At 36.5% G+C, this 57,671-nt stretch carries 54 protein-coding genes, 3 pseudogenes and 1 riboswitch (1 of these 58 only partly in view); of the genes and pseudogenes, 17 read left to right on the top strand and 40 right to left on the bottom strand.

All coding sequences use genetic code 11. The annotated features are described in order from the left end of the window. Positions 1-268: 268 nt before the first annotated feature. Together BV906_RS17915 and BV906_RS17910 are read right to left on the bottom strand one after the other, a co-directional pair. Entirely contained in the window at positions 269-1,087 is an 819-nt protein-coding gene (locus BV906_RS17915; protein ID WP_245844298.1) for a 5'-methylthioadenosine/S-adenosylhomocysteine nucleosidase, read from the bottom strand. 240 nt (positions 1,088-1,327) lie between these two features. Then, positions 1,328-1,431, bottom strand: a riboswitch (purine riboswitch). Between the two features lie 377 nt (positions 1,432-1,808). Beyond that, positions 1,809-2,246 carry a hypothetical protein gene (locus BV906_RS17910; RefSeq protein ID WP_087974987.1) on the bottom strand — a complete coding sequence of 146 codons (438 nt, stop codon included), beginning with the start codon at positions 2,244-2,246 and terminating at the stop codon, positions 1,809-1,811. Between the two features lie 198 nt (positions 2,247-2,444). Here BV906_RS17910 and BV906_RS17905 point away from each other — a divergent pair, with 198 nt between their 5' ends. The 3 genes from BV906_RS17905 to BV906_RS17895 all read left to right on the top strand — a co-directional run bounded on the left by BV906_RS17905 (position 2,445) and on the right by BV906_RS17895 (position 4,317). After that, complete coding sequence (locus tag BV906_RS17905) at positions 2,445-2,900, top strand: DUF4362 domain-containing protein (protein WP_087974986.1); 456 nt, start codon at positions 2,445-2,447, stop codon at positions 2,898-2,900. Between the two features lie 505 nt (positions 2,901-3,405). After that, entirely contained in the window at positions 3,406-3,612 is a 207-nt protein-coding gene (locus BV906_RS19955; protein WP_245844288.1) for an ArsR/SmtB family transcription factor, read from the top strand. Between the two features lie 192 nt (positions 3,613-3,804). Further along, entirely contained in the window at positions 3,805-4,317 is a 513-nt protein-coding gene (locus BV906_RS17895; protein ID WP_087974985.1) for an SRPBCC family protein, read from the top strand. A gap of 699 nt (positions 4,318-5,016) precedes the next feature. Here BV906_RS17895 and BV906_RS17890 read toward each other — a convergent pair. The 7 genes and pseudogenes from BV906_RS17890 to BV906_RS17860 all read right to left on the bottom strand — a co-directional run. Further along, positions 5,017-5,316 (bottom strand): annotated as a pseudogene (locus tag BV906_RS17890) (SDR family NAD(P)-dependent oxidoreductase); the annotation flags it as partial. A gap of 120 nt (positions 5,317-5,436) precedes the next feature. Beyond that, the gene (locus BV906_RS17885; RefSeq protein WP_087974984.1) at positions 5,437-6,846 is read right to left on the bottom strand and encodes an MFS transporter; all 1,410 of its coding nucleotides are present in this window, start codon (positions 6,844-6,846) and stop codon (positions 5,437-5,439) included. A 452-nt stretch (positions 6,847-7,298) separates the two neighbouring features. Next, a complete protein-coding gene (locus BV906_RS17880; protein WP_087974983.1) occupies positions 7,299-8,036 on the bottom strand; it encodes an SDR family NAD(P)-dependent oxidoreductase in 738 nt (245 codons plus the stop codon). Between the two features lie 289 nt (positions 8,037-8,325). Further along, positions 8,326-8,985 carry a DUF429 domain-containing protein gene (locus tag BV906_RS17875; RefSeq protein ID WP_087974982.1) on the bottom strand — a complete coding sequence of 220 codons (660 nt, stop codon included), beginning with the start codon at positions 8,983-8,985 and terminating at the stop codon, positions 8,326-8,328. 345 nt (positions 8,986-9,330) lie between these two features. Continuing rightward, positions 9,331-10,797, bottom strand: coding sequence for a multicopper oxidase family protein (locus BV906_RS17870; protein WP_087974981.1), 1,467 nt, complete (start codon positions 10,795-10,797; stop codon positions 9,331-9,333). Positions 10,798-11,229: 432 nt separating this feature from the next. Continuing rightward, positions 11,230-11,712: a nucleoside deaminase gene (locus tag BV906_RS17865; protein WP_087974980.1), complete on the bottom strand. Its 483-nt coding sequence runs from the start codon at positions 11,710-11,712 to the stop codon at positions 11,230-11,232. Between the two features lie 170 nt (positions 11,713-11,882). Next, positions 11,883-12,296: a carboxymuconolactone decarboxylase family protein gene (locus tag BV906_RS17860; protein WP_087974979.1), complete on the bottom strand. Its 414-nt coding sequence runs from the start codon at positions 12,294-12,296 to the stop codon at positions 11,883-11,885. A 616-nt stretch (positions 12,297-12,912) separates the two neighbouring features. Between BV906_RS17860 and BV906_RS17855 the strand changes: the two genes are divergently transcribed. The 4 genes from BV906_RS17855 to ahpF all read left to right on the top strand — a co-directional run bounded on the left by BV906_RS17855 (position 12,913) and on the right by ahpF (position 16,807). Beyond that, a complete protein-coding gene (locus BV906_RS17855) occupies positions 12,913-13,860 on the top strand; it encodes a metallophosphoesterase (RefSeq protein WP_176330408.1) in 948 nt (315 codons plus the stop codon). Positions 13,861-14,052: 192 nt separating this feature from the next. Further along, positions 14,053-14,241 carry an SDR family oxidoreductase gene (locus BV906_RS17850; RefSeq protein ID WP_087974977.1) on the top strand — a complete coding sequence of 63 codons (189 nt, stop codon included), beginning with the start codon at positions 14,053-14,055 and terminating at the stop codon, positions 14,239-14,241. Between the two features lie 456 nt (positions 14,242-14,697). Continuing rightward, positions 14,698-15,261, top strand: coding sequence for an alkyl hydroperoxide reductase subunit C (gene ahpC / locus BV906_RS17845; RefSeq protein ID WP_087974976.1), 564 nt, complete (start codon positions 14,698-14,700; stop codon positions 15,259-15,261). A gap of 10 nt (positions 15,262-15,271) precedes the next feature. Beyond that, the gene (ahpF, locus tag BV906_RS17840) at positions 15,272-16,807 is read left to right on the top strand and encodes an alkyl hydroperoxide reductase subunit F (protein ID WP_087974975.1); all 1,536 of its coding nucleotides are present in this window, start codon (positions 15,272-15,274) and stop codon (positions 16,805-16,807) included. Positions 16,808-17,192: 385 nt separating this feature from the next. Here ahpF and BV906_RS17835 read toward each other — a convergent pair whose 3' ends face one another. Together BV906_RS17835 and BV906_RS17830 are read right to left on the bottom strand one after the other, a co-directional pair. Next, on the bottom strand, positions 17,193-17,840 hold the full coding sequence (locus BV906_RS17835; RefSeq protein ID WP_087974974.1) for an alpha/beta hydrolase: 648 nt from the start codon (positions 17,838-17,840) through the stop codon (positions 17,193-17,195). A 118-nt stretch (positions 17,841-17,958) separates the two neighbouring features. Continuing rightward, a pseudogene (locus BV906_RS17830) lies at positions 17,959-18,266 on the bottom strand (FMN-binding glutamate synthase family protein); the annotation flags it as partial. A gap of 226 nt (positions 18,267-18,492) precedes the next feature. Here BV906_RS17830 and BV906_RS17825 point away from each other — a divergent pair. The 4 genes from BV906_RS17825 (at position 18,493) to BV906_RS17810 (ending at position 22,742) form a co-directional block, all read left to right on the top strand. Then, positions 18,493-18,720 carry a DUF2071 domain-containing protein gene (locus tag BV906_RS17825; protein ID WP_342744420.1) on the top strand — a complete coding sequence of 76 codons (228 nt, stop codon included), beginning with the start codon at positions 18,493-18,495 and terminating at the stop codon, positions 18,718-18,720. A gap of 155 nt (positions 18,721-18,875) precedes the next feature. Continuing rightward, on the top strand, positions 18,876-19,538 hold the full coding sequence (rnhA, locus tag BV906_RS17820) for a ribonuclease H (RefSeq protein WP_087974973.1): 663 nt from the start codon (positions 18,876-18,878) through the stop codon (positions 19,536-19,538). A gap of 683 nt (positions 19,539-20,221) precedes the next feature. Then, positions 20,222-21,796 (top strand): BCCT family transporter, encoded by a 1,575-nt coding sequence (locus BV906_RS17815; RefSeq protein WP_087974972.1) that lies wholly within the window; start codon positions 20,222-20,224, stop codon positions 21,794-21,796. A 109-nt stretch (positions 21,797-21,905) separates the two neighbouring features. Beyond that, positions 21,906-22,742, top strand: coding sequence for an alpha/beta fold hydrolase (locus BV906_RS17810; RefSeq protein ID WP_087974971.1), 837 nt, complete (start codon positions 21,906-21,908; stop codon positions 22,740-22,742). A gap of 328 nt (positions 22,743-23,070) precedes the next feature. Here the strand turns inward: BV906_RS17810 and BV906_RS17805 are convergent, their stop codons facing one another. From BV906_RS17805 to BV906_RS17780, 6 genes and pseudogenes are all read right to left on the bottom strand, one after another. Further along, positions 23,071-23,724, bottom strand: a complete 654-nt coding sequence (locus BV906_RS17805) for a hypothetical protein (RefSeq protein WP_087974970.1) — start codon at positions 23,722-23,724, stop codon at positions 23,071-23,073. Positions 23,725-23,876: 152 nt separating this feature from the next. After that, complete coding sequence (locus BV906_RS17800) at positions 23,877-24,233, bottom strand: DUF4181 domain-containing protein (protein ID WP_176330407.1); 357 nt, start codon at positions 24,231-24,233, stop codon at positions 23,877-23,879. 234 nt (positions 24,234-24,467) lie between these two features. Next, complete coding sequence (gene map, locus BV906_RS17795) at positions 24,468-25,208, bottom strand: type I methionyl aminopeptidase (RefSeq protein ID WP_087974968.1); 741 nt, start codon at positions 25,206-25,208, stop codon at positions 24,468-24,470. Positions 25,209-25,424: 216 nt separating this feature from the next. After that, positions 25,425-25,682 (bottom strand): annotated as a pseudogene (locus tag BV906_RS17790) (GNAT family N-acetyltransferase); the annotation flags it as partial. Positions 25,683-25,746: 64 nt separating this feature from the next. Then, positions 25,747-26,166, bottom strand: coding sequence for a universal stress protein (locus BV906_RS17785; RefSeq protein WP_087974966.1), 420 nt, complete (start codon positions 26,164-26,166; stop codon positions 25,747-25,749). A gap of 14 nt (positions 26,167-26,180) precedes the next feature. Then, a complete protein-coding gene (locus BV906_RS17780; RefSeq protein WP_087974965.1) occupies positions 26,181-27,614 on the bottom strand; it encodes a SulP family inorganic anion transporter in 1,434 nt (477 codons plus the stop codon). A 91-nt stretch (positions 27,615-27,705) separates the two neighbouring features. Here BV906_RS17780 and BV906_RS17775 point away from each other — a divergent pair, with 91 nt between their 5' ends. Beyond that, positions 27,706-28,251 (top strand): recombinase family protein, encoded by a 546-nt coding sequence (locus BV906_RS17775; RefSeq protein WP_176330406.1) that lies wholly within the window; start codon positions 27,706-27,708, stop codon positions 28,249-28,251. A 260-nt stretch (positions 28,252-28,511) separates the two neighbouring features. On the opposite strand, the gene BV906_RS17770 is transcribed toward BV906_RS17775, so the two are convergent. The 21 genes from BV906_RS17770 to BV906_RS17665 all read right to left on the bottom strand — a co-directional run bounded on the left by BV906_RS17770 (position 28,512) and on the right by BV906_RS17665 (position 50,152). After that, on the bottom strand, positions 28,512-29,786 hold the full coding sequence (locus tag BV906_RS17770) for a M20 family metallopeptidase (RefSeq protein WP_176330405.1): 1,275 nt from the start codon (positions 29,784-29,786) through the stop codon (positions 28,512-28,514). Positions 29,787-30,039: 253 nt separating this feature from the next. After that, the gene (locus tag BV906_RS17765) at positions 30,040-31,227 is read right to left on the bottom strand and encodes an amidohydrolase (RefSeq protein WP_087974962.1); all 1,188 of its coding nucleotides are present in this window, start codon (positions 31,225-31,227) and stop codon (positions 30,040-30,042) included. A 25-nt stretch (positions 31,228-31,252) separates the two neighbouring features. Then, positions 31,253-32,680, bottom strand: a complete 1,428-nt coding sequence (locus BV906_RS17760; protein WP_087974961.1) for an MFS transporter — start codon at positions 32,678-32,680, stop codon at positions 31,253-31,255. 260 nt (positions 32,681-32,940) lie between these two features. Beyond that, positions 32,941-35,280, bottom strand: a complete 2,340-nt coding sequence (locus tag BV906_RS17755) for a helix-turn-helix domain-containing protein (protein WP_087974960.1) — start codon at positions 35,278-35,280, stop codon at positions 32,941-32,943. A gap of 439 nt (positions 35,281-35,719) precedes the next feature. Beyond that, the gene (locus tag BV906_RS17750) at positions 35,720-36,064 is read right to left on the bottom strand and encodes a hypothetical protein (protein WP_087974959.1); all 345 of its coding nucleotides are present in this window, start codon (positions 36,062-36,064) and stop codon (positions 35,720-35,722) included. Positions 36,065-36,868: 804 nt separating this feature from the next. After that, positions 36,869-37,072, bottom strand: a complete 204-nt coding sequence (locus BV906_RS17745) for a hypothetical protein (protein WP_087974958.1) — start codon at positions 37,070-37,072, stop codon at positions 36,869-36,871. A 138-nt stretch (positions 37,073-37,210) separates the two neighbouring features. Beyond that, positions 37,211-37,648, bottom strand: a complete 438-nt coding sequence (locus BV906_RS17740) for a PH domain-containing protein (RefSeq protein WP_087974957.1) — start codon at positions 37,646-37,648, stop codon at positions 37,211-37,213. A 329-nt stretch (positions 37,649-37,977) separates the two neighbouring features. Continuing rightward, positions 37,978-38,610, bottom strand: coding sequence for a type 1 glutamine amidotransferase family protein (locus BV906_RS17735; protein ID WP_087974956.1), 633 nt, complete (start codon positions 38,608-38,610; stop codon positions 37,978-37,980). Between the two features lie 76 nt (positions 38,611-38,686). Next, the gene (locus tag BV906_RS17730) at positions 38,687-39,649 is read right to left on the bottom strand and encodes a helix-turn-helix transcriptional regulator (RefSeq protein WP_087974955.1); all 963 of its coding nucleotides are present in this window, start codon (positions 39,647-39,649) and stop codon (positions 38,687-38,689) included. A gap of 130 nt (positions 39,650-39,779) precedes the next feature. Next, positions 39,780-40,004: a hypothetical protein gene (locus BV906_RS17725; RefSeq protein WP_087974954.1), complete on the bottom strand. Its 225-nt coding sequence runs from the start codon at positions 40,002-40,004 to the stop codon at positions 39,780-39,782. A 56-nt stretch (positions 40,005-40,060) separates the two neighbouring features. After that, the gene (locus BV906_RS17720; RefSeq protein WP_087974953.1) at positions 40,061-40,375 is read right to left on the bottom strand and encodes a hypothetical protein; all 315 of its coding nucleotides are present in this window, start codon (positions 40,373-40,375) and stop codon (positions 40,061-40,063) included. 237 nt (positions 40,376-40,612) lie between these two features. Continuing rightward, positions 40,613-40,801 (bottom strand): hypothetical protein, encoded by a 189-nt coding sequence (locus tag BV906_RS17715; RefSeq protein WP_087974952.1) that lies wholly within the window; start codon positions 40,799-40,801, stop codon positions 40,613-40,615. A gap of 195 nt (positions 40,802-40,996) precedes the next feature. Further along, on the bottom strand, positions 40,997-41,290 hold the full coding sequence (locus BV906_RS19950) for a hypothetical protein (RefSeq protein ID WP_087975014.1): 294 nt from the start codon (positions 41,288-41,290) through the stop codon (positions 40,997-40,999). Between the two features lie 5 nt (positions 41,291-41,295). Next, positions 41,296-41,496 carry a helix-turn-helix transcriptional regulator gene (locus tag BV906_RS17705; RefSeq protein WP_140322025.1) on the bottom strand — a complete coding sequence of 67 codons (201 nt, stop codon included), beginning with the start codon at positions 41,494-41,496 and terminating at the stop codon, positions 41,296-41,298. Positions 41,497-42,145: 649 nt separating this feature from the next. Next, the gene (locus BV906_RS20305; protein WP_217896397.1) at positions 42,146-42,751 is read right to left on the bottom strand and encodes a DUF6366 family protein; all 606 of its coding nucleotides are present in this window, start codon (positions 42,749-42,751) and stop codon (positions 42,146-42,148) included. 744 nt (positions 42,752-43,495) lie between these two features. Next, a complete protein-coding gene (locus BV906_RS17690) occupies positions 43,496-44,272 on the bottom strand; it encodes an STAS domain-containing protein (protein WP_245844285.1) in 777 nt (258 codons plus the stop codon). A 312-nt stretch (positions 44,273-44,584) separates the two neighbouring features. Continuing rightward, complete coding sequence (locus BV906_RS17685) at positions 44,585-45,115, bottom strand: DUF1269 domain-containing protein (protein WP_087974948.1); 531 nt, start codon at positions 45,113-45,115, stop codon at positions 44,585-44,587. A 344-nt stretch (positions 45,116-45,459) separates the two neighbouring features. Continuing rightward, positions 45,460-45,762, bottom strand: coding sequence for a hypothetical protein (locus BV906_RS17680; RefSeq protein ID WP_140322024.1), 303 nt, complete (start codon positions 45,760-45,762; stop codon positions 45,460-45,462). 170 nt (positions 45,763-45,932) lie between these two features. Beyond that, on the bottom strand, positions 45,933-46,676 hold the full coding sequence (locus BV906_RS17675; protein WP_087974946.1) for a sulfite exporter TauE/SafE family protein: 744 nt from the start codon (positions 46,674-46,676) through the stop codon (positions 45,933-45,935). A gap of 210 nt (positions 46,677-46,886) precedes the next feature. Continuing rightward, complete coding sequence (locus tag BV906_RS17670) at positions 46,887-48,140, bottom strand: benzoate/H(+) symporter BenE family transporter (protein ID WP_087974945.1); 1,254 nt, start codon at positions 48,138-48,140, stop codon at positions 46,887-46,889. A gap of 632 nt (positions 48,141-48,772) precedes the next feature. Further along, positions 48,773-50,152 (bottom strand): MFS transporter, encoded by a 1,380-nt coding sequence (locus BV906_RS17665; RefSeq protein WP_087974944.1) that lies wholly within the window; start codon positions 50,150-50,152, stop codon positions 48,773-48,775. Positions 50,153-50,720: 568 nt separating this feature from the next. Between BV906_RS17665 and BV906_RS17660 the strand changes: the two genes are divergently transcribed. From BV906_RS17660 to BV906_RS17645, 4 genes are all read left to right on the top strand, one after another. Continuing rightward, a complete protein-coding gene (locus BV906_RS17660) occupies positions 50,721-51,602 on the top strand; it encodes a LysR family transcriptional regulator (protein ID WP_176330404.1) in 882 nt (293 codons plus the stop codon). 924 nt (positions 51,603-52,526) lie between these two features. Beyond that, positions 52,527-53,663, top strand: coding sequence for a betaine/proline/choline family ABC transporter ATP-binding protein (locus tag BV906_RS17655; RefSeq protein ID WP_087974942.1), 1,137 nt, complete (start codon positions 52,527-52,529; stop codon positions 53,661-53,663). After that, a complete protein-coding gene (locus BV906_RS17650; protein WP_087974941.1) occupies positions 53,656-54,309 on the top strand; it encodes an ABC transporter permease in 654 nt (217 codons plus the stop codon). Before BV906_RS17655 ends, BV906_RS17650 begins: the two co-directional genes overlap by 8 nt. 1 nt (position 54,310) lies before the next feature. Continuing rightward, positions 54,311-55,198, top strand: a complete 888-nt coding sequence (locus BV906_RS17645) for a glycine betaine ABC transporter substrate-binding protein (protein WP_087974940.1) — start codon at positions 54,311-54,313, stop codon at positions 55,196-55,198. A gap of 86 nt (positions 55,199-55,284) precedes the next feature. Here BV906_RS17645 and BV906_RS20085 read toward each other — a convergent pair whose 3' ends face one another. Continuing rightward, positions 55,285-55,416, bottom strand: a complete 132-nt coding sequence (locus BV906_RS20085) for a hypothetical protein (protein WP_281254163.1) — start codon at positions 55,414-55,416, stop codon at positions 55,285-55,287. A 297-nt stretch (positions 55,417-55,713) separates the two neighbouring features. Continuing rightward, a complete protein-coding gene (locus BV906_RS17640; protein ID WP_087974939.1) occupies positions 55,714-57,132 on the bottom strand; it encodes an MFS transporter in 1,419 nt (472 codons plus the stop codon). 491 nt (positions 57,133-57,623) lie between these two features. Between BV906_RS17640 and BV906_RS17635 the strand changes: the two genes are divergently transcribed. Next, positions 57,624-57,671, top strand: partial view of a DUF421 domain-containing protein gene (locus BV906_RS17635; protein WP_087974938.1) — the 5' portion only. Its footprint extends 639 nt past the window's final position; the window shows 48 of its 687 coding nt (coding positions 1-48); its start codon is at positions 57,624-57,626; its stop codon lies beyond the right edge, outside the window.

The following is a 57,671-nucleotide window of genomic DNA, read 5'->3' as shown; positions in this document are numbered from 1 at the left end:
ATTTGGACGAAAATGGGATATTTCCTTCCTCCACTAACCTGCCATTTAACGCAATAAGAGCTGCCGTATTTGACAGCCCCTTGTTCAGCTATTGCACCCAATTGTTGAATAAGAAAATGCGATTCATTTTAGGAATCGCACTTCTGGTTTGTTTAATTAGATTGTAACTTTCTTAGTATTACTCCGTTTGAAAGCTCCTGCATAGAACTTGGTTAATTCACCAAGGCATATGATGGATCGATACGAATTCCCACACGCCTCTATTACACTACTTAGCTAGATATGTAGCTATATATTCTCTAACGACTTCATATACATATTCTTGATTGGCTGTTGCTGTATTTGAGTTGTATTCGCCACCGTTCGTTTTATTATTGGATAAAATTCGCACCCCTAAAAAAGGGACTTCATACGCTTTGGCAATTTGTGCTGCAGAAGCAGTTTCCATTTCTTCTACAGAAGTACCAAATGTTTCGTGGAACCATTTAATTCTATCCACTTCATTATTCCATACGTCCGCAGAACCGATTGTTCCTTCCACAACTTTACCCTTTGTATATTTATCCTTCACTGCATTAGCAGCTGCTAGTAAATCTTCATCTGCTTCATAGTAACGAATATTCTCAGCGTCTGGATCTTCTCCTGCACTGCCTTCAGATGCCATTAAATCCATAGGAATCCATTCTGTTGGTTCAATTCCTTCATTCTCGCCTCTATTCCCTGTTTTTAGCGCGCCAATGTTTACCGTTCTTTTTCCTAGTACAATATCGAACACATTTAAGCTTGGATCATGCCCACCAGAAGTTCCTTGACTAATGATTGCACTTGGATTATACCGCTCGATAGCCACGGCAGTAGCCGCTGCTGCATTTTCCATTCCTTTACTCGTTTTAACAACGATGACAGGATAATCATCTACTGTTCCAATATAAAAATCATAAATACCAGATGTTTCTTTCTCCACATTTTCTAATCGATCTGCAAATGCTTCTGCTTCAATCGGCATTGGACCTTCAATTAAAATAGGTCTTTGTTCATCATCTGATGTAGTTTCCTCCGAATTTGCAGTAGTATTACAACCTGCCATGACAGTTACTAATACTAGAGAGACAGCCGCCAATAAAGCGTATTTCCATCGACCTTTACTTTGTTTCTGTGCTTTTGAAATATTCATTTTGTTTCCCCCTTGATGTTTGTTCGTTGATAGACAAGTCTTTTGGTCCAAAATAAAAAGGCCTGGAATAAGGTAGATGATTTCTACCTTCCAGACCTAAAGTTGAAGTATATACGTGTAACAACACAAAACATTGAACGAATGAAAAACCGAACATTACACACTTCAACTCGTAGTCTAGTTCTTTTAACGGGAACCAGGTAGAGACACTCAGACCATATTACCGAGTATATACGAGTAATATTTATTTGTTATCAACATGTTTGTAATATACCAAACAAACTCTAGTAAATCAACAGTTTTTCTAATATTATTTTTTGAAGTTTTTTTGGAGTAAATTGTATTTAAATATAAAAAATGCATTCACCCCTTTTTTTAGGAGAATCATTTATGACGAACGATTGTAATTAATTTTTCCATAAACGTTCGGCTTTAACAATGATGACTCCACAAGAATTACTTAGTAAATACCGTGGAGAAAATCTAAAATAGCAGGTGAAATATCATACTAAAACACACTATATTTAGGACTATAAATAACAGTAAAAATAACAAACAAAAATGCTTGGACTTTTAATGCTCAAGCGTTATATATTTTTTCTTGTAAAACTAAAGCACCAGTTAACACAAGATATTAGTGATATCTAAACCAAACAAACCATCCGTTTTCCTTACTTTTTGATAAAAAGATTTGACCTTCTAACGCACTAGCACTTTTTCCTTCCCATTTAGGAAAATACAATCTTACTAACCACGATTTATCAGCAACTGCTTCACCACAAAAGTTTTTTGCCATTTCATAATAAACCTCATCATTTTCTTGTCCAACTGTTTTCGGAAAAGGGAGAGCAGTTATTACATCCCACTCAGAAAACAGTTCTCCATACTCACCTTTTTCGTAAGTATTAGGAACAATTATCTTGAGTGCATTTAATAGTTCATTCTTATCTTTAATAGATGTTTCCTCTAATTGTTTTATTTTCGGGCATTCTACATCTGGTTGTGCGTAATTATGGCTTGGTACAAAGGTAATAAAAGTGATGAGCATTGCTATAACACCTAATTTTTTCATTATATTCACCTCTGTACTAATATCCCAACAACCTCTTTGCTTATTCAACAATCCTGCCAAATAGCACAAGAAGCGATTGCTCTTATTGTGCTATCGCACCAGTTAATGAAATAACAGAGTAGTTTCTATTAGCTATCTTAGTTTAAATAAAAAGAATAGACAATATAGCCAGAACTCCAATTAAGATATGGAAAGTCGTTGGCTCAAGATAATAAAGGCAATGGAGGAAGCAATCTTACATTTGAGCAGCAAATTAAAAAATTTGGAGAAAAACAAACGAATAAAGTTCCTAAAGACTACACACCAGAAGAAGCAATGGAGAATGGTGATATTACTCCACCTAACATTACTCCAAAGCAACGTGAAAAAATCAATCAATTTAAGGAGAATGTCAAGAATGATAATCCTGATTTTATTCGATTTGTACAATTTTCACGGACTGAAGATCCAATAATCACTGAATTCCAATTTAACGGTGAGCTTATATACTATCGTTGGGATAGTACAAGAGACGAAAGTAAAAGACATATTAAAAGAAATATGGACACGGGTGAACGATTTAGCGTACATGAAGATTATTGTAAGGAGATTGTAAACAATCCAAAAATGCCGTATATCACAGACTGTTATAAGTATGAAAGTTATGAGTTTTAATGTATTCCATTCCTAATTTAAATCTACGAGAAAAGAAGACCACCGTAGCTGTTATATTTAAGTTAAGTGAAATAGTTGATATTACAGGAACCACACATTTTAGATGTTTCTAATATGTGTGGTCTTTATTCAATTTCTTGTTTCACTACTGCACCAGTTACTTCACGTACTGTATTACTAAAAGATAAAAGAATTAAAGTTTAATTTTCATATCTGTTTCGTTATATTCTAAGATTTCTATACTATCCGTTAGTTGTATGTTATTGTACTTTACTAAAGAAAAAACCCGTTTTGATCAATCTTTTATTCAAAGCATATTTCTTCTTGAGTAAGTAATTATAGTTTTAAGATGTCAAAGTAAACGAAAGGCAGTATATTTGAAGAGTGGTGTTTAACTTGTATTCCGCAATCGGTCCAGATTTGCGGAAGATCCGCGATGCATATTTCTTTAGTAAAAGAGAAAATGATATAGGTTAGGAAGAATGTTTTATAGTTAACTAAAAGGTTGAATATAAATGAAAAACCTGCTATTTCTAACCACATGGTTAACCAATTTGAAGAGAACTTAAATGAAATTTTCCATGCTTTAGCTGACTCAACAAGAAGAGAAATCGTACATTTGATTGCTCAAAAAGAAAGGACAGTTTCAGAGTTAGCAGAGCCTTTCGATATATCTTTACCAGCTATTTCTAAACATATAAAGGTTCTTTAACGAGCAAATTTAGTGGAGAGGAATGTAAGGGGAAGAACGCATATATGCAGATTAAACGCAGCGTCATTGTCTCAAGCTTCTGAATGGCTCCGTTTTTATGAGAAGTTTTAGAGTAATCGTTTTGATCTTCTTGAGAAAGAGTTATTAAAGGCACAAAAGAAAGAACATTAAATTACATAAAGGAGTTTTAAGATGAACAACTATTCAACAACCACTTTAACAATGATAAGAAATTTTGATGTAGCACCGGAAAGAGTTTTTGATGCATGGTTAAACTCAGAAATGATGAGGAAATGGTTTTTCACATTGGAAGGGACGAATAAGGTGGCAACAAATAATCCTCAAATAGGCGGTACTTGGGAAATTGTTGACCATCGCGAAGGTAAAGATTACCGTGCGATTGGGGAGTACCTTGAAATTGATCCTCCGGAGAAAATCGTGTTCACGTTTAAGATGCCAGAATTGACGCCAGAAGAATTCAGCGAATTAGAAGATGCGATTACAGTTGAGCTAAAAGAACTCGAGCAAGGCTGTGAGATGACGTTCACACAATTGATCCATGTTATTCATGAAGAGAATTGGACAGCGTCCGATATCGAAAAAGCTCATAGCGAATGGCATGATAGTACGGAACAAGGCTGGTATTATATGTTTATGGGGCTTAAGGAGTTATTGGAGACAGGGGAAATTAGCTATAAAGGGTAAAAATCGTTTTGGAGTTTCGTGGTAACTAAATCTACCTAAATAATAGGAAGACATTAATAATACCCTGTTAATGCCAAGTAACTGGTGCGATAATCAAGTAGAAGGAAAAGTTAAGAACTCTTCGCCCCTCTCACACCACCGTACGTACGGTTCTGTATATGGGGTTCAATTTATATTTCAGTGTGTACTTTTAGATAGCGATCTAAGGCAAAGAGAATAGACCCTTTGCCTTAGGCGTTTATTGGATAAAGCTCTTTAAACCTATAAATTGTTCGGCCCTTCATGGTTTTTATCATTACTATGGCTTCGGCTAACTTCTCACAATAAACCTTTTTCGACCAGCTCTCTTATAGGGAACTTCTCAACTGTCCGTAAGACCTTCCAGGGTAAGACAACTATCTTCCCTCTTTTACTCGCCTGATTTACTCTATCCGATTACGTACATCTTTTAAACTTTGACTTGTAATGGAGCTTTATCTACCTACAGAGCCTTGATATCAGATTTCCGTTCGTCGACCCAAGATTTTGATACACGCTTCCTTCAGTTCTTACCTCGCGATAAGAGCCTTGCGCTTGTTTAGCGGTTAGTTGATGTGTACCCCATCGTGTACTTTCACCCCCGAGATAGTCGGCATGCCTCGCACATTAAAAAGAACCCATCCTGAATTAAATTCAAAATGGATTCCCTCACATTTAATATTATTGTGCTGTATACCCACCATCAACGATGATGCTGTTTCCAGTCATGAAGGAGGAATCATCACTAGCCATAAATAATACAGCTTTTGCAATTTCTTCCGATTTACCTAGACGTTTCATTGGTGTTGCATTTGTCAGGAATTCTCTATCTGTTTCACCTAAGATTGGTGTTTCGATAAATCCAGGACATAGTGCATTTACACGGATATTGCGTTCTGCAAACTCTAAACCAAGCGAACGGGATAAGTTAATGACACCAGCTTTGGCTGCGTTGTATGCTGCACTGCCAGGCGATCCAACCCTCAAAAATAGTTGCCAGTCCCCCACGGCTTTACAGTATTAAAGCGATGGGGACTGGCAACTGATTACTTTATATTTTACCAATAGGGTAGATGCGTTATTTTAACCGTCTATGTTTTTTTACTCTGTTGCTTCACGTTTCTCAGCTAAATCAACTTCAAGCTGTTTGGTGCGCTTTTTGTTCAACGGATAAATAAATACTAGGATGAAGAAGACGGTAAGGTAGATGATTCCAGGTACTAGTGTTGCTACAGTATAGATCCCGTCCTTTACTTCCTGTGTTTGCGTTGTAACTGAAGTATATCCGACAAATGTAAGTGCAAATCCTGTAAGACCACCAGCAAATGCCTGTCCCATTTTTCGTGCGAATGAATAAATAGCATATATCGTTCCATCTTCTCGGGACCCAGTAATATATTCTTGATAGTCAATGGCGTCTGTAACAAAGGCCCAAATAATCAAATTAAACAACCCAAACCCAATAAGACCTATAAAGTTGACTACGAAGAATACAGTTAAGGAAATACTTGGTATAAAATACAAAGTAAGATATGCACTTCCCGCAAGAAGCATACCGAATGAAGCAACTTCTTTCTTACCAAAACGCTTAACTAGTGGTGTTAATGTTGGCATAGAACCCATAACAGCAATAGTTTGGAGAAGCGAAAATATACTTAGCGCAGTTGCATTTCCGAAATAATCTTTAAACAAATAAACGTTTATGGACGTTACAAGCATCTGTGTCATCAAAAATAGAAGTGATGCTATTAAGATGGTAATTAATGGAGTATTCTTCACAAGACCTTTAGCTGTTTTTGCAAAGCTAAGTGTTTCACCCGGCTCTTTATCTGGTATTTGAATTCGTTCGGTACTTAATTTTACACAACCCATATAACAAGCTATTGCAAGAATACTAAAGAGCGCTGCTGCCATAAACATTCGACTTGCAGACAGTTCATTATTCACGAAAACAAACAGTGGTGCACCAGCACTGATGACTAAGGTCGCTAACGTTGCTCCCATAGTTCTCCACCCAGATAAGGATGTACGATCTGTAGAGTCACTAGAGATTACGGCTGCCATAGAACCATACGGAATATTAACAGACGTATATAACATCCCCCATAAAATATACGTTACATAAGCATATGCAAGATAAAAGCCCTCAGACATACCTGGAATAGGTAGAAACATTAAAGCACTTGAAATGACAAGCGGGAAAGACATTCTGAAAATCCAAGGTAGGAATTTCCCTTTTGACGTAGTCTTTCTGGAGTCGATAAAACGTCCCCATAATATATCGGTTACAGCATCCCACATACGTGCAACCAAGAATAACGTACCAACCGCTGCGGCACTAATCCCGAAGATATCGGTATAAAACACCATTAGGAATGTACTTACTAGAATGAAAGAGAAATCGTTTCCAAAGTCCCCCAATAAATAGCCAAATTTATCTCGCATACCAAATGGACGAACTGGCTTCTTATTATTTTCTATTGGTTCATATGCTTCTATCGCTTTTTCCATTATAAACACTCCATTATTATATATGAGATTTTTAATATTTCCCCCAAATTAACAATTCATTTAGCGCCTTTTTAAATGAATAACAAAATAATAGAATCACTATATATACCGCTCCACTATTTTTCACCTATATAACGCTTTCATGGAAGATCATAAATATAAAGAATAATCTTTTCTATTTAGTTTGTTGGTATAACAAACTAAATATCTATGACTCATATTATAAGAAAACGTTTTTTTATGCAAGCGTTTTTTTAGACGAATGGAAAAATTGGTGCCTGTCCCCCACCATTTTGCAGTATGGCGGACAGGCACCTGATTACATTTAAATGACATTAAAATTGACCAATAAAATGGCATATAAAGCTGTGTAATTTATTCACTCCGTTTTTTCAACTAAAAAGCATCCATCCTGAACTAAATTCAAAATGGATTCCCTCACATTATATATATTATTGTGCTGTATACCCACCATCAACGATGATGCTGTTTCCAGTCATGAAGGAGGAATCATCACTAGCCATAAATAATACAGCTTTTGCAATTTCTTCCGATTTACCTAGACGTTTCATTGGTGTTGCATTTGTTAGGAATTTTCGATCTGTTTCACCTAAGATTGGTGTTTCGATAAATCCAGGACATAATGCATTTACACGGATATTGCGTTCTGCAAACTCTAAACCAAGCGAACGGGATAAGTTAATGACACCAGCTTTGGCTGCATTGTATGCTGCACTGCCAGGCGATCCAACCCAACCGTACATCGAAGCTGTATTAACAATAACACCGCCACCAGATTTCAAGAATTCTTTGATTGCAGCTTGTGCAACTAGAAATACACCATCTAAGTCAACTTCTACGGTTTTTCTCCATTCTGCATATGTTAATTCTTCCGTAGGTTTTACAGATCCGATACCAGCATTGTTAAATAGAATATCAACTTTTCCGAATGTTGATAATGCTGTATCATAAATATTCTTAACATCTGCCTCATTCGTTACATCCGCTTTTACGAAAACCGCTTCTGCACCTTCAGATTCCAACTCCGCTTTAAAAGAAGCACCTTTTTCTTCATTAAAATCCGCTAAAACTAATTTTGCCCCTTCAGCTGCGAATAAACGCGCTGTTGCTGCACCAATACCAGATACTCCACCAGTTATGACAGCTACTTTATCTTGTAATTTACCCATTGTTAATCCTCCTTTTTAAATATGTAACATCTAAATTTAAAAGAACATTCCATCTCTAACAATATTCCCTAAAGAAGATACCCAAAACATTTATAAAAGGAACAAACGATTAATCGGTTTAAGCTACTCCATCCTTCGACTATTGTCCTCTTGTAGATAATCTTAACTAAAGTAAGCACGTCTATTTACGGTTAATTGCCTAAAAATTTTTCCGAACAATCAGCGAAAAGTTATTCATACTCCCTACTGTCGCTTACTATCCTTATTACTTTTTAATCTATTCTTCCCATTAGCAGCAATAATCAAAAGGATGCAAAGGCGGTTTAGCAGGAGATATCCATTTCGGTGTAAATTTAGTGTCCCGCCAATGCCAGGCACCTAATGCTGCTGCACAGGCATCTATTGAATGACTTTGATCTGCAACTGCTTCTGGTATTCCAATAAGCTGTTGTTGCTCCAGCCAATTTAGGAGAACCTTTCTCACTTCCACGTCTTGTTTATAGGCTAAGACATGACTCATTTCTACTGAAGACAATCTTGAACCAATCACTGCGCCCGGATGCACTTCCACGATTGAAATTGGATGTAAGGATGCTTGTGTTGTTATTTCTCTGCTGAGTTTGATACCTCTTAATGTTAAATATACCATTCGATTTAATGTGGGAGGCATGATCGATCCGGATTTCATTCCGTTTTGGACAATAAACTTTCGCAGGTTCCGATCCGATTCCCTATCTCCTCCCCCATCTTCATAAGACAAAGGGGCGTCGATACCGATGACGACTTCATCTCCTTGAGATTGTACGGAAACTACTTCTAAAATATCTTTATCACTCACATTACTCATACTCTTAATAAATCTCAAGTTGCCATTTTGAACTTCGAATATCGCAAGTACCGTATCTTTGTGGTTACTCGGTCCCGATAAATCAATCCCTATGACTATCATCCAATCCTCCTTTCATTTTATTAAACTGCCTAAGTTAAAGCACAAAGTTTAATCCTTAATCCTCTTTCATCATAACAAGGAGGGACGTCACCAACAACTACTTTGCTCAATATTTCACAAAGTATTCATTTTTACGTAGGCTATGCTAAAAAGATTGGTGCCTGTCCCCCACCGCTTTACAGTATTAAAGCGATGGGATACGTACCTGATTACACAAGCAGCGCCACCTCTCCCAATATTTTGACCAAAAATAGCGAACAGTGCCAGGCACTGTTCGCTACATCTTAAATGTGGTGGGATTGATCAATTGGTCCGGGACAAGGAACCTGTCCCCACGGTCCACGTTTAATGATCATGACTTTCGTTATCATCTTTCGGCAGTTCCATTGGTACCTCTGATTCGGTTCCAGGTTCGACAAGTAAGAATTGACCCATCATTCCCTCATCTTCGTGCTTTAATAGATGGCAGTGGTACATAAGCGGGTACTCCGTATCGGAATGGTCTCCGAATTCTACTACGATTCTTACACTTGCGCCGCGGGGGACGAACACGGTATCTTTCCTTCCCCTTTCATACTCTTTTGGTTCATTACCATCTACATCCAATACTCGAAATGCGGCATCGTGTATATGAAAATTATGCTCAGGTCCAAAATTGTGAATTTCCCATATTTCTGTCGTACCTGCTGGAACTACCTCATCAATTCGGTTCATATCCATTTTTTTGCCGTTTATATCATTCTCCATGGTTAGATTGAATTGACGGACCTTCGCATCCTTTGGTACTTCAATAGGTGGTACAGTAGAGAGTTCACTACTTATTGGGGATGATTCTGTTAATTCAGAAGCAGCAACAATTTTCAATAAATCAAATTCCCCACTTTCAATCCCAGCACTACCGCTATAACTACGAAGGATCGTTTCGTCTCCCGGCTCAAATTGAACGACAATCTCTGCACGTTCCCCTGGACTTAACATGAAACTATCTAATGTTACTGGCTCATTCAGAAGGCCAGCATCATTTGCTACGAGCTCGAAAGACCGCCCATCCGTAAAGCCGAAATTATAGGCTCTAGCATTGGAACCATTAAGCAGGCGGAAACGAACCTGACTAGCTGTCACTTCAAGGAATGGGTCATGTGTTCCATTTACTAGTATTTCATCACCAAGTGTTCCATAGGATGAATCGTTATTATCGGAAAGCTGTCTATCACTCGTAAACAATTTATCTTGCACGATGAGTGGGATATCATCTACACCGTAATTAGAAGGTAATTTCTTGGAATCCTCATCATCGATAATGAACATCCCTGCAAGTCCCCGATACACATGCTGACCCGTTTTACCATGTAGGTGTGGATGGTACCAAGTAGTCGCAGCCGGCTGATCAATAGTCCAATGAGGTGACCATGTCTCCCCCGCTTCAATCATCTGATGTGGACCACCATCCATAACGGCAGGCAACTTCATTCCATGCCAATGTAGGGTTGATGTCTCTCCCAACTTATTCTCAACATCAATGGAAACATTATCACCCCGCGCGACCCTAATGGTTGGGCCAAGATAAGAACCATTGATTCCCCATGTATCTGTTATTTTTCCAGGTAAAAACTCTGTCGTACCCGGCTCCATGGTTAAGTCAAAATGTTTCGTACCATCGGATTCAATCGTCGGTTCTATAAGTTCTGGTATTTTTAAGGCTTGTTCAAACTGCAACTCACCAACATTCGTTACTATTTCGGCACTACTAGAACATCCGGCCAATCCAATAAATAGTAATATAATAAGTATTATTCTATGATGTAATTTCAATTTCTTTCTTAACTTCCCCTCTATTATATATAACTTTCTAAAACTCCTATACTACTATCTTAACGTATTATCTCGATTGATTACCATTACATAATAAGGAAAATGTGAAATTCCTGTTAATAATAGAAAATAGAATTGCAATACATGTAACTGAAATAGATGGATCAATAAAGATACCTTGATAGCGGGAACGAAGGTAACTTACGATGATTGGGAGGAAGTGGATACTCATTTCATAATGAATGGTACATTTATGAACAGTCTAGTCTACATTACTTATAACCTCATTTACTTATGGAAAAGTTCACCGTGGGGATTAAAGAGGCAAAAAATGAGCACGAGAACTATTATTCTCCATGCTCACTCCTAATCACTTAGCGCAGTAGGGGAATACGCTTATAATAGTTTTAATACATCGAGAGCGTGATATGTTTAACGCTTCATTGAGTAAAACTGACGATGGAGCCTGCGAACTTGCTCCGCTAATTCAGGAACAGGACCATCTACTGTCGTATCACGAATAACATCTTGAATGGGCAGATTCCGAACGCGCGATGGTGGACCTCCCATTTCACCTAACCATTGAGACAACTGTTCAGACGAACTTGCATAAACGATCCGACCTAAACCGACCCAACCGTGGGCCGCTGCACACATCGGGCAATGTTCGCCTGACGTATATACCGTTGCCTTGCTTCTATCTTCTAATGTCATGTTATTGGCTGCCCATCGCGCTATAGCAAATTCCGGATGTTGGGTATGGTCACCACCCGCAACGTGGTTATGGTCTTCTATAAGCACTTCTCCATCGGCTGAGACAAGTACTGAACCAAACGGCTCATCACCTTTTTCTAGCGCATTTTTTGCTAATTCAACACAACGTTGCAGGTGCTTCAAATCTGAATCACTTATCATCATTGAATCCTCCTCGTCGTTTTTTTATTTCTACATCCTTACATAAACATCATCCTAAAAATCAGTTTCAATATAAATGGCTCCAATCATCACAAAACTGCTGATTAGAACCATTTTATTATCGAACATTTCAACCAAGTTAATTGTTTGCCTCAGGTTTACTTCCGTTCCTATTCAACATCAGATGTATTTACTTTTACACCTTGTTCTTCAAACACTTTTTGTGCAACTTTTAAAGCATTCAAAACACTTGGGAATCCAGTATACGGGATGAGGTGTATGATGCAACCTACAATCTCTTCTGGTTTTAAACCAACGCTAAGCCCAGTTTTGATATGCATCTCGATCTGTGGTTTTCCTTGAGCAACAAGGGCTGTAATGGTTGTAAGCACTTTTTGCTTGTTATCCAATCCTGGTCGTGAATAAATGTCTCCAAAAGCAAATTCAACAACATATTTGCTTAGATCAGGTGCAATATCTTTAAATGCTTCACCAATGTCCATAAAGCCAGTTGGATTTTCATCACCTGATGATGTAAGTTCTTGTATTTTGTCTATCCCTTGTTGATAACGATCTTTCGTCATTTTGAAATCCTCCTTGATTTAATTACTCATTATTTTATTCCAACCATAACATGTAAGGCTTTTCTAAAATGTCGGTAAATGGGAATAATTTAATTATTTTAATAAAATCCACACTATGTAATATTCAATTTTCTCACAATAATAGTATAAAGCCCTTATAAATAAAAGTAAAATGAATCGGGTAAGTCCCACTTCGCTATCGCTTTAACGTGGTCGGGAACTGCCCCTATTTCTGTGTAGAAAATCGATGATCTCCTGTAAAATTAACTCATTTTCTTCATCAGTGTTTTTTAGGACATTGATGAGTCTAAGATTATTTCAATTTTCTTGATAGTTTCTTTATAAATTGTTTAAATAGTTATATCCAATTGAGTAAAGATTCGCTACTTTATTAAATATCGTATCTTTTTTACAAACATCATGACTTTTTCAAATCCACCATAGCTAACGACGAGTTTAGCCTGTATAAGCATATTTACCATTATAATCATTCATTAATTTTCTTAAATTTTTGTAAATATTCGGTAAATCATATCACTTTTTGTATTCCCTTAGTTATACTGAAATTGGTTTAACAATTACATCTTGTCACGGACAAGTGAAAGGGGAAGGTATAGTGTTTAATTTTGAAAGGAACCAACATCTTTTACGTAAACTAAAAGGGGTCAGTGCCGTTGTTTTACTTGTAACTGTGCTAGTTACCCTTATACCGTCTGGGGATGTCCTAGCTAACAGTGCAGAAAAGCCCAAAATTGAATTTGGACTTGTTCCAGATGCACAATATTGTGATTGTGAGGTGAATGGCACACGCTATTACCGGAATTCGGTGGACAAGCTAATTGAAGCAGCCCAAACGTTCAATGAGCGGGATATCGATTTTACTGTACAAACCGGGGACCTTATCGATCGAGATGCATCCAGTTTTTCAACCATGCTTCCCATTTACAATATGATTGAGGGTCCAAAATATCATGTCCTTGGTAACCACGACTTTCCTATGACAACGGATGAAATAGTAAATATCCTTGATATGCCGAACCAGTATTACGATTTTAAACACAAAAATTGGCGTTTTGTCGTACTTGATACCAACGATTTAAGCCTTTATGCAAACCCAGAGGGATCTGAAAAATACCAGCAAGCTGAGGCTATGTATGATCACTTAGTAGAAGATGGTGCAATTAACGGACAAACTTGGAACGGCGGTGTTAGCAATGAGCAATTATTATGGTTGCGGGAGGTACTTAATAAGGCTGAAAAAGCAAATGAAAAAGTAGTGGTATTTGGACATAAACCCGTATACCCTGAAAATAATCATAACGTTTGGAATGATGAAGAAGTGGTAAAAGAGTTAGAAGCAGCAGGAAATGTTGTTGCCTATTTTAATGGCCATAATCACGCTGGAAATTATGCTATGAAAAAAGGAATTCATTACGTAACTTTGCAAGGAATGGTGGAGACGGAAAACACTAACTCTTACTCCATTGTCCAGGTTTACAAGGATCGCTTAGAAATAGACGGCTATGGCCGAGAGCAAGATCGTGTGTTAAATATTCAACAATAAAGGAATAGAATCTCGTTCATTATGGCCCCAAAATACGGTTCCTCTAACGCAAAATCACGTTTCTGCTTTTTTAGTGATACTCATTAGGGGAAGAGCAAATCCTTTGGACGGTGTATCCAAATTTTTCATACTGCCTGATTGATCTAAACAGAGAATGATAGGACCCTGTCCTAACGCTTCCTTTCCCCAGGTATGGTTAATACTGGTATTTTAAAAGATGTGGACGATGACATGTTAAAAGTATACTCTGAAGCAATTCCGATGGGGAGAAGTGGAGAACCTTCAGAACTTGCAAATGTCGCTTTTTTCTTAGCATCAGATGAAGCATCTTATGTGACTGGACAAACTTACATTGTTCACGGTGGAAAAGATACCATTTAATCCTTTACAAGTTCATATATGAATAAAACCCATAAAATTGGTCATTTCTAAGATGTAACAATTTTAGAGGTTTTATTATTGAAATGCAGCTTAGTTAGAATACGACTTGGCGATAAAGTGCATGAAATTTCTTAGTAAAACAGAATTCAAAAGGGCTTGCTCGAGTTGATGATTATTATCAAAAGTAATCAAAGGAATTCTTATTATAACTTTGTAATTGAGAATATTGAAGCTGCCATGCACATTTTAAAAATAATAGCATAGTCACTACCAAATCGAAAATGATCGTATCAGTTCCAAGTGAGAACTGCATCACTCCCTTTAACCTCTTGATAAATCATTTCAAAATACAACATTTTACAAAAACAGACAAAAAAATTGACTATTTATGAATTCTATATAATAATGAATACTGAATTAAAATTATTATAAACAAGTTATAGGAGGATATTTAAAATGCCATTAATTGGAAAACAAGTAGAACAATTTACAGCAAATGCATTCAGAAATGGAGATTTTATTGAGGTTTCAGAGGAAGATTTAAAAGGACAATGGAGTATTGTTTGCTTCTATCCTGCAGACTTTACATTCGTATGCCCAACTGAACTTGAAGACCTTCAAAATGAATATCCACAATTACAAGACCTTGGTGTAGAAGTATTCTCAGTTTCAACAGATACTCATTTCACCCATAAAGCTTGGCATGATCACTCAGAAGCAATTGGTAAAATCACTTATACAATGATTGGTGACCCTTCACATAAAATTTCTCGTATGTTTGATGTATTAGTTGAAGAAGAAGGACGCGCTGATCGCGGTACTTTCATTATCGATCCAGACGGTGTTATTCAAGCGGTGGAAATCAACGCTGAAGGAATTGGTCGTGACGCAACAACACTAATCGACAAGATTAAAGCTGCACAATATGTACGCAATAACCCTGGCGAAGTCTGCCCAGCTAAATGGAAAGAAGGAGAAGAAACACTTAAGCCTAGTCTTGATTTAGTAGGTAAAATCTAAGGAGAGATAAATCATGTTGGATAAAGAGATAAAACAACAATTAGAGCAATATCTCGAACTTTTGGAAGACTATATAATACTAAAAGTTAGCACCGGTTCCGATAAAGTGTCTAAAGAGATGCTAGAACTCGTTGACGAATTAGCAACCATCTCTTCTAAAATTAAAGTAGAGCATACAGAGCTCGAAAGAACACCAAGTTTTAGTGTGAATCGCATTGGGGAAGACACTGGTATTACGTTCGCAGGCGTTCCATTAGGTCATGAATTTACTTCTCTCGTGCTGGCATTGCTTCAAGTAAGTGGCCGTGCACCAAAAGAGGATGAAAGTGTAATCGACCGGATTAAAAATGTGGAAGGCGAATATCATTTTGAAACATATGTTAGTCTAAGCTGCCACAACTGTCCTGTTGTTGTACAAGCATTGAACATTTTGAGTGTGTTAAACCCGAATATATCCCATACGATGATCGAGGGTGGTACATTCAAAGATGAAGTAGATGCGAAAAATATCATGGGTGTGCCTACTGTTTTCTTAAATGGAGAAGAGTTCGGCGGTGGTCGTATGGAACTAGAAGAAATTCTTGCTAAGTTAGGCAGCGAAGTGGATGCTTCTGAATTTGAAGATAAAGAACCATTCGATGTTCTTGTTGTAGGCGGCGGTCCAGCTGGTGCCAGTGCTGCAATCTATGCTGCACGTAAAGGGATCCGCACTGGAATTGTAGCCGAACGTTTCGGTGGACAAATTCTGGATACAGCAACGATTGAGAACTTTATCAGCGTCAAAGAAACAGATGGTACGAAGCTTGCAGCATCACTTGAAGAACATGTGAAAGACTATGACGTTGAGGTTATGAACCTTCAAACCGTTAAAAACGTGGAGAAGAAAGATGACTTCATTGAAGTTGAATTAGAGAATGGAGCCGTACTTAAGAGTAAAACAGCTATTCTCTCAACTGGAGCTAAGTGGCGTAATATAGGCGTACCTGGTGAAAAAGAATTTGAAACAAAAGGCGTTGCTTACTGCCCGCACTGTGATGGTCCGTTGTTTGAAGGAAAAGATGTAGCTGTTATTGGCGGTGGAAACTCTGGTATTGAAGCTGCAATTGATCTTGCAGGTGTTGTAAAACATGTTACTGTATTAGAATTTCTCCCAGAACTAAAAGCGGACTCTGTATTACAGGATAGACTTAACAGCTTACCAAATGTAACAGTGATTAAGAATGCTGCTACAAAAGAAATTACTGGTAATGATACTGTAAATGGAATATCTTATGTAGATCGTGAAACAGAGGAAGAACACCATATTGAACTGGAAGGTGTATTCGTTCAAATTGGACTTGTACCTAGCACAGCATTCCTTCAAAATAGTGGGATAGAGCTTAATAAATATGGTCAGATTGTTGCAGACAAAACAGGTGCTACGAATGTGCCTGGTATATTTGCAGCAGGTGATTGTACAGATAGTGTTTATAAACAAATCATTATTTCAATGGGATCAGGTGCAACTGCTGCTTTAGGTGCGTTTGATTATATGATTCGTAATTAAATATTTTGTAAAAGCCGGTAACCACCTTTTTGGTAGTTAACCGGCTTTTTACTGCATGTCTTTGGTTAGCCTCGGATAAATTTAATGGATTTGGGGTCAGTCCCTCGCCAAACCTGCAAGCATCGGAATTCTTAAGCCTCCACCAGAGCTCCCCCCTACAATCCTCTACATTGCTGCTTTGCTTTCTGCCACGCCATTTCATCGCCTGTACCACAAAACTTCATTTATTCTATTAGTTATATACTCTATTAATAAAGTTCTTATGTATCCTAAAGGGATGCCTATGGATAGTGACAGAAATGGAATGGTAACACATTGATGCAGTAATTATATATAAGTAGAAAAATACCTCGATCCAGCAATACAGAACAAAGGTATGAAGCATTTATTTTGTTGACAGCTGCTGATCCAGCCATACTCGAAAGTCACGGTGATTTTCCTGCGAAATCGTATGTCCCTCTGGATATGCATGATAGCTGACAGTAGCGCCTAATTTGCTGAAATAGTCGCGATTAGCTTCACCCCACGCAAGAGGAAACACTTGATCCTCTTCACCATGAGAAATAAATATTTGCAGATCGCTTGCAGGCTTAATGGGATACGCTTCTCTCACAAACGCTGGGACATAGCCGCTAAAGGCCATTACCCCCTTAACCTTACTGCCCAGTGTTAATCGAAGAACCATGGAAAGAATGGCCCCTTGGCTGAAACCGCCTAGGAATACCTTTTCAGGGTCGATAGCATAAGTGCTTAAAGCATTGTCAATAAATGCTTCCAGCTTCTGAACTGTATCATCAAATACAGCACGGTGTGGTTTGCCAAATCCCTCGATAGTGAAGTAAGCAAAACCAGGTGGCTGTTCCAATGACCCGCGAATCCCAAATATGTAAGCATTCTTCTCGAGCCCGCTTACAAGCGTAATAATATCCTGTTCATTGCTGCCCATACCATGCATCAGGAATATGGCAGGATAGGTTTTTTCTGGTTGTTCTGTTTCTGGTTTGCGCATTTCGTGAATAAAAGACGTTGTCATTTGTATCATCCTTTTTGTTTTTAGGTTATGGAGGTGTTAATAAACAGTTGAATCACGTGGGTCTAATGGGACATGAACTTGTCCTTGTTGTCCTGTCAGCGTATCAATTCTTTTTTTGTTAGTCCTTCCATGCTTCAAATGAAAACGGAATTCCAACCATTTTAGCAGTAATCTCATCGTATGATACTAAATCTTTTTTGACAACTCTTTTAAAGAGCTTTTTCCCATTGCTCTCAAACCCATTTTCATTTCTTCTACACTTGCCGTTAAGAATTTCTCAGCTGATTTTACGCCGTCTTCGATTTTAAATTGAACCTTGTATTTACCTTCATTCCAAACAGCCTGTGTAGGTGGTTCAAATGGAAGTGCGTTTAGTGATTGAGTGTGTGAAACGGCAAATAATATGGCAGATCCCACATAAACAGCACCAACCAAAAAGCATAAATAAAAAAAAGCAAATAATATAGAAATCATTGCAAATGCCAAATAAAATACAATGTCTGACATATACGTATCTCTATTGTTCCTATAAAAGGAATATTATGTTATACAAGGAAATAATAATAATTTCACAGGGCAAACTATCGGGTAAAATCATTACATTCTTTTCTCACATTAAGTATGAAAGAAAGGAATTATTGCCACAGATATAATGAGGGATATTGCCCACTGCCCCTGGTCATTGCTTTTAAATAATTTTTTTATGCGCCAAAGTTGGAGATACTTTTTATTTACGCACTGGCCTATTCCACCTGAAAGACTACGACCGCATATCCCTTCTTCCTTAGAAATTGAAACTTATAACAGATTTGCTTGTTTGGGGGTAGTTGTATTCGTGATGGAGGAATATACCTTCGTGGATTGTCATCTCTATCAGTAACCCCTGTATTTCAAGACTATTAATAACTTCTTCATTATTTTCTTTCTTTTACCCTACTTCTTTTATGGTCGATTCTTCTCCCCTAAAATGATAATAGTTATCTTAAATGATATAATTGATCACAAGATTAATTATATTGCGAGGAGCAAAATACAATGGCAAAGAAAAAATATTATGTTGTCTGGGTTGGTAAAAAACCAGGTATCTATTCGAGCTGGGCAGACTGTCAAGCACAGACAAATCACTTTGATAAAGCAAAATTTAAATCCTTTGAAAGTCGGGAACAAGCAGAGAAAGCCTATCGTGATGGCTGGCAACATCATTGGGGCAAAGGAAAGGTAAATAAAACCACGAATGGTCCATCGAATAGAAAAACGACTTCAAGTAGACCAAGCGATGTAACGTCTGAAAAAATCGATTATAACAGCATTTCCGTTGACGTTGGAACTCGCGGTAATCCTGGTCCAGTCGAATATCAAGGTGTCGATACACGAACAGGAGAAGTAATCTTTTCATACGGGCCAATAAGTAAAGGCACGAACAACTTAGGTGAATTTCTTGCGATTGTACATGCATTGGCATATTTGAAAAAGATAGGTAGTAATAAAACAGTTTACACGGACTCCCGAAATGCCATGATATGGTTAGAGAAAAAGGCCGTGTCAACAACGCTTAAAAGAGATGAGTCAACTGCTGAAATATGGGAATTAATTGACCGTGCCCACGACTGGCTTCGACATAATACATATGAGAATAAAGTTCTTAAATGGGAAACGAAAAAATGGGGTGAAATAAAAGCGGATTATGGCCGGAAGTAAAATCCAAGGGGCTGTCCCCTTGACTCCCAATGTCACCTCTATCTCCATTTGCCAAAAAGAAGAATTCCCGGGAATTCTTCTTTTTGTTTTATTCCTGATTTTGATTTCACTAACCCCTATGCCAAAACCTCATACGATTCTCTAATTCAGAATTATGGATAATACGTGCGTCAATTTGGAAAACTTCTCTTTAGCACGTTAGACGAAATAATTTCAGGACGGTGAACCAAATTTCATTACTTCCCCTTCTAATACCCTTATGCAGTCGTACTGTTTCTATCCGTGTACCACACTGAAATTGGATTCATAATATATAGTTACATATTTGGTCGATGAATGTGCAAAATAATCGATGACTTGAAGAATCGTATAATCCATATATCTGTCCTATATTGACCTTTTAATTGGTCTTGGTTATCCCAGAAGCAAACTGTCCGGAAGAAGGTTTCCTAAGTTAGTTATGTTTTGGATGGTTTATCTTATTTTGATATAGGGTAAAAGCCGTAGTGTTGCAATATAAAAACGAGTTAAAAACGAAAGGTACATTTTAGTTACCAGTCGGGCTTTTCGTTATGTTAATGAGTTAAACCATGCTCTTTTAAAAGAAAGTCAGACCTTGGTTGAATAAATATTTGTGAGTATGTTACTATGAAAACTTCATACGGAGAGGATGGGACTACATAATGAAAGAAAAAAGAAAACAATTTTCCAGTGTGTTCACTTACGCTTCCATAATTGTCGGAATACTGGTACTTCTAGGTGCTATTTTCCCAGATCAATTTGGGGTAATTTCTGGTGCTATTGGTGCCTGGGTTACGGAAACTTTTGGTTGGTATTATATGGCGATTTTTACGTTAATTCTGTTCTTTTGTATATTTTTAGGTTTTAGCCCAATCGGTAAACTAAAACTGGGTAAACCAAATGATAAACCCGAGTTTAATACGTTATCATGGTTAGCCATGCTGTTTAGTGCTGGTATGGGGATTGGCTTAGTGTTTTATGGCTCATCTGAACCAATCTCACATTACCTGGCCCCGCCTACTGCTGATCCTGAAACAAGAGCTGCATTGGCTGAAGCGATGAGATCAACTATTCTGCACTATGGATTTCACCCATGGGCTGTGTACGGTATTGTAGCATTGGCATTAGCATATTCCCAGTTCAGGAAAGGAGAAGTCGGTTTAATATCCAAGACATTACGACCTCTTTTAGGAGATCGAGTGGATGGTCCTATCGGTAATATTGTTGATGTGTTAGCGGTATTCGCAACCATTATTGGTGTTGCTGTTTCTTTAGGAATAGGAGCAATGCAAATCAATGGGGGCTTGAACTATCTCTTTGGTATCCCTAATAATCAGCTGGTCCAAGGCATCATCATCGCTGTTGTTACGGTATTGTTCTTATACAGTGCCTGGAGTGGATTAAGCAAGGGTATACAGTATTTAAGTAATTTAAATATGATTCTGGCAGGTCTATTGTTTGTTGCTATGTTAATTCTCGGTCCAACTTTATTTATTCTCAATATGATGACGAGTTCTACTGGTGATTATTTCAATACCTTATTATTTAATAGTTTAGATGTAGCCCCACTAAACGAACAAAAACACGAGTGGATGCAGTCCTGGACGATATATTATTGGGGTTGGTGGATGAGTTGGAGTCCATTTGTAGGTATATTTATTGCAAGGATTTCTCAAGGTAGGACCATTCGGGAATTTATCTTTGCGGTACTACTCGTTCCAACATTTGTGAGTATATTTTGGTTTAGTGCATTTGGTCTGACAGGAATTGAAGTAGGACAAAATGCACCAATCATATTTGATATGCCACCAGAAACGCAGTTGTTTGGTATTTTCAATGAACTCCCGATGAGTTTGATTTTATCTGTTATTACGTTGGTGCTTATAGCATCCTTTTTCATTACCTCAGCCGATTCTGCAACATTTGTTTTAGGTATGCAGACAGCCTTTGGTACTTTACATCCTGCAAATTTTGTAAAAGTCATATGGGGATTATCGTTATCCGCAATCGCATATATATTGCTGTTAGCAGGTGGAGAAAGCGGATTAAATGCCTTACAATCTGCAGCAATTATATCAGCATTGCCATTCAGTGTTGTGGTCATATTGATGGCGATCGCATTTTACAAAGATGCCAATCAGGAAAGAAAGTCCTTAGGTTTAACCCTTACCCCGAACAAAAAGGCAATGAGAGAATATATTGAAAAAACAAAGAAGGAAGAAGATAAAAGAAACTAAGGTACAGAGGGACAAGGTACAGAGGGACAGGCACCTTGTCCCGTGGTTAACCTAAAAATTAATTGGGTAAGGAACCTGTCCCCGCGGTCCATGCATAGAGGTGACAATCGTGAGACAAAGTAATTATTCAAAAGCAGAAATTATTCTAGAAAATGTTAAAGTATACTGCGAGTACATACTAAATGGAAAGCCTCCAGTAGTATTGATTCATGGGTTTGTTTCGTCCACTTATACATTCAACCGCCTTATCCCGTTACTTCAGAAACATTTTTCAATTATTGCTTTGGATTTACCGGGTTTTGGAAAAAGTGAAAAATCAACCTCCTTTGTATATAAGCATGAGAACTATGCGAAGTTGGTTGCCAAATGTATTGACTATTTCAACTTAGAGAATGTGTGTCTCATCGGCCATTCTATGGGTGGACAAGTTGCCTTACATACCGCGAGAATCATCCCGGAAAAAATCAATAAGTTAGTATTACTAAGTAGCTCTGGCTACCTTCGAAGTACGAATCGATGGATGGTTTATTGCTCCTATCTTCCGTTATTTAACCAGATGGTGAAGCAGCGGATTAAAAGAAGTAATGTAAAAGCAAGCCTGCAGAACGTTTTTTATAATCCTTCCTTAATCACAAAGGAACATATAAGAGAATTTGAAACTCCATTAAAGGATAAGAATTTCAATAAGTCTTTAATAAGATTATTACGTCAGCGTGAGGGTGACTTAAGAAGTGACCAACTAAGAGAGATTCGAACACCCGCATTATTAATATGGGGACAGGAAGATAAGGTCGTACCATTAGGAGTGGGCAAACGATTAGTACGGGATTTGCCCAATGCCAACTTAATAACGTATGAAGAAACTGGCCATTTCGTTACAGAGGAACGGACGAAGGAAGTCTATGAAGAAATCCTTAAATATTGTGGGATGGAAGAAGTTAGATAACAAAAAAAGGTGACAGGCTATCATGATAACGAGCTAAGAAATACCGATAGTTTTTCCATATTAACGGGTTCACTTGTGAGGTACAATACAGTGATTCACAAGTGAACTCTCATCTATAATCACATATTTTCTATTGTTAAATTCACAGTAAAAAATGGCTTGGATATTTCTCCAAGTCATTTTTCATTCTCGGTTAAATTAAAGTACCATTTAATGCAAAAAGAAAAGATGCTGGTTAAATTTAAGTACAGAGATTCAAATAGTACATTCACCTTAGCTCAATTTCAATAAGCATGTAATTATCAATTAAAGCAAAGAGGGATATTAACTATAAAGTGCGTGCTTTATCCCCATCAGTTAATTTAATATGAACATTAGATGATCCTCCTCCATCAATAGGGTTGGGAACTTCTGATAAGTCGAGTAATTCCTTTAAATGAATAGATTGTTTACGATTTGCTTCGATTGTCATACGATATGGACCAGCTAAGTTCATAAGTGACTCCATTTGTACATCATCATCCATAAAAAGGGAATCTAAAAATTCTAATTTGAATGACACTTCTTCATTGCTTCGATTATGTAATACAAGATTACATTCCCCATTTAATAAGTCTTCGCCCACATTCTCAAAATTGCACTCACCATTACTATCATATGAAATCGCTGTTATGCCAGTTGCTAACGTTTCTTGATACAAGGTAATTAAAAGATTTGGTAATATGGAGTATACGATTACGACAATTACCATAGTCCGAAAGCGGTATTTCTTCATGCCAATGACAATTAAAATCATGGCAATAATAAACAAAACTGACCCAATTATACCAAGAAAAATATATCCATCTTGATCGCGGATTGGAAATGACATGAATGTAGTACTTGCTTCTATCATTACATTATTTGTAAGCGGGAAAAACAAATACATACAAATACCTAGAATAACTGCTGAACTAATAAGTGCGACTTTACTTCTTATCATCTTATTCCTCCCCTCTTTTCATATTTAACTGCCCTTTTAGATTATGGCGGAATATTTTCTTTCATTACTTCTTCTTCAATAATTCTGCACCATTAGTACAATAACAGATTGTTAATCTTTCACTAATGCACTAGATAGGACAAAGGATACTTCTAAATGATAGATGTATTAAATCCAATAATGACGAAAGTTATAATAGAAAATAAACCATTCAATTCCAGAATATATTCCCTTCGTTCCCTTTCATATTTCCACTTCACCATGCTACGAATGAAGCCTAAACTAATTAAATAGGAGAAAAGCCAATAGTGAGCATATATACCTTTAGAAAGAAAAAGAATTCCTAGAATGACAATTATAAACAACGCCCCTTCCATTTTCTTGTGGGTTTTATTTACATGTTTGACGAGCATACCTTTTTTCCTCTTTATGCTATATTTTTTCTTTAACCACCATTCAGATAAGACAACATAGACTATAAAGCATGCTAAGAAAATGAATACATCCATAGAATGTCCTCTCCTCTTAATATAGACGAATAATTCCATTCATTTATATTTCTTTGCTAACCTGCCAGATAGATCAACAGGCTTTTATTTAACATTAACATAATATTCATAACATTATTTTTTTAAAAAAAGACAATCAAATTCTGATTGCCTAATTTAACTCTTGCAACATAAGATGAAGAAGAAACAAGGCGCTTATGAAACAATCGCGCCCTTTTTGTAGTATTAGTGTTCTTACAATGTAGTAATAATCGGTCCTTCCTTTGTAAGAATAATCGTATGTTCGTATTGTGCCACAAAGCTCTCATCGGTTAGGAAGGTCCAGCCATCTTCGGATTGGAAAACTTCCTCTTCAAATGTAGAGATAAAAGGCTCAAAGGCAATTACCATACCATCTTTTAAAATTTCGTCATCCCAGCGAGAGAAGTAATTGAAAATATGGTCTGGTGCTTCATGAATCGAGCGCCCAACACCGTGTCCAGTAAGATTTTTTATGACAGTTAAGCCATGCTTTTTCGCTACATTCTGTACAGCTTTTCCGAGAGCGCTTTTTTTCGAACCTGGTTTTGCCTGTTCAAGTCCAGCGTCGAATGCTTCTTTAGCAACGTCACATATTTTCCGCAAAATTATTTCTCCCTTCCCAACAACAAAGGAAATTCCAGTATCAGCGAAATACCCGTTTTTCGAACCTGAAACATCAATATTTACAAGGTCCCCTTCTTGAATGGTCCGCTCCCCCGGAATCCCGTGCGCTACTTCTTCATTTATGCTAATGCACGTATACCCAGGAAAATCGTATTCTCCTTTTGGTGCAGATTGAGCTCCTGTTTTTTCAAAAATCTCTCCCGCAATTTCATCCAGTTCTTTTGTCGTAATTCCGGGTTTGGTACAATGGACCAATTCATCTCGAATCTCTCCACAAATTTTACCAATTTCTTTTAATCCATTAAAATCCTCTTCAGTCTTTGCAATCATCGTGGATCCTCACTTTTTAAAGTATGTATTTTATGATTATCATTCCATTTAGATTCTAGCATAAATGGAACGCTTTTTCTTCTTCAAAATGGACGGTTTACTGAACGAAGTTAAATCTGGACACTTCCACTAAACTTCCAGATACTTAAAAGATCCTCGCCACTTATTATAGTAACTAATCCACGATTTAGTGAAACAGGGACTTCCTATTTAAATCTACAAATTTTGAGATAATCTAACCATATCCCTACACTGTATACCGTTTTCGAAAATCTCTTCTGGATAGTGTCTAACGAAAAAGTCTTTATCTACACCAGTAATTCTAAAACCACATTTTTGGTAAAAGGCTAATTGTCCGATGCTTGAATTTGCAGTACCGACTTCTATGGTTCTGTATCCTTTAGACTTAGCTACTTCAATTGCATCCATTACCAGTTGTTTCCCTAAGCCTTTTCCGTGCTGGGTTTCTATTACTTATAATGTCTATAAATAAAAGCCGAAATTAGATATTTCGACTTTTTAAACATTCGTTATTTATCTATTTCACAATTAAAGCAGGGCAATTCACCCGTTTCATTACTTTATGACTTACACCACCTAACACCATTTCTTGCAATGTATTCAGACCACGACTACCAATCACTACAAGGTCCATATTTTGTTCGTTTGCGTACTTTACAATTTCTAATCCTGGTTTACCACGTAAAATAGTCGTCTTATAATTTATTTTTGTTTCATTAAGAAATTGGAGTACTTTAGAGTTTTTTTTACGACGTTCCATATCTAAAGCTTCACTCGAACCAGAATGTAATACATCCGATTTAGATTTCTCGAAATCAACAACATAGACAACATCGATAACCGAATCTTTATCACAGGAAGCAATTTTAACAGCTTCTTTCGCTGCCCGCACTGCATTTTCCGAACCATCAGAAGCCAGTAAAATATGTTTATACATAGAAAAATCCTCCTTTAATGTGATGATAAAATACCATTTAATTTATCCATTATTTTTTTACTTGAAGCATCTATTTCTACAAGTTCAACGTCTATACCTTTTTCTCGTAATAAATCCATCACTTTTACGACAGCACCTACACCAGAGTCATCCCAAATTTGACTATTTGAGAAATCAATTTGGATATATTTGCCTTCAATTTCTACCTTCTTAAAGTAGTTTACAAACCCGTCTGTAGAAGCAAAGAATAGTTGACCATTTACGATAAACCGATTTCCTTCTTGAGTAATTTTAACCGTTGAGATTTTAATGACAAAGAAAACGGCACTTAACAATACTCCTACAAGAACGCCTTTAGATAAGTCGTGCGTATAAACGACAATTCCTACGGTAGCTAACATAACGATTGCATCTGTTCGAGGCGCTTTTGCTAAATACTTGAATGAACTCCAATCAAACGTACCGATACTTACCATAATCATAATTCCAACTAAAACAGGCATCGGAATTTGGACAACTAAATCTCCCAGAACGATGATTAAAAACATTAAAAAGACACCAGCTATGAATGTAGATAATCTCCCCCGGCCACCAGATTTCACGTTTATAACCGATTGGCCAATCATTGCACAACCTGCCATCCCCCCAAAGAAACCTGTAATCATGTTAGCGATACCTTGACCGCGAGCTTCTCGGTTTTTATTACTTTCCGTTACCGTCATATCATCTACAATCTGTGCAGTAAGTAATGATTCCAGTAAACCTACAATCGCAAGTGAAAGGGAATAAGGAAAGATTATTTTTAAAGTTTCTAAATTAAATGGTACATCTGGAATAAAGAATGAGGGTAGCGATTGCGTAATCGAGCCAAGATCTCCTACAGTTCTTAGTTCAGCCCCACTAAATATTGATATAGCCGTTAATACAACAAGTGCAATCAATGGAGCTGGAACTACTTTAATGAAGCGCGGTAATGTGTATAATAGAATAAGTGTAACTGCTACAAACACATACGTCATTGTTGAAATTCCAATGAAATGAGCTAGTTGTGACGTGAAAATCATTATTGCTAAGGCATTTACAAATCCAATCATCACAGCATTAGGAATGAACTTCATAATTTTGGCAACCTTAAATACTCCAAATAAAATTTGGATGACACCTGTTAAAATGGTAGCTGCTAGTAAATAATCCAGTCCATAATCTCGAACTAATGGGACCATTAATAAAGCCATTGCTCCAGTAGCTGCGGATATCATACCTGGTCTCCCACCAGTAAATGCAATCACAACCGCAATGATAAATGATGCATATAAACCAACCATTGGATCGACACCTGCTATAATGGAAAAGGCAATTGCTTCAGGAATTAAAGCAAGGGCAACGACAATACCTGCTAAGATATCACCACGAATATTACTAAACCATTGTTGTTTTAAATTTTGCATAGTTGGTCTCCTTTCCCGTAATTCTTTAACATTGTATCACCAAACTTCCCAAAAAGGAACCATTTTAGGAAAAGTTATAGGAGTTGATCAAATGATAAATGGCTATACAAGGCCACTATATAATGATAAAAATTTAGAAAACCAGTTAAAGAATTTGGCAAACAACTGCGATAAAATTTATCAAGAAAAACACGGTACACCCAAAAAACGAACGCAGCTAGAATCACTACTAATGGACGTGCAACCAGGGGATACTATAATGGTTGAAAGATTAATTGTATTAGCCGATACATCTCGCCATCTAATTGACCTTTTAAAAGTATGTGAAAAAGATAATGTAAAAATTCATTTTTTAAATGAAGGTATCAATAGTGACGAACTACTTAACATTACTTTACTCAATACAATGGAACACATCATTCAATTTCAATCGGATATGATAAAGCAGTCCACAACAAACGGGATGGAAGAAGCAAAGAATCAGGGGAAAACAATTGGTCGTCCAAAAAAATCAGATGATAATATAAAAAAAGCAATGTCAATGTATCATAACGGTTTTAAACTGCTTGATATTAAAAATGAAACAGGGATAAGTAAATCAACACTCTATCGCTATTTAGAGTCTACGGAAAAGTAATAAAAAAACCAAGATTCCCGATTAATTTTGTTAATCGGGAATCTTGATTTTTTAAATAACTATAGAGTTTTTAGTAGGCAAGGCAAGTTATTGAACGAACCTGCCATTTACTGAAAAAGGAAAAAGCGATCACCCTTAGTTAAGTTAAAATGTGATATCTTATCTGGCTCCCTTATTGTATATTCAACAAAAAAGGGTACTTATCCTTTATTGGATAACACCCGGTGGTTCTTTAAATCTTTCTCTTATATCCTCTATTCTCAGCTAAGATACTTGATAGCGGTCTCCGCATATATCTCAGCAGATTCTACCAAGCTCTCCACCGAAACCTGCTCATCATACCCATGGATCGTATGTTGCAGTCCAGGCCCGTATAAGACTGTATCAATACCATGGCGCCGGAAATGACTGGCATCACTTGAACCGGTCAAAAGCACGCTGAAGACGTGTTCCTCATTTTCCAGAACACGTTTGATTCCTTGTTCCACGGCCTGCACAATTGGACGATTCTCTAAGGTCCAATTAGGGTCATTATATGGGGGAATTCGTTCGATAATCGTACCTGGCGCAACAGCCGTAGCGAGATTTCTTGCAACATTCAGTACAAATTCGGGGGCCATACCAAATGGAATCCGTGAGTCCACTTCAATGATGCACTTGTCAGCAACGACGTTTATATTTGTACCACCTTGGATTGTACCTGGGTTATAAGAGGGACGGTATAGTAAATGTGAGAGTAAGGGGTTACTTAAACGCTGAGACAGGAACCACTCTGTACGGTATAAAAGTTGACGAAGCTCTTCCGGTGGCGTCGCCTGAAGCTCCCATAATTTGGCTAGTGCCTCGACCGCGTACGCACCTTTTTGTATGGCGGAGACCCCGGATATTGGATGTTTACTACCATGCCCAGGCTGACCTGGTATGGTTACCGACATCCATGCCATAGCCTTTTCACCAACATTTGGATGGTTTCGGTGTGTTGGTTCACCTATCAGGCAAGCATCGCCCTTAATCAAACCTTGATCGAGGAGCGAGGAAACGGCCATACCTCCATTCTCTTCATCCGGAGATGCGATGATTCCTAGGTTACCTTTTAAATTAAGCGTAGGAGCGAATTCCTGAAGAAGTCCTGCCACAAAGATTTGGGATGCCAGGCCTCCTTTCATATCAGAAGCTCCTCTCCCCAACAGCATACCATCCCTGACTTCTCCTAAGAAAGGATCAAAGCTCCATTGTGAACGATCACCAGCCGGTACGACATCTGTATGTCCACAAAAAAGTAGTCGTGGACCAGATACTCCGTTTAAGGGAGCATCACAGACCACGGTAACAAGACCATTTTCACTGCTACGATGTTCGGTAGCCAAGAAGCCTTTTTCTGTTAAATACCGACTAATACGAATCCCTATTTCTGCTGACCGCTTCTGAAACTCGGGTGATGAATTAACAGATGGTATTTGAATAAATGCAGCCGCAAGTTCGACTAATTCCTGTTTCCTTGACCTTATCAGTTGACGGAGCATTCTAATACGCATATAAAAGCATCCCCTCATATTTGGCATCAGCCGTAGTATTTCTAGTATTCTATGTGCTGTGGGCTTGTTTTTATTTCTAAAGTAAAAATTTGGAAATATTTAGTAGGTTTATAGTGAATTTTTATAACCTAGCCTTCCTTAAATTTGAACAAAAAAAAAGGGTGCTTCTCCTTCTTTACGGATTGCACCATTTAAAATGTTTGCACTTCTGAAGTGAAACCGGTAATCTCCATCCGCTATCGGTACGTTTCACTTAATTTTTTTCAAAATAACTACAAACGACATGACCAACTGCTTTAGCTGCGACAAGGATAGCATCTTCATCAATTTCAAATTTAGGATGGTGATTGAAATAAGGTTTTTCTACTCCTTTTGGTGTACATCCGATATAGAAGTAGCAACCTGGTATTTTTTCTAAATAATATGCGAAATCCTCGGATGGGGATAACGGTGGATATTCTTTAACTTCCTTAATATCCTTATCATTTGCATGCTTTAGCGTTTCAGCAACCATCGCTGTATATTCTGGATGGTTATATAATGGCGGGTAGTCAGCATTGTATTCCAGTGTACATTTCACACCGAACTCTACTTCAAGTCCTTCTACAATACGCTTAAATTCTTTGGCAATTATTTCTTGGCTTTCCACGCTCATATAACGAATATCACCTTCAAGTTCGATGCTATCCTTAATAACATTGAAAGTACCTTTTCCATCGAATGAGCCGATTGTAACAACACCGACATCCATTGGATTTAATCTGCGGCTGATAATGGTTTGAGCGACCGTAACAAAATGGCTGCCTGCAACAATCGCATCATTTGCTTTATGTGGTGATGAACCATGACCACCTTGTCCTTGTATTTTCAATTTGAAATATGACCTACCATTAAAGGAATAACCGCTGTGATATCCAACGACACCAGCTTCATCCATCGGTAACACATGAATCCCGAAAATAGCATCTAAGTCGTCTAACTTTCCAGATTCCAATATACTTTTCGCTCCACCTGGTGGTACTTCTTCTGCATGTTGATGAATAATTTTAATGGTACCGTTCAGTTCATCCTTTAATTGAATGAGGCAATCCGCGAGAATGAGTAAGTATGCTGTATGGGCATCATGACCACATGCATGCATCACACCTTCATTTTTGGATTTAAATGGGATATCTGCTTCCTCTGTAATTGGAAGTGCATCGAAGTCCGCTCTGAGTCCGATCGTTTTTCCCGGTTTTCCACCAGTAATGGTTACGACAATCCCGTAACCATTACCAACATTTGTCTCTACTTTTACATCTTTATTACTATAAAAATCTGCAATATATCGAGCTGTTTTCTCTTCTTTAAAGGATACTTCTGGATATTCATGTAGATATCGGCGGTTTTCAATCATTTCTTCTTTACGCGATTCCAACATTTCCATTAATTGGCTTCTCATTACAACCCTCTCCTTTTGGATGTTTTTAGTGTTCTGCACCCGCTGTTTTTACGACCGGTGTTGGTGCTTTCGCTTTCGTTTCTTTTTCAAAACTACTTGGAACAAAAACGATAATGGAGATAAGTGCTAACACTGCAAATATAACGTTTGTTATAATCCCTGCGGTTGCTGCTACCTCCACACTACTGAAGACAGTGATCGTACTATAAACCGTTGCAGAAATCGCTACACCAAATGCATTACCAAGTGAACTTGCCATTTTGTATACACCTGATGCTTCCCCAACTTTGTTCGCTGGTGCGTACGTAACTGCTGTATCTGTAGAAGGGGTTGCATACATTCCAAGTCCTAAACCGAATAGAATGAATCCGCCAAAAACGACAATGGTATACATCATATCTGGTAAAAAGGTAAGTCCCATGACTCCTACACCAATCATCGTTAAAGTAGTTCCCCAAATCATTGGCTTTCTTGCGCCAGTACGTTGCATCAATTTCTCACCGACACGAATCATTGCAAGGACCGCTGCGAGATAACCTAGTGAAAGCATGCCTGATTGAAATGCTGAAAATCCACGTCCAACCTGTACATATGTGTTTGCTACAATAAGTGTACCTGCTACTGCATTCAATAAGAAGTTAGAGATGGTAGCACCAGTATAGGCTTTGCTTTTAAAAATGTTGAAATCAATTAATGCATTTTTACGTTTTGCTTCGTATTTAATAAAGGAGATAACACCAACTACTGTAATTACTGCAAGGCCAATTGTTATTGGACTACTCCAACCGAAGCCTGCTCCTTGTGTAATAAAGATATTTAATGCAAGCATGGTCACAATAAATATTCCTAGACCACCAAAGTCAAACTTAAATGAACCTGTTGTTTCTGCTTTACTTTCAGGTACATCTTTAATTAACCACATGGCAAGAACTGCGAAGACGATAGAGAAAATGAAAATCCATTTCCAGCCTAAAGATGTTGCAACTGCACCACCAAAGAATGAACAAAGACCAGAACCACCCCAAGAACCAATGGACCAATAGCTAAGTGCACGCTGACGATCTGGACCATCAAAGTATTCTTTCACTAAAGCAATGGTTGCTGGCATAATGGCTGCCGCTGATAAACCTTGTAAGATACGTCCTAGAATTAATAATACGGAACCATTGGCTAAGACAAGCAATAAGGAACCGACGATACTTAAAATTAAACCAACGTACGTTATTTTTTTCCGACCCATTCTATCTGCTAATCCACCTGCAACAACGATGAACATTCCTGAGAACAGTGCTGAAAGACTAATTGCTACGTTAATCGTTCCTAGTGAAATACCTAAATCCGATTGAACCGCTGGAACAATATTGACCATTGATTGAGCAAACAACCAAAATGTTATAACCCCAAACACAATACCTGTTATCATCTTATTTGTACCTTTATACGTTGTTTCCATGATACAACCTCCTAGTTTTATAAATGATATGTTGTTAAAAAAATCAATTGGATAAAAGTGCAATTTTATGAGCTCATCTTTATTACATTTTTTTATAGAAAATATCCACCCTTTAAATAAGGTAGTTTTCTGCTTCATCACCTGAAAATCATGTGCACTTTTTCACATATATTAGCATAGGTACAAAATTAACCGTTCATTTTTAATAAAAAAAGATGATTGATAGGTAACATACTATCAATCATCTATCGAATCACTCATTAAACATGCGCTCTTCTAATGTCAAAGAAATGGATGGCATTTATCGTCATATAGGAATAAAACGACCATTCCCCATCAATCTGCTCATCGAATAGTTCCAACGACGGCTGACTAGTCTCTGTGATGTAATCAATAACCTCCGCATCCATTCCATACTCACTATTCAAATCCCACCATTTTGTATATAGTGCGCCGTGATCTTTATCAAATACACGTTTCCTAATCTGATAATTACCTGGATTTAACCCTGCAATTGTAACGCGAATATCTTTGTTTAATTTTTTCAGAAACGTTTCTTCCACCGAATAATATGGATTGACATTATTGATATTCATGAGAATAAGTTGATATCCACGATCGTTTTCCGTCATGACATACTCTTGCCCTTGTGCGATGATAGTACCGCTTAACCTCTCTAAAAACTGCATCGCAAAGTATGCTGGGCGTTTTCCATTAAAGTAATGGTATAACTCCAGCCCCTCCATCCGAATTTGCCGATTTCTTCCCGACTTCTCGTGCTGTTCTGTATTAATCCAAAAGCCCATGGATTCTACTTCGTTAGCTAATTCGATTGCATTCTGCAATACTAATGCACCGCGGAAAAACGTCCCATTCGTGTGTCTCGTATTCCCTGAAAGTGTATTCCAGCTCACCAAACTAAGCGGCAGGCTTTTCCCATACTTTCTTAAATATCGCTTCAGTTTATCTGTTTTCCCCTTAATATATCCTTCCGCGAGTAAAAAGCGATCATCACCTAATGCTGTAAAGTCAATGATCTCGTTTTGATTCGCTTCATAGCCAATGAAATCAAGTGGTACATTTCCTTCTACCAACCACGCATGATTGTTCGTCGTCTTCTCCTTTTCAAAAGAAAATGGTAAAAAGGCGCCGATACGGATAGCAGGCACAAGCAGTTTTAATGCCTCGTACAATTTTAAGTAGATGCGCTTCAGTTCACTTCCACTTACAGCTGTTATGGATGGCTCATAAAACATAAAATGCCATTTCTCAAGATAGGAGGTCCCATACACATTCATACAATGTTTTATAAAATTATTTAATTCTTGAAAATAAGCTACTTCATCACTTGTTATTTCCTTATAATCGACACGAATAAAAAGCGATAAATCATGTTTCCTTAGGAAATTCAAAGCGAAATCTGCGTTATAATAAGGTGAAGTGGTCGCAAGGATTTCATCTGTTTCGACAGGTGTAATGAAGGTCGAACCACCCATCAATCTTCGGATACCAATATTCTCGAGGCGCAAGTCCTTTTTGGCCATTAAAATTTGTGACCTTACACCTTCCTTTAATAACTCCCTTAACTCACCAATAGCAAGATTATGCATGGGACGATTAATTTTCTGTTTCGTAATGTGTTGTAAGTCAAGGTTTAATTCCGAAAGTTGCGTCTCTGAATTCGTATAGGATTCATCTGTATCAGTTAGGAGCATCCCTAGCTTCTCTAAAACCTCTGGTGATTTAATAATATGGGTAGCATCATCAAAGTCATAGGTTTTCATCGTGTCGATTCTTTCTTCCTGATTTTCCTCCCGATATATTTTAGGCGTTTGCTTGTATACTTCTTTAAAGTAACTCACAAAAGACTTTGTATTTGGAAATCCGTTATTCATTGCAATATGGGAAATGGAGTCTGAGGTATACAGTAAGTCCTTCATGGAATGCTCCAGCCTGATCTTCATCAAAAAACGATTAAAACCAATACCCATTTTATTTTTAAAGTACCGAGACAAGTATCCAGAAGATAAATAAAATCGATGTGAAATGTCATCTAATGTTATTGCCTGATTATAATTCGTCTCCATATAATCAATAATTTGGATTAAACGCTGATCAGCCGTATCCACTCTTTCCGATGTACTGCCCTTTTGCTTAAAACGGCGAATTAAAATAAGGAGAATTTGACTAACATATGCTTGTAATTCAATTCGGTAGCTCTCTTCTCTTCGGTAGTAACTAATCATCAATTCAGCTAATAGCTTACGAATACGATTGATCATGGATTCCCTGCCCATATCAATATCCAAAGAGTTGCATTCAAACCGACTATATGGATACTCTTCGTAGAGATCCAGCATAAACCGATCCGAAATTTTCAAGGTCAATACACGATTTTCTTTACTACCATTAGCCTGATAAATTTGATTCCGATTAATAACGAGAACATCTCTTTCTTTTAAGAGATAAAATCGACTATTCGTTTCAACTGTCAGCTCCCCATGAATAACAAGGATCACTTGAATCCCTTGATTTAATCTTGGTGCCAATACTTTAATTTGTTGTAAATTAATTGTAAAGTCTGTCATGTGATCATCCATAATATCTTTTCCCCATTCTTTAATGGTTGCTATACTTTGTAGTTTACACGTTGTCTATTTAGAGAAGCAATAAAGATACTAGCTTCAGATATAAAAAAGATGCTGTAACCGACATCAAAGGGTTCCGTTTTGAGGTTCATATTAATTAAATGACAGATCAACTAACATATGAATTGGCATACGTCAGTTTTGCTGTTATTTCAACGATTAATGGTTAGATCAGGGTTATTTGACATCCGAATACCTCATTTATTTTTTACAGGACAATAGATATCGTACATAGAAAAAATGGTGTCAATTGATATGTCAATTGCACTGTCATTTTAGATAGAATACCTTTGTTTATTTAACACAAAAAGGACCTCTTTTAAGAGATCCTGGTAAATTTCCTTATTAAACTAGCACCAAATAGTGCGAATAGGTTATAAATAAATTATTATTACTTATTCAAGAAAAAAATGGCTACTGCAATAAGCACGGGGACTAACATACTTTTAATTTTACTTCTTCCCCAAATATCAATTGCTGTTACAATTCCTCCTATCACAAGTATTAAAGTTCCAACAATATTTATTAAATGTATTGATAAGATGCTTCCAAGTTGAGCTATAAACAAACCAACTGCGAGAAAACCTATTGTGAAAATAAAATGGGGTGTCTTAAAATCTCTTTTTACATCGTTTTTATCGTTTTTATCCATTTTCACATATGCTCTAACCATAAAAAAGATTGGAAAACCCCACATAAACAAAATAGGAATCACTCGGTCTATATCTATATTCAAAAAAACCCCTCCAATATATACAGATGCCGTATCTCATATCAGTCCATTAGCATTGCGTTTATTTATTTTTGAACGTTAGCACCATCTACTTTAAGTACCTATTTTCACAGTCTCCAAATTATCTTTTATTAGAGATTTATAGTTAAGGTAGATACCATAACCTCCTGCAATGATAAGAAATATTTGACCGAATCCGAAATTAAGACCGAACCAATACTTGAATAATAATAAAAATATAACAACAATAATGACTAAGGTTTCGGAAGTATTTATTCAATGTTTACCTCCTAATTAAGTCGTTTAGCATAGTTTGATACCAAAAGGAGCGAATGCTCTTATTATGCAATCGCACCAGGTTGTTTGAGTACAAATCTTCACAATTACAGAAAAGTTATTGTTTAAATTGCACTTGCAGATTTATTCTTAATCTTTATTTAACTTATCTGCTATATCCCATAATAAACCAACTATAATACCTAAAAATATTGATATTCCATATAGGCGAGTTGTATTAGTATCAGTCAAAATACTCAATCCAACATTAACTGTCCACCCTGCTACTCCACCAGCAATTACACTTACTAATGTTAGTCCTTCACTTCTCTTCTCTTTTTTTTTCCGTTCTCGTCACTATGTAACACTCCTCGTATAATTACTATTCTATGAGTTCAATAACTCTATCCAATATTACCATAATATTCAAACATATGGTTTGAATAAAAAGACGATCGTTTTTGATGATCGCCTTGTTTAACAATTGCACCTGTTACTGAAATATCGTATTCACTCTATTAGTATTAAAGTTTAGTTATTTTCTTGGCAGGAAAACGAGTAATTTAAATTTAAGAAATCGCTTTCTACTTTTGGCATCCCACCTATTTCATAACATCTATCACTTGCAACACTAATTTCTTTGTTATTGAAGTATGATTGTGTGCTAATTAAAAAAGCTACTGTTACAAAGGATAGGAGACCAATCGCTATAGATATCTTTGTTCTTATTTTCATACAATCTCCTCCCATTTACCTCAATATTGCTTCTTTTGCTAATTGGTGCTTAGCTTAATAAGATTTATTCTTAGGTCTGTTCAAATGTTAATATGCACCCTATAAAAACCGTCTCAATAAGTTTCAGTTAATACAAGATTATTCTTGAATATGCACATTAGGGCAATGCTTTTTTAATTCGGAGATAAACTCTCTCTTCTCCCTTGGTGAAATTTTTATACTTCCTAAAAATGTTGTTTTATTGAAGATTTCAATTGCATCTCTTGATGATAATATGCTATGTCCAGAAAAAATTGCAGTTGTAGGTGATACTTTAGTAATATTTTCGTATGGAATTCGACTTCTAAACGGCCCACCTTTTATAAATAAATAATCTTCATAGAAAATATACTTAACTGAAAAGTTAGTCCATAAAATAAAACCTGTCACAATCAGGAATGTTGAAGTAAGTATTAAAACTGCTAAAAATGGGGCATCTTCTATAAATAATGGAAAAAATGAGATCAATCCAATAATGAGTACCACTATCAACATAAAATTAACAAAAAAGGCATCTACCTTTGAACGAAAAACCATTGGATAATTACACCACCCTTATAATTTAATACGGGTTACTTATTATAAAGGTTCCATTCTTTAGAACGACAAAAAAGGGCACTAATCCTTCTTGTAGAAAAGCACCCAATAGTTTTAGTACATTTGTTCACAAATTTCATATTCTCCCTGTCAAATAAATTAACTTTCTAATAGGGGTAGCGTCAGTAAAATGCGGATATACAACGATAAGGAAATTCCAAATTAAAAAGCCCAACTTCTCTGCAAAACAAAATAGAGAAAGTGAGCTTTTCAGTTACTTCATTATTTTTATTTGAACTAATATAAAACTGCTAAGTTGATTTTTCAGCTCAGCTATTTATTGAATTCATTAACTGGAAGAAGTATTCAGGTTTATGGGTCTTATATAGGTTATACCATGAATGTAATGTATCTGGTGCAAATACATCTAATTTTTTCAGTACTTCCATTGCAAATTCCAGAGGAGCTATTCCTGATGCAGTAACTAAATTCGCATCAGATACCGCAGATTCCACCTCATAGAACTTTTCTCCTTTATAGTTAGGACATACCATTTTAGTATATTCTAAGTTATTACTTGTATGCTTTCTAGTATCTAAGTATCCCATATTCGCGAGGGCATCAGTTGCACCACAAATTGCAGCAACAATAGTGCCAAGCTTTAAAGCTTGGCCAATTCTCTCCAAGATAGGTTGATGAATTTCTTCATTCCAAGTAGTCCCTCCTGGTAAAATTAAAAGATCTTTACTCTCAAGAATACATTCATCAATGGAAATATCTGGTTTTATCCTCAGTCCTCCCATTGTAGTAATAATTTCTTCATTAGCTCCCACTGTGACTACTTTTAAAGGTGCTAAATCTTTTTTGAAATATCTTCCTGAGTTTAATTCAGCAATTAAATATCCATATTCCCAGTCTGACATTGTATTAAATACATAAAGATAAACTTTTTTTGTTTGCATTAAATAACACTCCAATCCCAATTGATATACCTAGTATAATACAACTTCCCTGACAGCTAATGTCAGGGAAGTTATATTATACTTGATGAAATTTTATTAATTCCGACAGAACTTCAATAAGTCTTTTCTTAAGACTTATTGGCTCAATAACTTGAATAGATTTACCATATGGTAAAAGTAAATATGGTACATATTTATATATCATTTCTTTTTCAAAAAGAAATACCGCTTGATTTGAAGTCCGTTCTTGTAAATAATGTCCTAAAAACCAATGTTGGCAAATATCATCCAACGCACTAGTATTTCCATTAATAACTAAAGAAATAATTCCTTCTTTTTCTTCTATAGTTGGAAGGAGGTTTTTCATAAAAAAGTTACGTGCTGAAAAATTTTCTGGCTGGTTAAACTTATTTTTGGTTAGCATTAGACTTTCAATTCGATCTACTCTAAAACTACGGATATCATTCCTGAGATGACAAAATCCAATCATATACCACTTATTATTCCAATAAATAATTCTGTATGGATCAACCAACCTATTCTTTGATTGCTCTTGGCCACTTTTATGATATAGAATTTTTATAGAGTATCCGTCAGCTACAGCCTGCTCCAACTCCTTCAAAAAAGGTTCTATAGCGAGGGAACTTAATCGACTTATTACTTCAAGACTAGTTAAATGTTGATTTATCTTTGTTTCCTGCTCTTGATTCGAATATTTTCTTAGCTTTGAAATAGCCCTATTTAGTGCTTCACCACCATAATACCCGGCTTCTTCTGCAAAAATAGCAGCGTGAAATAGCGAGGTTTGCTCCTCTAAATCAAAAAAAAGAGGAGCTTCAATAAAATTGTTCAATAAAGTGTATCCACCATTATGTCCTGCGTCTGAAATTATAGGTACACCACTTATTGAAAGTGTATCAATATAACGATACACAGTCCTTATATTCATCTCTAACTTTTCTGAAATTTGTTTTGCAGTAATTTTTTCACCTGAACTAAGCATCCATAGAATCGCTAGTACATTGTCAATTTTAGCCACAGAATCCACCTCTATATGGAGATAAATTTTTTTTAAAATAATACTAAAAACATTACCTATTCATTGAATTTCTATTTAAATGTGTTGGGGCATTTCAAAAAGACGCCCTCTTATTAAAGAAAAACACCCTTTAGCCAAATAACCAACTGTAAAGAACTTGAAATACTATTATTACAACAGCTATGGCAGGACCAACAATAACAATTCCTATTAAAAGCGACCTTATTAAATCATATATAATAAAGCTCGGCTTTCCGTCTCTGTCAACTTCTTCTATCATGTTATTCATATTTTCTAATGATTTATTTATATCTTTTAATTCCTCTAAAATTTGTTGCTCTGTATCTTTTTCCATAATGCCGACCTCCCTGCAATATAGAATTCATATTTCATTAATCGACTATTCCGCTTCTATATTTCAATAAAGAGGGAGCAATTTCCTTCTTGAAGAAACGCACCCGTTAGTCTACAAGAAGTCCTTACTCTTCTGGTTGTTCTGAAGTTGTTACAATGATTTTCTTTTCGACTGACTGGTAGGATGTGAAACTGTGTAGCCCAATTCATTTTTTCAAAAGCTAATCCTTCTCCAAATTCAGAAGGATAAGTCCATAAAAATAAGTCCTTATCTTCATCGAACATTATTAATTTACTTTCTTCTTTGTCTATAATAACTTGTAATGTTTTTTCCACTTTTGTTTCGATTGTCCAACCTCTAAATTTATACATTTTTACACCTCATAATAATATTTCTTATAGCATTCCCCAAAGTCCGTCTTGCGCTATCCTGCTTTGTTAGCACAATAGCTTCTTCCTCGATACTAACATAGTATTCCAATAATAAAACTCGATTTCTTAACATCATAAAAAAGGCAACCCTATTAGGACCACCTTGTTAAACTATCGCACCATATAGTTTAACAAGAAAAAAGCGATTCCATTTTAGGAATCCCTCATCTGGTTTGTTTAATTAGATTGTAACTTTCTAAGTAATATTCCGTTTGCAACAACCCCGATAAACCCAGTAATTGCGAAAACATAAGCTACAAACAAAGGTGCTGAAGAAAGTGATTCAGTAAGTATTCTAAACATACCAACAGCAAAAACAAGCAAACTACATAAAAGTGTAATAATTGTTCGAGTTTTATTTTTCACTTTTCAAACCTCCTAACAATATTCGGCAACCTTATAATAACATAATATTCAAAATACCGTTCAAAGAAAAAGACGATCGTAATGACCGCCTTGTTGAACAATCGCACCAGTTAGCACGATTAGAGAATTTATTATTTCTTAATCAATTTTACCTCATATATGAGGTCGATAAAGGCTCAGTGAATTTAGCCATTCTTAATAATTCTTCCTATTTTTATTGATATAAGTGAATATACTTCCTAAAATACCTAAAGATAGCACAAACCATAACAATATATTAGGAAGATACTCAATCGGGATTATTTCAAAGTAGTCAACGAGGACAACAAGTAATATAACACCTATATACAAAATCCCATATAGCATATTATTTGTTTTGTGTTGAATTTCCCTCCCCCGTTCATCCTTCCCTTCCTCACTATCGTTGAACCTAAAGATGTACATATGGCAAATAAATATAATAAGAAATAATGCAGCCAACCATAACATACCTATCATTCCTTCCTATAATTAAAAACATCGGTTAATGGTTTTTCAAAAGCATTTGCAATTTTGAAGGCAAGAATGAGGGAAGGATTGTATTTATTCTTTTCAAGAGTAGCAATAGTTTGGCGACTAACACCAACTCTCTTTGCCAGTTGTTCTTGAGTCCATCCTTTTTCTGCCCGATAAATTACTAATTTGTTATGTAACAATAACACCACCTCTAATCCTACTGTAATTTATTTCTTACAAATAGTAAAGTATTTCTTACATTTTTTTATAGTGTAATTATTTTTCATAAAGCAACAACCTTTTAGAAAACAATCTACCAAAAAGAGCTGTCCAATAGCCGAAATTATTGGGCAGCTCCTCTTAAATTGTTCAACTAACCTGCCAGTTAACTCAATAATCTTTTAATTAACCTTAACATAATATTCCATATGGTTTTCAAAAAAGAAAGGACAATCAATTTTGATGATCGCCCTCTTAACTCTCACACCAGTTTAATTAAATAACTAATTGTTCTTTCTTCTATCGTCAAGTTTTCTTGACAAGTAGAAACATAATAAACTAGAACATAAAGAAATAAGAAAAGGAATAATTGCAAGTAAAGGCATAACAATTGTCCAGTAGAGTAAATATGCACTTATTGCAAATATAAGCCAACTTACGATGAGTAAAAAACTCGATGCAAACTCTTTTAATGCAAGCAAAGTAACCGCCTCTCTTTGGACCAATTTTAACACTTCTTTTTTCACTTTTCACTAAACTGCCAAATAGCACAATAAGAGGCGACTACCCTTATTGTGCTATTGCACCAGTTACTTGAAAATGCTGAGGTCTTTTAAAGCCCCTTATATATCAATAATTATTGAGATACACAGTATCATTAAATGTCATTCCAAAATGACTATATTTTATATGAACATTATTTATTTCTTCATTATGAATAACACTAACCCCGTAAATTTCATCGTCTTTTGAAGCAGTCCCATCATCTAATTTTTCATAATTAGAAGAAGGTGAAGTTCCTGTTTTTATGGCTACCTCATCTATATTGGTAAAACCATATTTTTTTGCTTCTTCACTGTTATAATCATCCGATATGGTGAAACCTTGTAACGCATTACTAACTTGTAAATTTGTTTCTAAAGGCTTTTCATTATTATTTACCGAAACATCTAATATTTGTACTTCACGAAAGCCATTATTACCAATACCAATAACAACTGATTTATTATCTCCACTTGAAGCAATAGTGCCAATCTCCAATGGTGGATTAAATTTCAATAAAAAATAAACACCACCAACAATTATTACGAGAATAAGTATTCCAGTACCTTTCCACCCTAATCCACCGACTAAATCTGCAAGATTACTTCCGTGGATACTACTGGAAGGATTTTTTAATTCTTCTTGCCTCATTTTTTCTCTTCTTATTTCAGGAGTTTCTTTATCTTTGTCCATTTTAATATCCCCCCTTAAATTTAGCTATATCTAATAAGTCTTATTAAACTCTTCTGCTAGTTACTTTAAGTACAACATTTCACAAAGTTATTTTAACATATAATCGTAATGTTAAAAAAATTAGTTTTAACCTTCTTTATAATATAAAAAGTCGTCTAAATTCAGACGACTTTTATTTGCCATTTTAATATCAATTGAGGTGTAATTTTTAAAAATGCACCGCACCTTAAAACGGAACCCTTTAAACCCACATTATGGTCTTTCAATTAAATGAAAGAAATCCCTTGAGCGGGTTAACCAGTCAAGGGATTATTATTTGTTTGGTTTGGTTTATCTTTTCATTTTTTCCTTTGCTTGTTTTCGCAGTTATTCTCCACATTTTTCGCATGTTCTACTTCTTTTTTCCACCGTTTCTGAATCATGACTAACCGTCACCGCACCGAACTCACTTACCATGCGATTAAAGTGTTCGTCGTTCTCTAACTACATTTAATCTTCGCTGTCGTGGGAGACTTAAAAAGCAGTCTGGAACTTACATAACCTTACAGTTTGTATTCTATTTCAGATCACAGCGAGATACTTAGAATTTGCTGATAGCGCGTTATTATATCTTACAAATTCTAAGTATCCCTGCAGCAATCTTTACAAAACTTGACCTTATATTTGTCTTATCTCATTTCAAACCTATAAGCACCATTTAGTAGAAGAAATACTAGAAAAAAGTGCCTTTAGGATTAACGACTTTTAATTAAAGGAGCTGTTTTCTTGTAGCTTCATAATATATTTCAAACCCTCATGGGCATCTCTAAAAGTAGCTATATTACTTAATGCTCCAATCCTAACTGCTAAGTTAGGATTAATACCAACTATAATACATTGTACTCCTAATAATTTTAAACAATCGTATAATTTTTGGAGCGTTTGCCTTACGCTGTCATCAAAATTATTTATCCCTCTGAGACTAACCATAACAAATTCGATATCTTTTGAAATACATTCCTCTAATACAACTGGTATAATTGTTTCTCCCCGATCGATATCAAATTCTCCTACAAGGGTAAGAGCTATGGTGTTATCCCAAATATTTAGGATTGGAGCAGATAATTCTCTGACCTTTTCCTCCAAACGCTTTGCTTCATCCGCTTGGCTAGTAACATCCATGAGCATTACCATATAACCCTCAATCTCCTGATTTTGGGCCTGCATGTTCTTTATTGGCGTTATTACAATATCGGCAATAAATTCGTTTTTAATATTGATCCTGGCTCTATGACCATTTTTTAATCCAGACATCACTTGGCGTTGGTATGTAGGTTCTTTATGAAAGAAATCCATGCTTAAGCCCATTAAGTCATCTGAATTGGACAAACCATACAATGGAACTATTGAATTAAGTGATTGTCTAGCATATGAATTCAACCAGATAATTTTATAATCTATATCAGCAATAATAATATTTTCACCAATACTATTTAGAGCATCTGTGCCAGTTATATGTATGGGTAATAAACTATTATTCACAATTCTCCCACCTCTTTTTGACTTAACTTAATTATGTATCTATTGATGCCTCCGTTAATTTAACGCTTGCCGAACTAACCAGCAATTTAGCTCAAGTACAATGTTTCACAAAGCCATTTTACCATATATTAAAATTATAAAAAAACGTAACGGTATCCTTGTCATTATAATAATAAAAGCCATCTAATTAGACGACTTTTATTTGCCAGTTGATTGGTCAATTGTAATGTCATTTAGGGGAAGCAGAAAAAATGATGTCTTTTAATTAATAACGAAAACAAAGAAATCGAGGAATAATATTTCTTTGTTTTATCAATTCATTTCTTCCTCTGCTCGTTTTTGCAGTTTTTTCTCCACTTCTTTTGCATGTTCTACTTCTTTTTCCACTGTTTCCGGATCATGGCGAACCGTCACTGCATCGAACTCACTTAACATACGATTAAAGAGTTCCTCGTTCTCTTCTTCAATAACGGCAATAATCGCTATATCTCCTTCTTGCATATGTGTAGATACGTATTTCACGATCCCACTTTCTTCCTTTGCATCGTGCGTATCCTTCACGGCACCAGCAAGCGTTCCAACACCCATGCCAAGCAAGATGCCAAGCGGACCGCCTAAAACACCTACAACTCCACCAATAAGGCCGCCTTTCCACGTATCATTGTTTGTTACAACACCTGTATCAAATCCATCTTTCCAATGGATTTGACTAGCAGATTTCTTCAATAAAGCAACCTGAGAAAACTTCAATGTTTCCTGGTATCCTGTATGTAATCTCATTTTTGAAAGAGCCTGATATGCTTCACTCTCTATTTTAAATACACTGATTGTAATTTTTTCCAAAGTGGTTTCCTCCTGTTTTTTCGATACTATTCTAATACCCTTAGTGAAACAGGGATAAACGCACGCTTGGTTTATCTTTTAGTTAAGTTACATATAGTTTTATATTAACGATTTCGATTTTCAACTTGAAGTAGTAATTCAGTTTTTGAGGAAGCCCCTGACTATATTCTTCGGGGGCTTTTCTTTTGGTGGAAATAGTACCTAATGGTTATGATTTAGCACTTGATACTATTCCATTTAGTACAATAAAAGAGGAGTTTTGTTAGCTGTTTTAGTTTTATAAGAAAGTTTAGATATCCTTCGACGTAATTGGATAAGGGTGCTTAGTCTTTTACTTGTGAAACTTACAATTCGCCCTCGGGCAAATTGTAAGTTTCCTCTATGCTAGCTTGAGTGACTATAAACTCATTGGAATTGTCGGAAGTTGCCTCTTTAGCCAGCTTGTCCGTACTATAATCATAGGCCACTTGCTCGATCTCCTGTTTTTCGTTCCCATCCTTCGTCTGACTTTGACCAACGACGGTTAGCATATAAATTACCCCTAGTATTGCAACAATAGCAATGGTAAAGATTAATATTTTCATTTTCTTCTTCATTTTCATGATGGCTGTCATCTCCTGTCTGACTGGTTGTAGGCGCCTTTCCAATTGCATCACGATTTCTTATATACCCTTGTCGGACTAAAGTTAATCAAAAACTCAGAGCGTATAACTTTACTGAAATTTCCTTTCTAGTTTTTATGTAAATAATCTAAATTTATTCAAAAGGTAGATATAATAAAATAGGAAAAGTAGAATAACTAGACAGGGGGAGCTTATTAAAACAACAAATTTATCCCGCCTAACGCTGCTAGTCCCAGGACAAGCCACCCGAAAACCCTCTTTGGTATAAGCGGCAGGATTTTAATACCGATAAATACACCAGCAATAATTGCCGGAACCATCCAGAGGTTAAAAGTTAATGAAGCCTGATTAATTAACCCCAATTGCAAGTAAAACGGAAACTTGATCAGATTTACGGACAGGAAGAACCATGCAGCAGTACCGACAAAATTCTCCTTTGATAGACCTTTCACTAGTAAATAAATTGTCATCACGGCACCAGCAGCATTTCCTACTATCGTCGTGAATCCACCTAGAATCCCCATTAATGCAACAAACCAAAGTGATGTTGGTAAAAGTTGATTGAACCTTTCCCCGAATTTCTGCCGTGTTAGCTGAAGCACAATCATTGTCAGCACAATGATACCAATAAGGGGTGTTAACTGCCCACTGCTTACTTGTGAAAGTACAAAGTAGCCTGATATAATCCCAATCAATACCCAGGGAATCAGTGTGATGAGATGTTTCCAAACGACATTTCTACGATAGTAAGTCACTGCAAATATGTCCCCAACCAACAACATTGGCAGCAAAATACCAACAGATTCTTTTGCTGGAAAAACGAAAGTAAGTGCTGTAACAACGAGAATAATCATATTTGGTAATCCCGATTTTGAAAAACCTATGAAAATAGCACAAAGGATGACAATAGCCCATTCCATGATCGATAGTTCAAACATATGTATACTCCCATTCTGAATCGTTTTAAAATTAGCTTACCACATGTTGTGAAAAGGTACAGGGGAAAGGTACAGGGGGACAGGTTCATCGTCCCATAGTTAACCTAAAATTCATTGGGACAAAGCCTGTCCCCACGTTCCACACGAGGCCAATAGTAAAACCCAGATAATTCATTGACGAATGAATTATCTGGGTTTTAGTGTGTATGATTAAGCACTTGTTTCTATTTTTTCCTTTCTCTCTTTATCCTCTTTATTTATGTTAAATGCAAAGTCACTTTTTTCAACGAGTAAGGAGACAAACAGACTTCCGACAATGGCCCATAATGGTGCACCGATATTGAAAAAGTTGACTCCTGACATTCCGATGATTAAGGCAAAGAATGCACCCATTTGAAACTTAGTATCGGAGAATGCTGTTTTTAATGAATTGATGAGAACCCCTAACATGGCTAAGCCGGCAATGACCGTAACGATAACACTTGGCATTGCAATGACAAATGGAACAACGAACGCTGCAAATAGGCCAAAGCCTGCGAAAAACACACCGTTCATAACCGATGCTGCATAGCGGCTATCCTTTTTTCCGACTTCGTTTGCTGAACAGATGGCAGTCATTGGTCCGGCGATGTTGATTGCATGTCCCCCCAACAGTGAAGCGAATAGACCAACCGTTGACCCATATACCGCCATGCCCGTCGTAGGTGGCTTGTACCCTTGAGCCATTAGTACCCCTGTCGCTTGAGCATTTTCCACACAGATGATCAAGAGTGCAAGTGGAATACTAATTGACACAATCGCATCCCAACTAAATGCAGGAATCACAAGTTTTGGGAGGACAAACATACTCTGAGCAGCTGGAAATTCAAAAGCATTTGTAAAGACCGCCACGACCACCGAAACGATTAACGCAGACAATACAGGTGGAACCTTGCTAAGATATCGTGATGAAAGCAAAAATGCGAGAATCGCTGACCCTGCGAGTAACGGTTTAATGGAAATCGATGTAATCATGTCTAACGCAAATTGGATCATCACACCAACAATCATCCCCATAACGATCGGAAGAGGGATCCATTTCATGACTTTCTCGATTAGACCCGTAGAGCCCAGGAGGATAACAAGAATATTTGCAATGAGATACGCCCCAACCGCTTCATGGATGGAAAAGTGGGTTAAGGAACCTGCCATCAATACAGCTCCAGCAATCGTATGTGCTACTGAAATCGGTTGGCGATACTTTAATGCAATAAAGATACCGAGTAATCCGCTAAAAAGGTAAACAGCAAAAATCCAGCTGATGGCTTGGGTATACGTTAACCCACCAGCCGTTGCCGCCCCGATGATAATTAATGCAGGGCCTGTGCATCCAAAAATGGCTGCGACTAAACCCGCACTTATAGTATTAATATTCAAATTCTGAGGTAACTCTTTTAGATTTGTCCGAAAACGATTTTCTTCCATATAATCTCCTTTCTAATAATGTCAAAGTAGTGTTAATCATTAAGAGGCTATCGAAAAGGTCCGATAAAAATGACGTTCCCGAGGTATCTTCGACTAAGTACTGACATGTCCTGTTGAGAACCACAAGGTCACTACATCCTTGGAAGACTACCACTCAAAACTACTCCGCCTCGAACTTCGACGCACAGGACGTGCTAGTGTCGAAGTTGCAACAAGGCTTTTCGATGGAGCGAGTAATCACAGCTCCAAATCTTTTCGGTGGTACGAGTAAACGCAGTCCCAAAGCTTTTCGGTGGAGCGAGTAAACGCAGTCCCAAAGCTCTTCGGTGGAGCGAGTAAACGCAGTCCCAGGACGCCTGAGAACTAGACGACCTCGGTCCTTTCCTTTTTGAACAAACGTTTTAAGTATGATCTTATATGGAAAACTTCATTTTGCACGTATCCAATCGGATTTATTCTTGAACTACCCTATTTCTTAAACCAAATCTTCTCAAAGGCTTGGTGAAGATAATATGGAATGGAAAGTTAATCGAGAACCTTGCAAATTTCTATCAATAAATCTCTAAATATTTTGGGTGAATACCTGTATGGTAGCTTATTAAACTTAGTAGAAATAGTTGCACAAATAAAAATCACTCATTTGATGCTGCTATTTCACCTTTACTTAATAATTCAGCATGCTTGCTACTAGTTGCTCTTACCTCCATATTAGAAGCTGAATATTTATCAGCAATTACTGATAATCCGATTGCAGCGCCAATACAAACAATTGAGAATACTAGGAAATTCATAAAGTTAGGTAAAGCCATTGTCAACAAGAATCCCCCTAAAATTGGTCCCGTCATTCCTCCGAATCGTCCAATTCCTGAAGCCACCCCTAAACCCGTTGATTTCATTTCTGAAGGGTAGAACGATGTTACATAAGCTTGAATCAAAACTTGAGAACCTGTTGTAGCAGCCCCTGCAATTGCTACTAAAATGAAAATATAGAATGTACTTCCACCAAGTCCTAGCAAGGCTAAAGCAATGGCTCCAGCAATATAAGATGTAATAATAACCTTTTTAGAACCATATTTTTCACAAAGATTACTAAGAGCAAGAATCCCGATAACAGCTCCGCCTTGAAGCCCAATAAGGAACCCTAAACTTGAATTTAATCCATAACCAGCTTCGATCATTAATTTTGGTAACCAAGTATTTAATCCATATACCATTAATAAAGCACAGAAGAATGCTACCCAAAATCCGATAGTACTTAAAGCCCGATGCTCTTTAAACAATCCTGCAATAGGAATGTTTGTTTTTGTTAATTTTACTTCCTCAATTTCATCAGTCATCCTAAATGTTGAACCAGGACTTACCTTTGCGAGAGTTGCAAATAGTTGTTCTTTTTTACCGGTACGGATAAGGTAGCTAGATGATTCTGGTAGTTGCTTCATCATGAAAGGAATAGCTAAAAGCGGTAGGCCCGCAACAATATAAACAGATTGCCATCCAAATGCCTCAATTAAAAGAACTCCAACAGTTGGCGCAAGTGCTCCCCCAATCGCAAAGCTAACTAATGTAGAAGATACTAATTTAATTTTCATTGTTCTAGGAGCATAATCTGATACTAAAGCAGCTATATTCGGCATAATACCGCCTAAACCTAATCCTGCGATAAAGCGATAAATAGAGAAAGTCATTGCTGAGTTTGCAAAACCACATAGTAGAGTAAATAGGCTAAATATAAATACGTTGATAATAATAACTCTCTTTCTTCCTATACGGTCAGCTAGTATACCGAAGATAATTGCCCCGAATACCATTCCAAAGAGACCATAGCTTGCTATTGATCCTGCCTCAACAGAACTTAAACTCCATTCTTCCATTATGACTGGTAGAGCTGTCCCATAAACAGATAAATCATATCCATCGAATAAAATAATCATGAAACTCCATATGAATAAACTCAAATGAAAGCGGTTAAATTTACTATCACCAATAATTTGATCTGGATTTACTTTTGTCATTACACATCTCCTCTTTTCATTGAATACTTTTTTAGCTGTTTTATCGTTTTAAAAGGCAATAATTCTATACCCAAAGGAATAAATATTTATTACTTAATAGTTAATTAGGCATCACCACAATCTTTCAATAAGTAATTTTTATTATATTGCAGGAAGTTAGTTATACAAGTTATGATTTCCCCTATACGCAACATAAGTAAAAATATTAAAATATTTATGAAAATTCAACCAATATGTAAATCACTATGTGATAACATCCCCTATTTTTATGTAATAACGATTGCAAATTACTTGAAAGGATTAAAAATGATCTGGTAGAAAAGAATCTGATAAATATGTACTTTTCAAACAAAAATAACAAGATCGGAACTTACATATAGGTAATAAATTCCCCTATGCATCATTTAATAAAAAGAAAACTCGAAAATAATCTTATCCATTTTATGACTTATTTTTAAATTATTCTGGCAATAAATATTGACACTATAATTACTATTACTATATTATTAATTAATGTAAACGCTCTCTAATATTGTTTTTTATAATGTTAAGCTCGGGAGGTAATGGAATGAATGAAAGCCAATTAGAAACCTTTCTTATCGTTGCAAAATGTAAAAGTTACTCGAAAGCTGCGGTAGCCCTTGATGTTACGCAACCAACTATTACATCCCGAATAAAAGCTCTTGAAGACATCCTACAATGTAAGCTTTTCACAAGAATCGGTCATGATATATTCATTACAAAAGAAGGAAATATGTTGATTGAATATGCCAAAAACATTCTAATCTATATGCAACATTCCAAAGAAATTACAAATTTAGTGAAGGATCCACTAATCAAAATCGGTTTCTCTCCTGGATACTCCTATTCCTTTATTGTAGAATTATTAAATTTGATTAAATCCATTGGGGGGATTGATGTTCAAGTCTTAGAAGGGTATGATTCTGTCAATTTAAATGAAAGATGCCTATTAGGAGAAGTGGATTTAATTTTTACAAGAGAGGTGCTGCCCAATCAACATGATATTGAATCAGAGTATTTGTTCAATAATGAATTAATATTAGCCCACGCCAAAAATCATAAACTCGCTATGACCAAGGAACTTTATTTAGAAGACCTTAGCAATGAGACAATTATTAGTTTTAAAAGAAACTCGGCGCTGTGGAGGTTAATTGACCAACGGCTAATCGGTGTACAAAATGTAACACGCATTGATGTGGAAAATAGTGAAATGCTTTTACAAGCCGTTACTAGCGGGATAGGCATTGGGATTTTGCCTGAACTTGGAATAAGTAAAAGATATCATAAAGAAATAGAAATTCGAAAAATAACGGAGATTTCTAACATACCAAACGAAGTCTACGTTCAATATCGAAAGAATTCACAAATCAGAGGTCTTGCTAAGCGAATTATTTATTCAATAATTAATCATAAATATGCAGAAGTTTAGGAAACGAATAACACGCTTTCTTTTTTTGAAAAGAAGAGATACCTACTCCTACCACTAGGATTAGCACCGTCGTCTCTCTCTCAGTATACTTGGGGTCAGTTCAACGAAACCTTCGTGATTAGAACAGTATAGCTAAAACCTTCACCCAATTTTGGTAGAGGTATCTCCATTGTAGTAGAATACGATTATCTAGTTAAAGATCTGGTGGTGTTAAAACTTGAATTTGTCCGGCTTGTCGCCCACGATACCCTTTATATTCTGTAATAAGTTAGGAAGTCTATCTTCCACTTTTTCTACCCTTTGCATGAAAAGAATCCTCAATGGGTATTCCTTTTTTAACTCATAATGACCTTTCCTTATAGTATCCCTTGACGTAAAACTCTTTCGCAAAAATGGATTGACCGCCCTTTCAAATAGTCTTCGCTATCTTGGCTAGCGCGATGCGTTTATCTGATCCTGTTAACTTGTGGATGCTCTCGATTTATATATCTTTGTATTTTAAAAAAGTTCTGTATCATAATAACTATATCCTTTATCATGTTTTTTGTTTTTGTCGTTACTAATAATTAAAACATATTTCAAAGGATACTTTTGTATTTTTCAGCAAAATTGACTAGTTATTCCCTTAATAAGATTCGCATTTCGTAGAGACACCCACCTAACTTGCAGGAAACAATAGGAAACACAAGACAGGGAGCGGATCTATTACATATATAGCTATCTTATGCCATATATGTACAAATGCAGGATAATATAAGGCTATAAGGAATTTTCTGAACATTGTATCAAACTCTAACAACATGTACAATTAATAGTTGGAATCATTATTTCACATAAACCTTTTGTAGTAAGCAAAGGGTTCCCTGCGCATAATATATGCATATGGGAGCTTTTTTTTGTGAAGCCAAAAACTAGGAGGTAAACATGCTAAAATTCGAGAATGTAAGCAAAGTGTATAAGGACGGATTCAAAGCAGTAGATTCTGTCAGTTTTGAAATTCCTGAAGGAGAGCTTGTTGTACTCATCGGGCCCAGTGGATCTGGAAAATCAACAACAATGAAAATGATTAATAGGATGATTCCGCACACAACAGGAACTATTTCTATTAACGGGAAGGATGTTACGAAGTTAAATGCCGCAGAATTGCGACGTGATATTGGATATGTAATTCAACAAATTGGTCTCTTCCCCCATTATACAATTGCAAAGAATATCGCGATTGTTCCCCAACTTAAAGGGTGGGATGAACAGGATATCAAAGCGAGAGTGAAAGAGCTACTGGAGATGGTGGACCTTGACCCAGAGGTATTTAGCAACAGATATCCTAAAGAATTATCAGGTGGACAGCAACAGCGGGTTGGCGTCGCAAGAGCTCTTGCTTCTAATCCAAGCATTATCTTGATGGATGAACCATTTGGTGCATTAGATCCAATTACAAGGGAGCAATTACAAGGGGAATTAATTTCCTTACAGCAAAAACTTAAGAAGACAATTGTTTTTGTTACTCATGATATGGATGAAGCATTAAAGCTCGGTGATCGAATTGCTATTATGAAAGATGGCAATTTAGTTCAGCTTGATACCCCAGAAAAATTACTACATGAACCTGCGTTTGGCTTCGTCGAAGAATTCATCGGTAAGCATCGTATCTTACAAAATCCTGAGCTTATGTCAGTTCAAGATGTCATGGCGGAAAAGGTTTTAACAGCACTTCCAAGTCGTTCTCCTGAAAAATCCCTTGCAATGATGCGCAAGCAAAGAAAAACGATGTTAATTGTCGTTGACGAGAAGGACAAAATGTTGGGAATCGTATCTGCATATGAATTAATCAAGAAAATGGATGAAATTAAGTCTATTGAAGAAATTATGCTAACATCTGAACCATTTCTTACAGGTTCACAAAGTGCTAAAGATGCCATTATTATGATGGAGACAGCATCACAAGGAATCGTTCCAGTCGTAGATGAAGCCAATAAGGTAATTGGATTAGTAACTCGTGGAACATTGCTATCCGCATTGTCCAGTCAATGGACGGAATTGGAGGCAGAATCGGATGAATAACTTAAGCTTATGGGAAGAAATTGTTACACAAACACAAATGCGTTGGCCAGAGGTGCTTGAGGCGACATTTGTTCATATACAACTTGTGTTTTTCTCTATGGTGATGGCAGTTATACTCGGTGTATTCTTGGGTATTCTTATTACACGTGTGCCATCACTAGTCCCTGTAGTATTGGGCGGTACAGGAATTATGCAAACCATTCCTAGTTTAGCAGTACTCGGGTTTATGATTCCTATTTTTGGTATAGGTGTAAAAACTGGGATTGCTGCATTATTTTTATATTCACTTTTACCGATTGTTCGGAACACATATACAGGTATTAAAGATGTAGATAAGGCAACCTTGGAAGCCGCTAAGGGAATGGGAATGACAAGCAAGATGATATTATTCAAGGTTGAGCTTCCTTTGTCCGTCCCTATTATAATGGCTGGGATCCGTACAGCTGCAGTTATTAATGTGGGAAATGCGACATTAGCAGCCTTTATAGGTGCTGGTGGACTAGGAGACTTTATTTTCTTAGGTATTACCCGGGGAATAGATGGCTTAATATTCTTAGGAGCTATTCCTGCTGCTATATTAGCTATTATACTTGAGTTTTCTTTCAACAAGTTTGAACGTTGGTCTACTCCAGAAGGGTTGAAATAGTATGAATAAGAAAAAATCACTTTTACTTATTATCATTTTTATTAGTGTTATTCCATTAGCCGGATGCATTTTAAATACAGAAGATGCAGTTACCGTAGGTTCAAGAAATAATACGGAAAGTATCATTTTATCAAACATTATAGGCCAATTAATTGAAGAAAAAACAGACATAGATGTACAATACAGGGAAAATCTTGGTGGATCTAATGTCGTTTGGAATGCAATGATGAATGGCAGTATTCAGATTATACCTGACTATACTGGTACGATTGTGATAACGTATTACGGTGAATCTCCCGGAACTGCAGAAGAAACCTTAGCGAAAACGAAGGAACTTGTTGCAGAGGATGGTATTAGAGCGTTTGGTACATTCGGTTTTAATAACACGTACACACTGGCATTTGATGAAGCAGAAGCAGAGAAACTTGGTGTAGAAACATTCAGTGACTTTGCCGAAGTAGCCGATCAATATACACTTGGAGCGGTATTCGAGTTTATTGATCGTCCGGATGGTTTGCCAGGCTTTAAAGAAGAGTATAATCTAGAATTTAAAGACGTAAAGGGAATGGATCATGGGATGATGTATCGTGCCATTGATAGTGGTGAAGTGGATGTAATCAACTCCTACACAACAGATGGCCAATTACAGATATATGATCTAAGAGTGCTTGAAGATGATCGGTCTTACTTCCCTCCTTATCATGCGCTTCCTCTAGTACGAGAAGAAACACTTAAAAAACATCCTGAATTGGAAGAAGTAATGCAGCAACTAGAAGGTAAAATTGACGAATCAGCAATGCAAGCCATGAATGCCAAAGTTGATAATGAAGGCATGATGGTTGATTTAGTAGCAAAGGAATTTTTACAAGAAGCAGGCTTGATTGAGTAGTATTGTACCGGATACACAGAGGAAATAATTTAAATAGGTTTACAATTTTTGTAAACCTATTTATTAATTTCTGAAAATCCTCAAAGCTATTCTCTTTCTAAAACCCTCTTTACAATACTATCCATGGTAGTTGATTTCCCACCAAGATCAGATGTTTTAATACCTACACCAATTGTATTTAATAACAATGTACCTAATTCCGTATACCCATATGTCAATAACTTATTTCTTGCATTTAAACTATTGTTTTATCAATTACTGCTTAATAGTATTGTATTTTTCCATTTCAATCCTTCTATTTAATTTCTTAAAATACAAATTTCATCAACTGTTACTTCTAATTTTGCATTAGAGTGACTAATAAATATTATCAAACATATTCCTTTTCTGTTCGTATTCCAGTTAATCTATAATGAGTATCCACTGTAATGATAGACTCCACCCACTCTATTCTCCTCACAACTCTTTCATTTTAATGCCTGCAATAAAGTAATTAAAAGAGGATGTTCAACAAGCTATGTATTTGCCTTTCTACTTTTAGCAAGATCATCCACAAGTTGATTCGTCCGTCTTTTATTTAGCGGATAAAAAATTGCTAGGACTAAAAATCCTACTAAAAACAATACCCCTGGTACCAAGGTGGCAAGTGAATAAATGCCATCCAGTACAACACGCGACTGTGTCCCCCTCGTTGCATCGTATCCTACTACCGTTATGGCAAATCCGGCAAGTCCGCCGGCGAGTGCTTGACCGATTTTTCGTGAAAAGGAGTAGATCGAATAAACGGTCCCATCTTCCCTCATTCCGGTAATATACTCATGATAATCTGCAACATCTGTTACAAATGCCCAAGTGATGATATTGAATAAGTTCATTCCAAACATACCTACTGCGGTTAACATGACAAACAAAGTTACGGAGACATCCGGTAAAAGGTATAAAAGTAAATAGGCAACAGATGCGATGAGTAGTCCCGCTGAACCTATCTCTTTTTTCCCAAACCTCATAACTGCAGGGGTAATGATTGGTATTGCAATAAATACGGTAGCAGTTTGAATAAATCCAACAATACTTAATGCAACCGTTGTACCAAAGTAATTTTTAAACAAATAAATGTTTACAACGCCAATCATCATCATCGTCGTCATAGAAATTAGTGAGACAAGTAACAACCACAGGAGAGATTTGTTTTTTATAAGCGCTATGACAGTTCGTTTTAAATCACCTGTTTTCTTTTCCATCTTAGGTACGGTAATTCGCTCCGTTGATAACCTGACACAAGTTTGAAGAAATGCTAGAGACAAGAATCCAAATATAATTGCCGTCAACAAAAAGCGGTTCGCACTTGCTATATTATTTTCAAATAAAATGAGTGGTCCGCCAACACTAATAATTAACATGGCCATCGACGAACCCATCGTTCTCCAAGTGGATAGTGATGTGCGCTCTACTGGATCATTCGTAATAACGGATGCCATGGAACCGTAAGGAATATTCACGGTAGAATATAAAGTTCCCCACAGAATATACATGACAACTGACCATCCAACATAGAATCCATCCGGCATTCCAGGAATTTTCACAAAAATGAGGACCCCTGCAATGGCAAGCGGAAATGACATACGGAATATCCACGAGATGAATTTGCTTTTGTTTGTATTTCTCCTTGAGTCAAGAAAGCGCCCCCATAGTACATCGACACAGGCATTCCAAATATTTACAATTAAAAATAATATACCAACCATTGCAGCACTAATATGTAAGATATCCGTGTAATAAATCATTAAGTACGTATTTACCAACATAAAGAATAAACTGCTCCCAAAATCTCCAAATAAATAACCTAATTTATCCCTTATACCAAAAGGCTTTACTGATTTCGCAGTATTATTTCCGTAACCCGGTTCTATTTCTTTCTGAGCCTGACTAATCATTTTATTGCCTCCTATTTTCATTTCAACAGCGGGTATTGCAGATTTTCAAGGTACAGTGGGTCAGGTTCATTGTCCCAGATTGACGTAATATAGGTAAGGAGGTTGAGTATATATAAAGTAATGGACAGTGTACCTCTCCCAATGTCCCGAGGTATTCACAAATTCTGTATACATAAATGGATTCTTGCAGAAAATAAAATATTATATACGACTCTTCCCTTCATGTTAAAATGCTCTCAAAGAATATATAAAAATAGATTTCTAACTCAACGTACGTTGTCTATTTATAGAAGAATAAAAAAGAGATCACCTCCAGGATATTAAATCATTCCCCCATTCCTCTAATACGTTAATACTTTACTACACTTGGTGTTAGGCACCATCCCGCTAAACCCTCCAAAGCTAACCAATTGATTAAAAACTCAGTAGTTAGACAAAGCTAGTAATAAAACTGTGCTAAATATTTTATTTGTTAAAGTGGAGGTTATCGTATGGAACTAAGTTTGATGGATATATCTTTAAAAGTAATCCTCGGCTTT

The sequence above is a fragment of the Oceanobacillus rekensis genome, assembly GCF_002153375.1.
Taxonomy (GTDB): Bacteria; Bacillota; Bacilli; order Bacillales; family Amphibacillaceae; genus Oceanobacillus; species Oceanobacillus rekensis.
This window is presented reverse-complemented; position numbering and strand designations above follow the sequence as displayed.

What these genes read in the sequence shown, in the direction of transcription:
- BV906_RS17915 (WP_245844298.1), bottom strand. Translation starts at nt 1,087, where the DNA reads ATGGCAGGTTGTAATACTACTGCAAATTCGGAGGAAACTACATCAGAT.
- BV906_RS17910 (WP_087974987.1), bottom strand. Translation starts at nt 2,246, where the DNA reads ATGAAAAAATTAGGTGTTATAGCAATGCTCATCACTTTTATTACCTTT.
- BV906_RS17895 (WP_087974985.1), top strand. Translation starts at nt 3,805, where the DNA reads ATGAACAACTATTCAACAACCACTTTAACAATGATAAGAAATTTTGAT.
- BV906_RS17885 (WP_087974984.1), bottom strand. Translation starts at nt 6,846, where the DNA reads ATGGAAAAAGCGATAGAAGCATATGAACCAATAGAAAATAATAAGAAG.
- BV906_RS17880 (WP_087974983.1), bottom strand. Translation starts at nt 8,036, where the DNA reads ATGGGTAAATTACAAGATAAAGTAGCTGTCATAACTGGTGGAGTATCT.
- BV906_RS17875 (WP_087974982.1), bottom strand. Translation starts at nt 8,985, where the DNA reads ATGATAGTCATAGGGATTGATTTATCGGGACCGAGTAACCACAAAGAT.
- BV906_RS17865 (WP_087974980.1), bottom strand. Translation starts at nt 11,712, where the DNA reads ATGATAAGTGATTCAGATTTGAAGCACCTGCAACGTTGTGTTGAATTA.
- BV906_RS17860 (WP_087974979.1), bottom strand. Translation starts at nt 12,296, where the DNA reads ATGACGAAAGATCGTTATCAACAAGGGATAGACAAAATACAAGAACTT.
- BV906_RS17850 (WP_087974977.1), top strand. Translation starts at nt 14,053, where the DNA reads ATGGTTAATACTGGTATTTTAAAAGATGTGGACGATGACATGTTAAAA.
- ahpC (WP_087974976.1), top strand. Translation starts at nt 14,698, where the DNA reads ATGCCATTAATTGGAAAACAAGTAGAACAATTTACAGCAAATGCATTC.
- BV906_RS17835 (WP_087974974.1), bottom strand. Translation starts at nt 17,840, where the DNA reads ATGACAACGTCTTTTATTCACGAAATGCGCAAACCAGAAACAGAACAA.
- BV906_RS17825 (WP_342744420.1), top strand. Translation starts at nt 18,493, where the DNA reads ATGAGGGATATTGCCCACTGCCCCTGGTCATTGCTTTTAAATAATTTT.
- rnhA (WP_087974973.1), top strand. Translation starts at nt 18,876, where the DNA reads ATGGCAAAGAAAAAATATTATGTTGTCTGGGTTGGTAAAAAACCAGGT.
- BV906_RS17815 (WP_087974972.1), top strand. Translation starts at nt 20,222, where the DNA reads ATGAAAGAAAAAAGAAAACAATTTTCCAGTGTGTTCACTTACGCTTCC.
- BV906_RS17805 (WP_087974970.1), bottom strand. Translation starts at nt 23,724, where the DNA reads ATGATAAGAAGTAAAGTCGCACTTATTAGTTCAGCAGTTATTCTAGGT.
- BV906_RS17800 (WP_176330407.1), bottom strand. Translation starts at nt 24,233, where the DNA reads ATGGATGTATTCATTTTCTTAGCATGCTTTATAGTCTATGTTGTCTTA.
- map (WP_087974968.1), bottom strand. Translation starts at nt 25,208, where the DNA reads ATGATTGCAAAGACTGAAGAGGATTTTAATGGATTAAAAGAAATTGGT.
- BV906_RS17785 (WP_087974966.1), bottom strand. Translation starts at nt 26,166, where the DNA reads ATGTATAAACATATTTTACTGGCTTCTGATGGTTCGGAAAATGCAGTG.
- BV906_RS17780 (WP_087974965.1), bottom strand. Translation starts at nt 27,614, where the DNA reads ATGCAAAATTTAAAACAACAATGGTTTAGTAATATTCGTGGTGATATC.
- BV906_RS17775 (WP_176330406.1), top strand. Translation starts at nt 27,706, where the DNA reads ATGATAAATGGCTATACAAGGCCACTATATAATGATAAAAATTTAGAA.
- BV906_RS17770 (WP_176330405.1), bottom strand. Translation starts at nt 29,786, where the DNA reads ATGCGTATTAGAATGCTCCGTCAACTGATAAGGTCAAGGAAACAGGAA.
- BV906_RS17765 (WP_087974962.1), bottom strand. Translation starts at nt 31,227, where the DNA reads ATGAGAAGCCAATTAATGGAAATGTTGGAATCGCGTAAAGAAGAAATG.
- BV906_RS17760 (WP_087974961.1), bottom strand. Translation starts at nt 32,680, where the DNA reads ATGGAAACAACGTATAAAGGTACAAATAAGATGATAACAGGTATTGTG.
- BV906_RS17755 (WP_087974960.1), bottom strand. Translation starts at nt 35,280, where the DNA reads ATGGATGATCACATGACAGACTTTACAATTAATTTACAACAAATTAAA.
- BV906_RS17745 (WP_087974958.1), bottom strand. Translation starts at nt 37,072, where the DNA reads ATGAAAATAAGAACAAAGATATCTATAGCGATTGGTCTCCTATCCTTT.
- BV906_RS17740 (WP_087974957.1), bottom strand. Translation starts at nt 37,648, where the DNA reads ATGGTTTTTCGTTCAAAGGTAGATGCCTTTTTTGTTAATTTTATGTTG.
- BV906_RS17735 (WP_087974956.1), bottom strand. Translation starts at nt 38,610, where the DNA reads ATGCAAACAAAAAAAGTTTATCTTTATGTATTTAATACAATGTCAGAC.
- BV906_RS17725 (WP_087974954.1), bottom strand. Translation starts at nt 40,004, where the DNA reads ATGGAAAAAGATACAGAGCAACAAATTTTAGAGGAATTAAAAGATATA.
- BV906_RS17720 (WP_087974953.1), bottom strand. Translation starts at nt 40,375, where the DNA reads ATGTATAAATTTAGAGGTTGGACAATCGAAACAAAAGTGGAAAAAACA.
- BV906_RS19950 (WP_087975014.1), bottom strand. Translation starts at nt 41,290, where the DNA reads ATGTTATGGTTGGCTGCATTATTTCTTATTATATTTATTTGCCATATG.
- BV906_RS20305 (WP_217896397.1), bottom strand. Translation starts at nt 42,751, where the DNA reads ATGGACAAAGATAAAGAAACTCCTGAAATAAGAAGAGAAAAAATGAGG.
- BV906_RS17675 (WP_087974946.1), bottom strand. Translation starts at nt 46,676, where the DNA reads ATGTTTGAACTATCGATCATGGAATGGGCTATTGTCATCCTTTGTGCT.
- BV906_RS17670 (WP_087974945.1), bottom strand. Translation starts at nt 48,140, where the DNA reads ATGGAAGAAAATCGTTTTCGGACAAATCTAAAAGAGTTACCTCAGAAT.
- BV906_RS17665 (WP_087974944.1), bottom strand. Translation starts at nt 50,152, where the DNA reads ATGACAAAAGTAAATCCAGATCAAATTATTGGTGATAGTAAATTTAAC.
- BV906_RS17660 (WP_176330404.1), top strand. Translation starts at nt 50,721, where the DNA reads ATGAATGAAAGCCAATTAGAAACCTTTCTTATCGTTGCAAAATGTAAA.
- BV906_RS17655 (WP_087974942.1), top strand. Translation starts at nt 52,527, where the DNA reads ATGCTAAAATTCGAGAATGTAAGCAAAGTGTATAAGGACGGATTCAAA.
- BV906_RS17650 (WP_087974941.1), top strand. Translation starts at nt 53,656, where the DNA reads ATGAATAACTTAAGCTTATGGGAAGAAATTGTTACACAAACACAAATG.
- BV906_RS17645 (WP_087974940.1), top strand. Translation starts at nt 54,311, where the DNA reads ATGAATAAGAAAAAATCACTTTTACTTATTATCATTTTTATTAGTGTT.
- BV906_RS17640 (WP_087974939.1), bottom strand. Translation starts at nt 57,132, where the DNA reads ATGATTAGTCAGGCTCAGAAAGAAATAGAACCGGGTTACGGAAATAAT.